General features: G+C 62.6%; 53 protein-coding genes (2 of these 53 only partly in view). 18 read left to right on the forward strand and 35 right to left on the reverse strand.

All coding sequences use genetic code 11. The features are described 5' to 3' along the window. The 4 genes from QCE58_RS21740 to QCE58_RS21755 form a co-directional block, all read left to right on the forward strand. Positions 1–645, forward strand: the 3' end of a protein-coding gene (locus QCE58_RS21740) for an MFS transporter (protein WP_250522032.1). The gene continues 717 nt to the left of window position 1, outside the view; 645 of the gene's 1,362 nt are visible here — the last part of the coding sequence; its start codon lies off the left edge, out of view; the stop codon is at positions 643–645. A 13-nt stretch (positions 646–658) separates the two neighbouring features. Further along, positions 659–1,630 carry a dipeptidase gene (locus QCE58_RS21745; RefSeq protein ID WP_250522033.1) on the forward strand — a complete coding sequence of 324 codons (972 nt, stop codon included), beginning with the start codon at positions 659–661 and terminating at the stop codon, positions 1,628–1,630. Between the two features lie 75 nt (positions 1,631–1,705). After that, complete coding sequence (locus tag QCE58_RS21750; protein WP_008348559.1) at positions 1,706–2,266, forward strand: PAS and helix-turn-helix domain-containing protein; 561 nt, start codon at positions 1,706–1,708, stop codon at positions 2,264–2,266. Between the two features lie 204 nt (positions 2,267–2,470). Next, complete coding sequence (locus QCE58_RS21755; protein ID WP_241484872.1) at positions 2,471–2,650, forward strand: hypothetical protein; 180 nt, start codon at positions 2,471–2,473, stop codon at positions 2,648–2,650. A 77-nt stretch (positions 2,651–2,727) separates the two neighbouring features. Here the strand turns inward: QCE58_RS21755 and QCE58_RS21760 are convergent, their stop codons facing one another. The 4 genes from QCE58_RS21760 to QCE58_RS21775 all read right to left on the reverse strand — a co-directional run bounded on the left by QCE58_RS21760 (position 2,728) and on the right by QCE58_RS21775 (position 7,788). After that, positions 2,728–4,707, reverse strand: coding sequence for a PhoX family phosphatase (locus tag QCE58_RS21760; RefSeq protein ID WP_250441089.1), 1,980 nt, complete (start codon positions 4,705–4,707; stop codon positions 2,728–2,730). Between the two features lie 88 nt (positions 4,708–4,795). Beyond that, positions 4,796–5,428 (reverse strand): hypothetical protein, encoded by a 633-nt coding sequence (locus QCE58_RS21765; RefSeq protein WP_250522034.1) that lies wholly within the window; start codon positions 5,426–5,428, stop codon positions 4,796–4,798. Next, positions 5,356–5,697, reverse strand: coding sequence for a double zinc ribbon domain-containing protein (locus tag QCE58_RS21770; RefSeq protein ID WP_250522035.1), 342 nt, complete (start codon positions 5,695–5,697; stop codon positions 5,356–5,358). The genes QCE58_RS21765 and QCE58_RS21770 overlap by 73 nt, the downstream gene beginning before the upstream one ends. 27 nt (positions 5,698–5,724) lie before the next feature. Then, positions 5,725–7,788 (reverse strand): cation-translocating P-type ATPase, encoded by a 2,064-nt coding sequence (locus QCE58_RS21775; protein WP_250522036.1) that lies wholly within the window; start codon positions 7,786–7,788, stop codon positions 5,725–5,727. Between the two features lie 202 nt (positions 7,789–7,990). Here QCE58_RS21775 and cadR point away from each other — a divergent pair, with 202 nt between their 5' ends. Then, positions 7,991–8,422, forward strand: a complete 432-nt coding sequence (cadR, locus tag QCE58_RS21780) for a Cd(II)/Pb(II)-responsive transcriptional regulator (RefSeq protein ID WP_008348568.1) — start codon at positions 7,991–7,993, stop codon at positions 8,420–8,422. Between the two features lie 20 nt (positions 8,423–8,442). Here the strand turns inward: cadR and QCE58_RS21785 are convergent, their stop codons facing one another. Genes QCE58_RS21785 through QCE58_RS21795 form a run of 3 tightly spaced genes read right to left on the reverse strand, consistent with a single transcriptional unit; the run spans position 8,443 to position 12,373 of the window. Further along, positions 8,443–9,471, reverse strand: coding sequence for an alpha/beta fold hydrolase (locus QCE58_RS21785; RefSeq protein WP_034472629.1), 1,029 nt, complete (start codon positions 9,469–9,471; stop codon positions 8,443–8,445). Between the two features lie 39 nt (positions 9,472–9,510). After that, complete coding sequence (locus QCE58_RS21790; protein WP_008348572.1) at positions 9,511–11,016, reverse strand: M81 family metallopeptidase; 1,506 nt, start codon at positions 11,014–11,016, stop codon at positions 9,511–9,513. Between the two features lie 31 nt (positions 11,017–11,047). Continuing rightward, complete coding sequence (locus QCE58_RS21795; protein WP_008348574.1) at positions 11,048–12,373, reverse strand: MFS transporter; 1,326 nt, start codon at positions 12,371–12,373, stop codon at positions 11,048–11,050. A 135-nt stretch (positions 12,374–12,508) separates the two neighbouring features. Here QCE58_RS21795 and QCE58_RS21800 point away from each other — a divergent pair, with 135 nt between their 5' ends. Both QCE58_RS21800 and QCE58_RS21805 read left to right on the forward strand, forming a co-directional pair. Further along, positions 12,509–13,468 (forward strand): LysR family transcriptional regulator, encoded by a 960-nt coding sequence (locus QCE58_RS21800; protein ID WP_008348577.1) that lies wholly within the window; start codon positions 12,509–12,511, stop codon positions 13,466–13,468. A gap of 50 nt (positions 13,469–13,518) precedes the next feature. Beyond that, the gene (locus tag QCE58_RS21805) at positions 13,519–13,776 is read left to right on the forward strand and encodes a hypothetical protein (RefSeq protein WP_250522037.1); all 258 of its coding nucleotides are present in this window, start codon (positions 13,519–13,521) and stop codon (positions 13,774–13,776) included. 5 nt (positions 13,777–13,781) lie between these two features. Here QCE58_RS21805 and QCE58_RS21810 read toward each other — a convergent pair whose 3' ends face one another. From QCE58_RS21810 to QCE58_RS21830, 5 genes are all read right to left on the reverse strand, one after another. After that, positions 13,782–14,405 carry a hypothetical protein gene (locus tag QCE58_RS21810; protein WP_250522038.1) on the reverse strand — a complete coding sequence of 208 codons (624 nt, stop codon included), beginning with the start codon at positions 14,403–14,405 and terminating at the stop codon, positions 13,782–13,784. A 152-nt stretch (positions 14,406–14,557) separates the two neighbouring features. Next, a complete protein-coding gene (locus tag QCE58_RS21815; protein ID WP_250503351.1) occupies positions 14,558–16,837 on the reverse strand; it encodes an EAL domain-containing protein in 2,280 nt (759 codons plus the stop codon). A 76-nt stretch (positions 16,838–16,913) separates the two neighbouring features. Continuing rightward, positions 16,914–19,034 (reverse strand): ATP-binding protein, encoded by a 2,121-nt coding sequence (locus QCE58_RS21820; protein ID WP_250522039.1) that lies wholly within the window; start codon positions 19,032–19,034, stop codon positions 16,914–16,916. A 97-nt stretch (positions 19,035–19,131) separates the two neighbouring features. Then, on the reverse strand, positions 19,132–19,770 hold the full coding sequence (locus tag QCE58_RS21825) for a DUF5074 domain-containing protein (protein ID WP_008348584.1): 639 nt from the start codon (positions 19,768–19,770) through the stop codon (positions 19,132–19,134). Between the two features lie 36 nt (positions 19,771–19,806). After that, entirely contained in the window at positions 19,807–21,027 is a 1,221-nt protein-coding gene (locus QCE58_RS21830) for a helix-turn-helix domain-containing protein (RefSeq protein WP_250522040.1), read from the reverse strand. Between the two features lie 90 nt (positions 21,028–21,117). Here QCE58_RS21830 and QCE58_RS21835 point away from each other — a divergent pair, with 90 nt between their 5' ends. After that, positions 21,118–21,429, forward strand: a complete 312-nt coding sequence (locus tag QCE58_RS21835) for a hypothetical protein (RefSeq protein WP_250522041.1) — start codon at positions 21,118–21,120, stop codon at positions 21,427–21,429. Here the strand turns inward: QCE58_RS21835 and QCE58_RS21840 are convergent. After that, positions 21,371–22,369, reverse strand: a complete 999-nt coding sequence (locus QCE58_RS21840; protein ID WP_175981236.1) for an FUSC family protein — start codon at positions 22,367–22,369, stop codon at positions 21,371–21,373. The two genes, QCE58_RS21835 and QCE58_RS21840, sit on opposite strands and share 59 nt — an antisense overlap. Before the next feature lie 33 nt (positions 22,370–22,402). Continuing rightward, positions 22,403–22,693 (reverse strand): hypothetical protein, encoded by a 291-nt coding sequence (locus QCE58_RS21845; RefSeq protein ID WP_250522042.1) that lies wholly within the window; start codon positions 22,691–22,693, stop codon positions 22,403–22,405. Here QCE58_RS21845 and QCE58_RS21850 point away from each other — a divergent pair. The 4 genes from QCE58_RS21850 (at position 22,692) to QCE58_RS21865 (ending at position 27,319) form a co-directional block, all read left to right on the forward strand. After that, a complete protein-coding gene (locus QCE58_RS21850; protein WP_250522043.1) occupies positions 22,692–24,212 on the forward strand; it encodes a methyl-accepting chemotaxis protein in 1,521 nt (506 codons plus the stop codon). The genes QCE58_RS21845 and QCE58_RS21850 overlap by 2 nt on opposite strands. A 232-nt stretch (positions 24,213–24,444) precedes the next feature. Next, positions 24,445–25,740, forward strand: a complete 1,296-nt coding sequence (locus QCE58_RS21855; RefSeq protein ID WP_250503357.1) for an MFS transporter — start codon at positions 24,445–24,447, stop codon at positions 25,738–25,740. Positions 25,741–26,093: 353 nt separating this feature from the next. Further along, entirely contained in the window at positions 26,094–26,672 is a 579-nt protein-coding gene (locus QCE58_RS21860) for a PAAR domain-containing protein (protein ID WP_051996552.1), read from the forward strand. Continuing rightward, on the forward strand, positions 26,672–27,319 hold the full coding sequence (locus QCE58_RS21865; protein WP_008348594.1) for a M35 family metallo-endopeptidase: 648 nt from the start codon (positions 26,672–26,674) through the stop codon (positions 27,317–27,319). Before QCE58_RS21860 ends, QCE58_RS21865 begins: the two co-directional genes overlap by 1 nt. 677 nt (positions 27,320–27,996) lie before the next feature. Here QCE58_RS21865 and QCE58_RS21870 read toward each other — a convergent pair. Beyond that, a complete protein-coding gene (locus QCE58_RS21870) occupies positions 27,997–28,920 on the reverse strand; it encodes a LysR family transcriptional regulator (protein WP_008348596.1) in 924 nt (307 codons plus the stop codon). A 153-nt stretch (positions 28,921–29,073) separates the two neighbouring features. Here QCE58_RS21870 and QCE58_RS21875 point away from each other — a divergent pair, with 153 nt between their 5' ends. The 5 genes from QCE58_RS21875 to QCE58_RS21895 are packed head-to-tail and all read left to right on the forward strand — an operon-like array spanning position 29,074 to position 34,526. Continuing rightward, entirely contained in the window at positions 29,074–30,249 is a 1,176-nt protein-coding gene (locus tag QCE58_RS21875; protein ID WP_309780296.1) for an L-rhamnonate dehydratase, read from the forward strand. A gap of 46 nt (positions 30,250–30,295) precedes the next feature. After that, complete coding sequence (locus QCE58_RS21880; protein WP_250522044.1) at positions 30,296–31,594, forward strand: MFS transporter; 1,299 nt, start codon at positions 30,296–30,298, stop codon at positions 31,592–31,594. Positions 31,595–31,618: 24 nt separating this feature from the next. Then, positions 31,619–32,620, forward strand: coding sequence for a 4-hydroxythreonine-4-phosphate dehydrogenase PdxA (locus tag QCE58_RS21885; protein ID WP_250522045.1), 1,002 nt, complete (start codon positions 31,619–31,621; stop codon positions 32,618–32,620). A gap of 4 nt (positions 32,621–32,624) precedes the next feature. Further along, a complete protein-coding gene (locus QCE58_RS21890; protein WP_250522046.1) occupies positions 32,625–33,581 on the forward strand; it encodes an amidohydrolase in 957 nt (318 codons plus the stop codon). Positions 33,582–33,605: 24 nt separating this feature from the next. Next, the gene (locus QCE58_RS21895) at positions 33,606–34,526 is read left to right on the forward strand and encodes a dihydrodipicolinate synthase family protein (protein ID WP_250436843.1); all 921 of its coding nucleotides are present in this window, start codon (positions 33,606–33,608) and stop codon (positions 34,524–34,526) included. Here the strand turns inward: QCE58_RS21895 and QCE58_RS21900 are convergent, their stop codons facing one another. Further along, positions 34,527–35,438, reverse strand: coding sequence for a LysR family transcriptional regulator (locus tag QCE58_RS21900; protein ID WP_250436926.1), 912 nt, complete (start codon positions 35,436–35,438; stop codon positions 34,527–34,529). Between the two features lie 94 nt (positions 35,439–35,532). Here QCE58_RS21900 and QCE58_RS21905 point away from each other — a divergent pair, with 94 nt between their 5' ends. After that, positions 35,533–36,633 (forward strand): NADH:flavin oxidoreductase/NADH oxidase, encoded by a 1,101-nt coding sequence (locus QCE58_RS21905; protein ID WP_008348610.1) that lies wholly within the window; start codon positions 35,533–35,535, stop codon positions 36,631–36,633. A gap of 42 nt (positions 36,634–36,675) precedes the next feature. On the opposite strand, the gene QCE58_RS21910 is transcribed toward QCE58_RS21905, so the two are convergent. The 19 genes from QCE58_RS21910 to mdlC form a co-directional block, all read right to left on the reverse strand. Beyond that, complete coding sequence (locus QCE58_RS21910) at positions 36,676–37,362, reverse strand: substrate-binding domain-containing protein (protein WP_250436844.1); 687 nt, start codon at positions 37,360–37,362, stop codon at positions 36,676–36,678. A gap of 5 nt (positions 37,363–37,367) precedes the next feature. Then, the gene (ligK, locus tag QCE58_RS21915; protein ID WP_175982593.1) at positions 37,368–38,051 is read right to left on the reverse strand and encodes a 4-carboxy-4-hydroxy-2-oxoadipate aldolase/oxaloacetate decarboxylase; all 684 of its coding nucleotides are present in this window, start codon (positions 38,049–38,051) and stop codon (positions 37,368–37,370) included. Between the two features lies 1 nt (position 38,052). Then, on the reverse strand, positions 38,053–39,078 hold the full coding sequence (locus tag QCE58_RS21920; protein WP_250522047.1) for an amidohydrolase family protein: 1,026 nt from the start codon (positions 39,076–39,078) through the stop codon (positions 38,053–38,055). Positions 39,079–39,093: 15 nt separating this feature from the next. Beyond that, on the reverse strand, positions 39,094–40,443 hold the full coding sequence (locus tag QCE58_RS21925) for an aromatic acid/H+ symport family MFS transporter (RefSeq protein ID WP_309780301.1): 1,350 nt from the start codon (positions 40,441–40,443) through the stop codon (positions 39,094–39,096). 74 nt (positions 40,444–40,517) lie between these two features. Next, positions 40,518–41,819 (reverse strand): gallate dioxygenase, encoded by a 1,302-nt coding sequence (locus QCE58_RS21930; RefSeq protein WP_250522048.1) that lies wholly within the window; start codon positions 41,817–41,819, stop codon positions 40,518–40,520. 278 nt (positions 41,820–42,097) lie between these two features. Then, the gene (dhaK, locus tag QCE58_RS21935) at positions 42,098–43,087 is read right to left on the reverse strand and encodes a dihydroxyacetone kinase subunit DhaK (RefSeq protein ID WP_250522049.1); all 990 of its coding nucleotides are present in this window, start codon (positions 43,085–43,087) and stop codon (positions 42,098–42,100) included. Between the two features lie 14 nt (positions 43,088–43,101). Further along, entirely contained in the window at positions 43,102–43,737 is a 636-nt protein-coding gene (gene dhaL, locus QCE58_RS21940; protein ID WP_008348928.1) for a dihydroxyacetone kinase subunit DhaL, read from the reverse strand. Continuing rightward, positions 43,734–44,753 (reverse strand): ABC transporter ATP-binding protein, encoded by a 1,020-nt coding sequence (locus tag QCE58_RS21945; protein ID WP_250441112.1) that lies wholly within the window; start codon positions 44,751–44,753, stop codon positions 43,734–43,736. The genes dhaL and QCE58_RS21945 overlap by 4 nt, the downstream gene beginning before the upstream one ends. Then, complete coding sequence (locus QCE58_RS21950) at positions 44,746–45,861, reverse strand: ABC transporter ATP-binding protein (protein ID WP_250522050.1); 1,116 nt, start codon at positions 45,859–45,861, stop codon at positions 44,746–44,748. Before QCE58_RS21950 ends, QCE58_RS21945 begins: the two co-directional genes overlap by 8 nt. A gap of 3 nt (positions 45,862–45,864) precedes the next feature. Further along, a complete protein-coding gene (locus QCE58_RS21955; RefSeq protein ID WP_008348936.1) occupies positions 45,865–46,059 on the reverse strand; it encodes a hypothetical protein in 195 nt (64 codons plus the stop codon). Then, a complete protein-coding gene (locus QCE58_RS21960) occupies positions 46,056–47,009 on the reverse strand; it encodes a carbohydrate ABC transporter permease (RefSeq protein WP_175982596.1) in 954 nt (317 codons plus the stop codon). The genes QCE58_RS21955 and QCE58_RS21960 overlap by 4 nt, the downstream gene beginning before the upstream one ends. Further along, positions 47,006–47,962 (reverse strand): carbohydrate ABC transporter permease, encoded by a 957-nt coding sequence (locus QCE58_RS21965; protein WP_008348939.1) that lies wholly within the window; start codon positions 47,960–47,962, stop codon positions 47,006–47,008. The genes QCE58_RS21960 and QCE58_RS21965 overlap by 4 nt, the downstream gene beginning before the upstream one ends. A 72-nt stretch (positions 47,963–48,034) precedes the next feature. Then, the gene (locus QCE58_RS21970; protein ID WP_175982597.1) at positions 48,035–49,366 is read right to left on the reverse strand and encodes an ABC transporter substrate-binding protein; all 1,332 of its coding nucleotides are present in this window, start codon (positions 49,364–49,366) and stop codon (positions 48,035–48,037) included. A 114-nt stretch (positions 49,367–49,480) separates the two neighbouring features. After that, complete coding sequence (locus QCE58_RS21975; RefSeq protein WP_175982598.1) at positions 49,481–50,500, reverse strand: LacI family DNA-binding transcriptional regulator; 1,020 nt, start codon at positions 50,498–50,500, stop codon at positions 49,481–49,483. Positions 50,501–50,752: 252 nt separating this feature from the next. Next, the gene (locus QCE58_RS21980) at positions 50,753–51,898 is read right to left on the reverse strand and encodes an alpha-hydroxy-acid oxidizing protein (RefSeq protein WP_250436853.1); all 1,146 of its coding nucleotides are present in this window, start codon (positions 51,896–51,898) and stop codon (positions 50,753–50,755) included. Between the two features lie 157 nt (positions 51,899–52,055). Beyond that, the gene (locus QCE58_RS21985; RefSeq protein ID WP_008348949.1) at positions 52,056–53,432 is read right to left on the reverse strand and encodes an MFS transporter; all 1,377 of its coding nucleotides are present in this window, start codon (positions 53,430–53,432) and stop codon (positions 52,056–52,058) included. Positions 53,433–53,620: 188 nt separating this feature from the next. Next, positions 53,621–54,556 carry a ketopantoate reductase family protein gene (locus tag QCE58_RS21990; RefSeq protein WP_284502584.1) on the reverse strand — a complete coding sequence of 312 codons (936 nt, stop codon included), beginning with the start codon at positions 54,554–54,556 and terminating at the stop codon, positions 53,621–53,623. A gap of 74 nt (positions 54,557–54,630) precedes the next feature. Continuing rightward, positions 54,631–56,082: an aldehyde dehydrogenase gene (locus tag QCE58_RS21995; RefSeq protein WP_008348953.1), complete on the reverse strand. Its 1,452-nt coding sequence runs from the start codon at positions 56,080–56,082 to the stop codon at positions 54,631–54,633. Between the two features lie 37 nt (positions 56,083–56,119). Then, on the reverse strand, positions 56,120–57,671 hold the 3' portion of the coding sequence (mdlC, locus tag QCE58_RS22000) for a benzoylformate decarboxylase (protein ID WP_250522051.1). Its footprint extends 62 nt past the window's final position; only the last 1,552 of its 1,614 coding nucleotides appear in the window; its start codon lies off the right edge, out of view — the gene reads right to left on this strand; it ends in the stop codon at positions 56,120–56,122.

A 57,671-nucleotide genomic window follows, 5' to 3' on the forward strand; every position in this document is an offset into this window, starting at 1 on the left:
TCCGGAAACATTCTGAAGCTCGGCGCATTCGTTTCGGTGACGGCGCTTTCGTTCTACACGTTCACGACGTATTTCGCGACCTACATGCAGGTCGCCGGACATCTGACGCGCGGAACATCGCTTCTCGTGACCGTGCTCGCGCTCTTCTTCGCCGCGGCGCTGTGCCCGCTCGCCGGTCTGTTCTCCGACCTCGTGGGCCGCCGCGCGACGATCGCGACGACGTGCATCTTCATCATCGTCTCGGTCTATCCCGCCTTCGCGCTCGGCGGATCGGGAAATCTGTCGCCTTCGCTGCTCGGCGTTGCGCTGCTCGCGGTGGGCGCGGTGCTTTCGGGCGTGGTCACTGCTCCGCTTCTTTCGGAAGTGTTCGCGACGAAGACGCGATACACCGCATCCGCGATCACATACAACCTCGCGTACACGATCTTCGGCGGCACCGCGCCGCTCGTCGCGACGTGGCTGATCGCGGAAACGGGAACGAATCTGTCGCCGGCGTATTACCTGATCGCCGTATCCATCTTCGCGATGATCGGCGGCCTCTCGCTGCGCGAAACGTCGAAGACCGCGCTCGAAGAAGCAGGTTCGTCGAACAACAGCGCAAGCAGTGGCCCGGCCGTCGAGCGCGGCATCAAGAGAACCATCTGAACGGATACACGCGATGAATAGCCTTCACGATTCGAGCATCATCATCGACGGACTGAACATCTCGAAGTTCGAGCGCTCCGTATTCGAAGACATGCGAAAGGGCGGCGTCACCGCCGTGAACTGCACCGTGTCGGTGTGGGAAGACTTCCAGAAGACCATCGATAACATCGCGGAAATGAAGCAGCAGATCCGCGAATACAGCGAGATTCTGACACTCGTACGCACGACCGACGACATCCTGCGCGCGAAGAAAGAGAACAAGACCGGCATCATCTTGGGCTTTCAGAACGCGTATGCGTTCGAGGACAACCTCGGCTATATCGAGGTGTTCAAGGAGCTGGGCGTGAATGTGGTCCAGCTTTGCTATAACACGCAGAATCTCGTCGGTACGGGTTCTTATGAACCGGATGGCGGCTTGTCGGGATATGGCCGCGAAGTGATTCAGGAGATGAATCGCGTCGGCATCATGGTCGATCTTTCGCATGTGGGCGCGAAGACTTCTTCCGATGCGATCGCCTGCTCGAAGGAACCCGTCACCTACTCGCACTGCTGCCCTTATACGTTGAAAGAGCATCCGCGCAACAAGACGGATGAGCAATTTAAGGAGATTGCCGAAGCGAACGGTTTCGTCGGCGTGACCATGTTCATGCCCTTCCTGAGACGAGGCGCCGATGCGACCGTCGACGATTATCTCGAAGCTATCGAATACGTCATCGATCTTATCGGTGAAGACAAGGTCGGTATCGGAACGGACTTCACGCAAGGCTATAGCACCGAGTTCTTCGACTGGATCACGCACGACAAGGGCCGTTATCGCCGTCTGACGAACTTCGGCAAGGTCGTGAATCCGGAAGGCATTCGCACGATCGGCGAGTTTCCGAACATCACCGCCGCGATGCAAAAGGCCGGCTGGAGCGAATCTCGCATCAGGAAAGTGATGGGCGAAAACTGGCTGCGCGTATTCGGTGAAGTCTGGAACGGTTGAAGCGAAAGTCCGTGCGAAAAGTGCCGAACCTCGGTGTTACAGTAACTTTTCGCCAGACGCGACAATCTTCCCGACATGACCGATTCGCCCAAGCTCGACTACGAGGACTTGTTCAGGCATTTGCCCGTGGCCGTCATCGTCGCGAGAGAGCGGATCATGGTCGACTGCAATGCACGCGCGCTGGAACTCTTCAGGGCAAAACGCAGCGATATCATCGAGCAGTCGTTCTCGAAGCTCTATCCCGAGCAGAAGGATTTCACCACCACCGGTCATCGTCTGGCGCCGCTGCTTGCAAAGCATGCCGTATTCAGCGATGACCGCATCATGCGGCGTGTCGACGGAAGCTATTTCTGGGTGACGGTCGGCGGCTTCGGCTATAACCCGAAGCGGCCTTTCGAGCTTGCGGTCTGGACGTTCACGGATCTGTCGCAAGGCACGAAGCAATCAGACAACGCAAGCCTGCTGACCGAGCGCGAGCGCGACGTCGCCGCGCTGCTCGTGCATGGCATGACGAGCAAGGAGATCGGCAAGGAGTTGAACATCAGCCCTCGCACGGTCGACATCCATCGTGCAAGCCTGCTGCGCAAATACGGCGCGCGAGCCACACAAGACCTGATCGCGCGGCTCCTGGCCTGAATCGGTGCGAACTGCCGCAATATTCAGACGAAAGCGCTCGCATAAAGAAACATTTTCCGATGCCGATAACCTGAAGCAGAAGGAGCCGGACGCCAGATCGTTCGCGCCTTTTCGACATTCATAACGCGTGTTCCGCAGCCATACGGCGCGGGCCGACGACATCCGGAAGAGAAAGAAGCAATGGTCTTCAGCTACAGGGACATGATGGTCACGCCGGCGGCGGTCCGGCACGGCGACGCGTTTGCCGCGACGGCGCGAATCCAGGATTTGAACGGGATGGAGCGTTCGGTGCGCTTGGCCGGCGAGTTTCCGAACGTCGAAGAAGCGATCCGCTATGCGATTGCGGCCGGCTTCGAATATATCGATTACGAGCAAAGCTGCTGAACTCCGCGAGGCGCGCCGCGTCCGCGACGCACCTCGAAGCTACGCATCGAGGGAAGCGTTGCGCTTCCCCTGGCTCGTCAACTCAGCTTGACCGAGGTTGCATCGGCGGTCAGATAGCCCACCGCCGCGCCGTAGCGATCCTTGTAGTTCGCGCGGATCAGCGGATCGAGCGTCGCCTGCACCTTCGAATGCAGCGGCGTTTCCCAGTCGCCCGCATGCTGGAAGTTGCTCATGATGTAGGTCCAGCCGTTGATCTCGTCGACCGCGTGCAGGCCCGTCGATTCAGCGCCCGACGGCGCCGACAGAATGCGCGACAGCGACTTCGTATCGACGTTGTATGCCCACAGGAAGTTGTTGACGTGCCGGCCGCTGTCTTCCCCGATGAACAACGTGCGCAGCTTCTCGGAGAACTTGAGGTTATCCGGATTCGCGATGCGCTCCGGGTTGCCGATGTTGCCGAGCGCATCGGCGGAAATGTCTTCGCCGACGAGCGCGGCGGGCGCGGCCATGTCGACCGGAACCCATTCGCTGTTGATCGCCGCGCCGGTCAGATCCTTCTGTCCGCCCTTCAGATTGAACGCGTACACCGCGCCGGAGTTGATGGTCTTGTCGACGGCGAATTCGGCCGCGTGCGCGTCGCCCTTGACCATAGACTTGACGATCTGCGACATCGCCGAGTACACGATCTTGTCCTTCGCATTGACCGTCGTGCCTTCGAGCTTCGTGAAGCACATGCTCGCGCCGCGCAATGCCGCGTAGCGATGCGTCTCCAGAAACGCGGCCGCCTTCTCCATGCCCGGCTTGATGCGAATCCAGTTGAACGCGCCGTTGTAGTTGATGCGCGTATAGCTCGCATCGAGCGTCGCGCCGACGGTCGCATCGCTGACGACATCCATGATGTCGGCGAGCGTCAGCGTGTTGGCGAGGTTCTCGATTTCATCGCTCGTCGCGTGGCCGAGGTTCATCCACGTCAGATTGGCCGAGCCCGCGCCCGCCGATGACGTCATCGCGCATTTCGCGACGTAAAGCGTGCCGGCCGAAAGATCCGCTTCCTTGTCCGCGACGAACATGAAGACGCCGCCGTTGGTCGCGTCGTCGCCCATCATGACGGTGCGCTTGTCGGGCATCACTTGAATCAGCTCGTGCGAGATGCGGCCGAGGCAATAGTGCTTCTTGATCGTGCCGGTGCCGTCCGGGTTGACGGTGACTTCGGGCACATGGCCGTAGTGATACGGACGGGCCTTCGTTTGATCGCCGTAAAGGTTCCGGCTATACGCGAGGAACTGCGCGTCCTTCGAGCCGAGCGCCGCATCCGGCTCGTACTCTTCGCTCGACAAATGCGTGTTCCACGGCGAGAGGCTCGCGCCGCACGTGATCCACAGACCGTTCGCCTTCGACGTATCGACGTTCGCGTAGCTCACGAGCGTCAGCTTGCCGGTGGCCGGATCCTGATCGAGCGTCAGCACGGCGATCGGCGACGGCAGGCGGCCGTACATGCTCGCGGCGTTCTGGTCGCGCGTCGTGTATTCGAACTGCACGACGGCGAACACGGCGTTGCCCTTCACGCCCTTGACGGTCGTCTTGTCGAGCTTGATGAGCGACGTGCCGTCCGGGCAGTCCGAGAAGAACTGGCGCTCCTTGCCCGCCACCGACTTGTCGATGATCGGCTGATTGTCGATATCGAAATAGCCGCCCGCGACGATGGTGCCGCCGGCCGTGTTCGGCACGACATCGCCCGTCACGAAGAACGGCTGATACGCGAGTTTGTACGCGCGATTGCTGCCGTCGCTGAAGTTCACGGTCATGGTCGAGCCGACGGTGGTCTTCGCCATCGCCGCGGGATCGGCGAGCGTCGGCGCGGCCATGCTGCTGAACGTCGCCGTGGTGAACGCAGCCGTCGACGCGGGCGCGGACGCGTTCGTCGCCGCGTTGCTGTCGCTGCCGCCGCATGCGGTGGCGAGCAGCGAAGCGGCGGTCGCGCCGCCGAGCGGCAGCATCGGTGCGCCGGCGAGAATCTTGAGAGCTTTGCGGCGGGAGAGGTCGAGTGGCAGCGCCATGTGTGGTTCGAGTCCTTGATCGTGGGTTTGTACCGGCGATGAATGTCCCTGCTTCGGGCCGTTGCAGCCCGATGTGCCGGTTGACGCGCTACTTTAGGAAAGAAATGTGAAATTTGTTTGACAGGACGCTGTAATCTCTTGATTCCTCGACCGGAACGTAGAAATTCTCCGCTGAGGCTTTGCTATCGGCCGCTGGACCGACGGTTCCGATTCCGGCGGCGGCAATTTCAACGCCAACCAGGGCGCGCATTACGTCGTCGGCAATCGGCTGACGCTCGCCAAACGCACGGGCACCCTCGCCTGCACCAATCTGATGGCCACGTCGCCCGATCGGATCCGACAGCAACGCAAGCGTCACGAAGGACACCGTCTTCGCGGGCGGACAGGTCATGGGCGGCGGCATGAACGTCATGTCGCGACTGATGGGCAACGATGCGACGCATCCTCCCATCGCGATCGTGTACGCCGCGAAGCGGCCCGACACGGGAGACGTCACCGGCGCCGTCGTGCTGGCGTGCTGGCGTGCTGGCGTGCAACTGATCGCCGCGCGACCGTTCTTATCGCATCGCGAAGAAAGGCCACTCATCAGTGGCCTTTTTTTGGCTTCCAGTCTTGCGAAGGCGGCGCGTTCCCCACACGCTCCGACAATCAAACCACGCGCTTCCCGCAACTGACGCAGTACCGCCCGCCCGCCTGGATCGACGTGCCGCACGTCGGGCATCGGCTGGGATCGAGCGGCGTGTCGCACTGCTTGCAGACGGCCGTGTCCGGCGGATTCGACTTGCGGCATTGCGGGCAGATCACATCGGGCGGCAGCGGCGGAATCGAGCCGGGATGACGGCCCCACGATTCATCGCCGTCGTATTCCTGATAGCCGTCCCGATGACGCCGGTCATGCTCTCTCCGATGGCTGCCGTGCCCGCCGTGCCCGCCGTGCCCGCCATGTCCGCCGAAGTGACCGTTCTCGAACAGCTTCCGCAAGAAACTCATGATTTGCTCCTTTTGCTGGTGAGGTGCTCAGTTGAAGCGCTTGTGCAGAATGCGCAGCCCGTTGCCGACGACAAGCAGGCTTGCGCCGACATCCGCGAACACGGCCATCCACATCGAACCGAGTCCGGCCACGGCGAGCGCGAGAAACACGCCCTTCACGACGAGCGCGAACGCGATGTTCTGCACGAGAATCGCGTGCGTCGCCGACGAAAGACGGATAAACGCGGCGATCTTGCGCAGGTCGTCGTCCATCAGCGCGACGTCGGCGGTTTCGATGGCCGTATCGGTGCCCATCGCGCCCATCGCGAAACCGATGTCCGCGCGCGCCAGCGCAGGCGCGTCGTTGATGCCGTCGCCGGCCATGCCGACCGCGCTGCCGTCCGCGCCGAGACTTTCGATGGTGCGCAGCTTGTCCTCGGGCAACTGGCCCGCCTCGACGCGATCGATGCCGACCGCGCTCGCGATGGCGCGCGCCGTGTGCGGGTTATCGCCCGAGAGCATCGCCGTCTGCACGCCGAGCGCGTGAAGCCGGGCGATCGCGTCGCGGCTCGATTCCTTCACGGTGTCCGCCACGGCGAAAAGCCCGAGGACGTTGTCCGCATCGGCGAGCATCACGACGGTCCTGCCTTCACGCTCCAGCGCTTCAGCCCGGCGCTTCGCATGGCTCGCGCCGCGTCCGATGTCTTCCATCATTCGCTGATTGCCGAGCCAGTAAGCACGGCCTTCGACGACACCGCGAACGCCGCGCCCCGGCACCGCTTCGAACGCCTCCACCGCGATGCGCGGCACGCCGTCCTGGCTCGCGGCCTGCGCGATCGCGAGCGAAACCGGATGATCGGAACGGCCCGCGAGACTCGCCGCGATCGCGCGCACGCGGCCTTCGTCCATGCTCCGGTCGAGCAGCGCGAAATGCGTCTGCACCGGCTTGCCGTGCGTGATCGTGCCGGTCTTGTCGAACGCGAGCCAGCGCAGGCGCCGTCCGCGTTCGAGAAAGGTTCCGCCCTTCACGAGGATGCCGTGCCGCGCCGCCGCGGCGAGTCCGCTGACGATCGTCACCGGCGTCGAGATGACGAGCGCGCACGGACACGCGATGACGAGCAGCACGAGCGCGCGATAGATCCACGCGTACCACAACTCGTCGAACGCGAGCGGCGGCACGACCGCGACCGCTATCGCCACGAGAAGCACGAGCGGCGTATAGATGCGCGCAAAACGATCGACGAAACGTTGCGTCGGCGCCTTCGCACCTTGCGCGCTTTCGATCGCGCGGATGATGCGCGCAAGCGTCGTGTCCTTCGCCGCCGCCGATACGCGAAACTCGAACGAGCCGGTTTCGTTGACGGTGCCCGCGAACACATCGTCGCCCGGCGACTTTTCGACGGGCAGGCTTTCGCCGGTGATCGGCGCCTGGTTGACGGCGGAGCGCCCGGACGTGACGACGCCATCCAGCGCGATGCGCTCGCCCGGCCGCACGCGCACGACGGCGCCGCGCGTGACGGCGCTCGCTTCCATCGCGCGCCACAGGCCGTCGGCTTGCAGAACGGTCGCCGTGTCGGGCGCGAGCTTCATGAGTCCCGCGATCGCGTTGCGCGCCCTTTGCAGCGACTTCGCCTCGATGAGTTCGGCGATCGTGAAAAGCGCCATGACCATCGCGGCTTCCGGCCACTGTCCGATGATCATCGCGCCGGTCACGGCGATGCTCATCAGCGCGTTGATGTTGAGGTTGCCGTTGCTGATGGCGATGAAGCCCTTGCGATACGTCGAGAAGCCGCACGAAGCGATCGCGGCGAGCGCGAGCGCGACGACGAGCCAGGACGGTCCGCCGAACCCGCTCGCAGCCTCCGACGCCGCCGCCGCAACGCACGCGAAGGCGAGCATCCACACCGCGCGCTTGCCTGCGGGCGCGTCGTTGCGGGGTTCGGTGCGCGGCGTGAAGCCCAGTGCGCGCAACGCATCGAGAACGGATGCGAGCGCGTTGGCATCGTGTTCGACGGTCAGCACGCGACGCAGCAGATTGAACTCGACCGATCCGACTCCCGGCATGCCCGCGAGCTTCTTGCGGATCAGCGTCTCTTCGGTCGGACAATCCATCTCGTCGACGACGATCTCCGTCCGAACCGAAGCTTTCGTCTTTATTTCGTATTCCTTTAAATCATTTCGGACACGACGATCAGCCGGCTCAGGCCGGGGCTTGCCGATGCTCTCGGGACGTAACATACTGGCTCCTTTTCTTGACTTTTCCCGAATTGAACACCTTGGAGCCACTCCAGGGTCAAGAAAAAAGGATGCCGAAATGAAGATAGGGGAACTGGCGCGCATAGCGAATTGCACGCCCGATACGATCCGCTTCTACGAAAAGGAAGGGCTGATTCCGCCGCCTGCAAGGACGGACGCGAATTACCGGACTTACGACAAGACGCATGTCGAACGCCTGCGCCTTATCCGCAATTGCCGCGAGCTCGACATGACGCACGACGAAGTGCGCGCCCTGCTCTACGCATTGCAGGCGCGCTCGCCGGATTGCCGCGAAATCGATGCGCTCGTCGATGAGCATATCGGCCACGTAAGCGCGCGCATCGACGAATTGATGAGGCTGCGCGACCGGCTCACCGCATTGCGCGAGACATGCCGCGGCGAGCACGCCGTCGATTCGTGCGGGATCGTGCACGAACTGACATCGCAGAAGACGCCGGGACGCAGAACGAAGAAGTCACACGTCGGCTAGCGCTTCGTCCTGCATGCGCGTTACATGCGGCTTGCGTCGATGACCGCATCGGCGAATGCTTTCGGCGCTTCTTGCGGCAGATTGTGGCCGATGCCGCCCGCGACGTTCCGATGCTCATACTTGCCCGTGAACTTCTTGGCATACGCCGACGGATCGGGATGCGGCGCGCCGTTGGCATCGCCTTCCATCGTGATCGTGGGCACGCCGATCGTCGGCGCGCTCGCGAGCCGCTGTTCGAGCGCGTCGTATTGCGCTTCGCCCTGCACGAGCCCGAGACGCCATCGATAGTTGTGAATCACCACGGCGACGTGATCGGGGTTATCGAACGATTTCGCGGAACGGTCATACGTCGCGTCGTCGAAGTTCCATTTCGGCGATGCGAGTTGCCAGATCAGCTTGTTGAAAGCGTGACGGTTCGCCTCGTAGCCCGCCTGGCCGCGCTCGGTCGCGAAGTAGAACTGATACCACCATGCGAGCTCGGCTTTCGGCGGCAGCGGCGCGCGATTCGCCTGCTGGCTGCCGATCAGATAGCCGCTCACCGAGACCATCGCCTTCACGCGTTCCGGCCACAGCGCCGCGATGATGTTCGCCGTGCGCGCGCCCCAGTCGAACGCGCCGAGCGTGGCCTGCTGAATCTTGAGCGCATCCATCAACGCGATGATGTCCACCGCGACCACCGCCTGCTGTCCGTTGCGCGGCGTGTCGGCGGAAAGAAAGCGCGTGGAGCCGTACCCGCGCAGATACGGCACGATCACGCGATAACCCTGCGCCGCGAGCATCGGCGTGACTTCCGCGAATGCGTGGATGTCGTAGGGCCAGCCGTGCAGCAGGATCACCACGGGACCGTTCGCCGGACCCGCTTCCGCATAGCCGATGTTGAGCGCGCCCGCGTCGATCTGGCGAATGCCGGCGAAGCCCGCACTCGACGATGCGCGCGGCGCGGTCTGCGCGCGCACGAGGTCGCTGAAACCGAGCTGCATCGCGCCTACACTCGCGACCGCCGTGCCGAGCAAGCGTCGGCGCCGCGCGTTGATCTGATCGTCCGGCATCTTTTGATTCTCCTTGTCCATGTAGTCGATGAAAAACGTTCACGCAGCCGATGCGCGCAGTTCGGCGAGCGTCGGCCCGAGCGGTCGCACACGCATGCGCGAATCGAGATTGCGCCAGGGCAGATCGGCCGGATCGGCGGCCATCGGGCCGGGCGCTTTCGCGACGAGCACGCGCTCGGCGATCGGCTCGAAATCGGCGCGGAAATGCACCGAGCTCTTGTTCACCAGAATCTTCATGCGCTCCGGCTCGATGCCCGCAACGCGAAAGAGATTGCGGTCGAAGACCTGCATCTTGATGCTGCTCACCGCGATACGCACGCCGCCGATACGCAGGCAAGCGGTCGGTCCCAGTTCGCCCGACATGCCATTGAGCATCGGGCCGTCGAAGCGAAAGCGGCCATCCGACAAATACTCGACTTCGAACTCGCCTTCAAGCGGCGCGTCGCCGGGCACGTTCGAGCCGCCGCCCAGCGCTATCCTGATGCGCGCGCCGACGCCCGCGCGATGCGCCGCATGCGCCGCCTTCTCGTCCCAGATAACGCCTACCGCAGCGTCGCGCGCGTCGTGGCGCAGCAGTGCGCGGACCATGCCCATCGTGTTCGAATCGCCGCCGACGCCCGGATTGTCCTGCGTATCCGCGATGATGACGGGCTTGCCCGCATCGCGGCTCGCGTCGATCGCTTCACGCGCGGCTTCATCGGGAGAGAGGAACGGCACGTTCCAGCGCGCTTCTTCGTCCACGAGTTGCGTGTATAGCTTGTCGACCGCGAAGTCCGCCGCCTCGCCGTCGAGCGCGTAGCCCCAGAACACCGGACCGCATTCGTCGAAATCCGATGCCGGAAAGCCCGGCGCGAACGACAGCGACACGACATCCTTCTCCAATGTCTCGAGCATGGCGTACATGCCGCGTGCCGGTTCGACGAGCGTGCACATGCCGTTCACCGGAATCAGAAACGGGATGCGCCGCATCGCGCGCGCGAACGGCTTCCCGTGTTCGATGCGCTTTGCCAGCAGATGCGCCGCGCGCAAGCCCGTTTCGGCCATATCGACGTGCGGATACGTGCGATACGCGACGAGTGCATCCGCGAGTTCGACCATGCGCGCCGTGACGTTCGCATGCAGGTCGAGCGAAACGACGAGCGGCATCGCATCGCCGACGATGTTGCGCACGCGCGCCAGCAGTTCGCCTTCGCCATCGTCGAGATGTTCGGCGACCATCGCGCCGTGCAGATCGAGATAGATCGCGTCGAAGCCGCCTGCCTGCACGCGATCGACGATCGCGCCCGCGATGCGCTCGTATGCGTCCTGCGTCACATGCGCCGATGCGCTCGCGCCCGCCCAGATCACCGGAATCGGCTCGTGCCCTTGCGCCTCGGCCCATTGAATGAAACCGCCGATCGGCACGTTCACGTCGCGCAGCTTGAGGACATCGTCGCCGTGCGCCATCGGCGGAAAGCCTTCGCCCTGGATGAAGCTCTGGTAGCTCGCCTTCGTCGGCGCGAAGGTGTTCGTTTCGTGCTGGAATCCTGCGATCAGAATCTTCATGACCTTTGTCCTTTCGAGTATCGATTGATGTTCAGGCCGCGCGTGCCGTGGCCGCGGCAGCCGTGCGCCTGTTCGCGAGAATCAGCACGCAGGACAGCGCCGCCATGCACGCCATCACGACGAGGCCGCCGTTCGTGCTGCCGGTTGCGGACTTGACCCAGCCGATCATCGCGGGGCCCCAGAATCCGCCCGACAAGCCGATCGTGTTGATGAGCGCGATGCCGCCCGCCGCCGCGGGGCCGGAAATCGTTTCGGAAGGAATCGCCCAGAACACCGTGTAGGCCATCCACATGCAGGCGGTGGCGAGCGTGAGCAGCGCGAGCGTCGCGACGACGTTGCCGTTCGCATACGGCGTCATCACGAGCAGCGCGGCGGCGGCGAGCGCGGGCACTGCGCTGTGATAGCGGCGCTCGCCGACCTTGTCGGAACGGCGGCCCGCTGCGTACATCGCGACGGCCGCGGCGACGTACGGAATCGCGACGTACCAGCCGAGGCGGATCGTGTCGTGCATGGAGCCGCTGAGACCCTGCTCCTTGATGAGCGTCGGCAGCCAGAAGCTGATCGCGTAGATTGGAAAGATGATGCAGAAGTACGCGATCGCCAGCAGATAGATGCGCGGGTTCTTCGCGATCTCCGCGAACGATTCGATGCGATGCGACGCGCCGCCGTGATGACCGACTTCCGCCTCGACGAGCCGCTGTTCGTCCTGCGTGAGCCAGCGCGCATCGGCGGGACGATTGGCGAGCACGCGCCACACGAGCGCGCCGAGCGCGATGCACGGCAGGCCTTCGACGAGGAACATCCACTGCCAGCCCGCGAGTCCGCCGACGCCGCCGAGCGACGCAATCAGCCACGCCGACAGCGGCCCGCCGACGACACCGCCGAGCGGCCCCGCGACGAACACGAGCGCAATCGCGCGCGCCATGCGCTTCGGGCCGTACCAGTTCGAGAGGTAATAGATCATGCCTGGCGCGAAACCCGCTTCGAAGACGCCGAGCAGGAAGCGCATCGCGTAGAACGCGGGCACGTTGCGCACGAAGAGCATGCACGCCGACGTGATGCCCCACAGCACGAGAATGCGGCTGAACGTGAGACGCGCGCCGATCTTCGGCAACATCAGGTTGCTCGGAATCTCGAACAGCACATAGCCGATGAAGAAAATCCCCGCGCCGACGCCGTACGCTGCATCGGAGAAGCCGAGATCGCTTTGCATCTGAAGTTTCGCGAAGCCCACGTTCACGCGGTCCAGATACGCGAACATGTAGCACGCGATGAGGAGCGGCAGCAGCCGCCAGTTGATTCTGCTGTAGAGCGCCGAAACGGCATCGCCGCTGCGCAGGGTCTGGATCGTCGACATCCGCGTCTCCTTGTCTCGTCTTCCCTTTCTCGGGTAAGGCGATGTTGAGCGCGTGCGACCGTGCGAGCAAGAGCAACAAAGTTCACGTATCGTTGCTCTGCAAGCAACGCATTCCTTCCCATACGGACGACAACCATGCGCGAAATCAATCAGCAACGTCTGCGCTATTTCCACGAAGTGCTCACGCACGGCACGATTCGCGGCGCGGCGGATCATCTGAACACGTCGCCGTCGGTGATCGCGCGGCAGATCAAATTGCTGGAAAACGAACTCGACACGACGCTCTTCGAGCGCGAGCCGCGCGGCGTGCGGCCGACCGAAGCGGCGTTCCATCTGCTCGAATTCTGGCGCGGCTATCGTTCGCAGCAGGAGAAGTTCGAGGATCAGCTGCATGCGCTCAAAGGCCTGCAGCAAGGGCAGATTCGTCTCGCGGTGAGCGAAGGCTATGTCGATACGCTCGTCGACGATGTGCTCGCGCCGTTCTGCGCGCGCTATCCGCGCCTCGAAATCGACGTGCAGATGCTCGCGGTCGACGATCTGCTCGAAGAAGTCGCGCAGAGCCGCGCGCATATCGGGCTCGCGTACAACCCGCCGCCGCACGAGCGCATCGAGATTCGGGCAAGCTCGCCGCAGCCGGTCGTGCTGCTCGCGCGGCGCGATCATCCGCTGGCGGTGCGCGGCGGCGTCGCGCGGATTCGCGATCTGCTCGAGTATCCGCTCGCGCTGATGCCGCCCACGTTCGGCATCGGCCATGTCGTGAAGATGCTCGAAACCACCGACGATCTCGCGATCCGCCCGACGCTCACGACGAACTCGCTCGGCGCGTTGAAGCGCTTCGTGGCCGCGGAAAATTTCATGACGCTGATCGGCGAATTCGCCGCGTATCGCGAGCTCGCGAGCGGCGAGTTGACGACGATACCGGTCGCGCATCCGCTTTTCGAGAGCGCGCAGGCGAAGCTGCTCGTGAAAGCCGGACGTCCGCTCGCGGCCGGGCCGCAGGAACTGCTCGACTGGATTCTGACCCGCATGCCGATGTTCGCGCATGCGGGCGCCGCGCCCGTCAGACGAACGCGCGCTCGGGCACGTCGCAAGTGATCGCGGAACGGGGCTTGCTGCGTTACGGAAAACATCTTCAGGAGAATGCGATGAACCGCGAAACGTCAGATCCCGTGCAGCGCGCCGACGAACGCCGCGAGGCGCTCGGCGAGGGCGACGTCAAGGAAAAAAGCGATGGCACGATCGAGCAGCGCGAGCACGGCAATATCGATCCGACGCTCGTTCCGAAGGGCAAGGATCATCCCGAGCAAGGGCCGTACACGCCCGAACACGATCTGAAGGATCCCGACACCTCGCCGGACGCAAGCGCCGACCATCCGAAAGGCAAGCGCGACTCGGAGGCGTGAAACGCCTATTGCCCGCCGTCGAGCTTCGCCTTCTCCGCCGCGATCTGATCGGCGATCTTCGCGGCGAGCGCATCGAGCGAGGCAATCGACTGAACCTCGTTGATGACGAAGCGCGCCGCGGCGCCGTAGGGCTTCGGCGCGGCCGCCGATTTCTGCCCTTTCAGTTCGCCGCTCGTGTCGATCTGCGCCGGCGCGGCGTCCGGGCTCGCCGCGAGATTGGCGAGCTGCACGGTGACATGCGTGTTGGGCGTCTTGTCGGATGAACCCATCGACGGCAACGCGGAGCCGAATCCGCTCGACAGCGTTTCGTCGAACTCCCCGCTGACGAGCCAGCCCGATGCCGGCGGCGGCGAATCCGCCGTCACATGGCAAGCGGCGAGACCTTTCCCGTTCAGCGCCTTGACGATGCCATCCGCCAGCGCCGATGCGTTCTGACCCACTTTCACCGCATTGCGCGCCGACCGCAATCGCGAGCCGAGCACATGCGACGCGCCGCTTTCACGGCTGACGGCCGTGAAGTCGCGTACCTGTATCAGTTGGCCGGCCGCGGGCGGGCACTGCGGCGCGGACTGGGCGCATGCAAGCGAGCCGATCGTGGCCAGCGCAACGCCCAGGCAAAAGGTCTTCATCGGTGCTCTCCGTCGGAGAACGATCGTCGTCAACCGCCGCAGCAACACGCCCAACGCGAAGATCAGGTGGCTCATTGCGTCCATCCTCCGTTTCCGGCCCGCATCCGCGAATGCCGCGATGATAACGCCGGGCGGCCCGCGCGGGCACGCGTTTAGCGCACGGTCGCGGCGTCTTCTGCGTCTGTCCGCATCATCAGGCTCGCGAGCAGGACGGGGCGGCTCAACAGAAAACCCTGCACCTTGTCGCAGCGCACGTCGCGCAGCGTGTCGAGCTGCTCCTGCGTCTCGACGCCTTCCGCGACCACCGTCACGCCGAGCTTGTGCGCGAGATCGATCACGCCTTCGACGACCGTGCGCACCATCGCGTCGGTGGCGATGTTGTCGACGAAGGATTTGTCGAGCTTCAGCACGTCCGGCCGGAAGCGCGCGAGATAGCTGAGACTCGAATAGCCGGTGCCGAAATCGTCGATGGCGATGCGTACGCCCATCGCGCGAACGTTCGACAGCACGACCTGCGCATCATCGACGTTGTCGATCAGCGCGGATTCGGTGATCTCGAGCGTGATGCGGTTCGAATCGATGCCGGCGCGCCTGATCGCGTGCCGCAGAACCGACACGAGGCGCGGATCGCGGAACTGTTTCGGCGACACGTTGAGCGCGACCGAGCAAGCCTGCGGCAGCGCGAGCGCGAGTTGCGACCCGGCCTGCACGGCCTCGCGAATGACCCAGTGCCCCGCCTCGACGATCAGCGCGCTCTCTTCGAGCACCGGCACGAACGCGCCCGGACCGAGCAGCCCGAGCTGCGGATGATTCCAGCGCAACAGCGCCTCGACACCGACAAGCGCACCCGAATCGACGCGATATTGCGGCTGATAATGCAGCACGAACTCGTTCTCGCGGATCGCGCCGTGCAGTTGCGCTTCGAGATGCGCGCGCGCGAGATCGTCCTTCTCGCGATCGCCGAACACGCGAAACGTGTTGCGGCCCGCGCGCTTCGCGGCGTACATCGCCATGTCGGCGCTGATGAAAAGCGCTTCGGGCGTGCGTCCGTGTTCGGGATAGAGCGCGACGCCGATCGAGCACGTCATCGTCACGCTCTTGCAGTCGATCTCGATCGGACGATGGCACGCGAGCGAGAGCTTGCGGCACGCGCGCTCGATGCTTTCCTGATCGAAGCTGCCGGGCAGGATCACGGTGAACTCGTCGCCGCCCGGCCGCGCGGCCACGGCGCCATCGGGCAGCGTTTCCGCGATGCGTCGCGCGATGGTGCGCAGCACCGCATCGCCGGCGATATGACCGGCCGTGTCGTTGATCGACTTGAAGCGATCGATGTCGATGAAGAGATACGCGAACGGCGCGAGCGCTTCACAGCGCTTCACGAGCGCGTCCATCATCGCGTTGCGATTGGCGAGTCCGGTGAGGCTGTCGGTGTTCGCGAGCCGATGCAGTTCCTGAAGGCGCTGGCGCTCGTCGGTGGCATCGACGCACACGCTCACGACGCGCGACACCGCGCCGTCCTCGATGACCGGATAAATATCTGCGCGCACCCAGCGCGTGCGATCGTGCGGCAGGCAGAGACGAAAATAGCTCTGCGTGGCCGCGCCCGTGTTCACGGCGGTACGCATTTCGTCGCGCAGCGCGGGCAGGTCTTCGGGATGCACGCTTTGCGACCAGGCGGTCTGATCGGCTTCGAGCGCGGACATCGGCATTTCCCACATGCGTTCGAACGCGGAGCTCACATGCAGAAGCTCGCGGAAATCGCGCGTCGCGGTCCAGAAGACGGCATCGACGTGATCTTCCATGTCCTTTTGCACGCGCGCGTTGCCGCGCAATTCGTCGATGAGATTGCGCTCCGCCGTGATGTCGCGCGACTTGCACAGCACCGCGCTCACCCGTCCGTGCTCGCCGTAGACGGGCGCGAAGGTCGACGTCCACCATTTCAGCGTCCCGTTCATCGTGCGGCAGGCTCCGGAGAACGACGTCGATTCACCCGCTTTCGCGCGTTCGAAGGCACGCCGCGCGTCGGGGCCGTCCCAGAGCGCGAGCCAGTCGACGCCGATGAGATCGTCTGCGTGATCCGCTTCGATGAGCTGCCCGCCGACCTCCGAAATGCACATGATGCGGCCTTCGAGCGACAGCAGCTTGAGACAGTCCTCGGCGATGGCGAGCAGCCCATGCGCGACCTGACGTGCGACGAAGATCTTGCGATTCGCTTCGTGCATGCGATGCACGACGAACGCCGCGCCGAAGACGAGCACGCCGAGCAACACGTTCCACGGCAGCGGCACGAAGATGGTTCCGCACGCGGCGGCGAGCACGCCGAGCGGCGCGAGACCGAGCGCACCGAAACGGCGTGCGCGTTCGATGTAAGGCCGGTTCCTGGCGATGGTCTCGCCGATGGTCCCGAGGAAATCGTTGGCGCCTCTCTGCACCGTTCTGGCCCTGTTCTATTGATGGGTTTGATCGGTGTTTATCGGCGCGGAGAAGAAAGTCTTGAGAAAGGAACCGCTACGCCGCGGCCTGCAGCGCCCCCGCGATTTCCTTCGCCAGCGCCTCCGCGCGATACGGCTTGCCGAGCAAGGTCACGTTCGGCCGCAGCACGCCATCGCGCGAGATGATGTCGCGCGTATAGCCGGAGACGTAGATCACCGGCACGGGCCGCTCCTGCGAAAACGCCCATTCCGCGAGATCGGCGCACTTCACTTTGCCGGGCATCACGACGTCGGTGAGAATCAGGTCGACGTTCACGCCGCTTTCGAGCACGCTCATCGCGGCATCGCCGTTAGCGGCGCGCAGCACCGTGTAATGCATCGCTTCGAGTATCGCGACCGTCGACATCAGCACGGCGGGATCGTCATCGACGACGAGCACCGTCGCGCCGCCCGTGTGCGCCGTCATCGCATCGACGCGCAGTTGCGCGGTTTCATCGTCGAAGCTGCGCGGAAAGAACATCTCGACCGTCGTGCCCACATCGACCGAACTCGACACCGCGATATGCCCGCCCGACTGCTTGACGAAGCCGAACACCATCGAGAGGCCGAGACCCGTGCCGTGCCCTTCCGGCTTCGTCGTGAAGAACGGCTCGAATGCGCGTTCGAGCACGTCGGGCGCCATGCCCGCGCCGGTGTCCGATGCGGACAGCTTCACGTATTCGCCCGGATGCAGATCCTTGCCCTCGCACGCCGCGGCATCGAGCGCTTCGTTCGAGCAGACGAGCGTGAGCTTGCCGTCGCCGCGCATGGCATCGCGCGCGTTGATCGCGAGATTCAGCAGCGCGTTTTCCAGTTGATTGCGGTCGACGCAGAAGTTCCATGCGTGCTCCGCGAGCAACGTGTTGATGCATACCGACGGTCCCACTGCATGCCGCAAGAGCTCGCGCATCTCTTTGAACAGGCGCTGCGGATTGATCACGACCGGCGACTGCGGTTGCCGCCGCGCGAACGACAGCAATTGCGAAGCGAGCTTCGCGCCGCGCTGCACGGCTTCCATCGCGGCGTGTACGCGCTCGGGCACGCGGCTGTCCGTCGGCGGCAAATACTGCAGCAATTGCAGGTTGCCGCTGATCGCCTGCAGCGTGTTGTTGAAGTCGTGCGCGACGCCGCCCGTCATCGCGCCGAGCGCTTCCATTTTCAGGCTCTGACGCAATTGCGCCTCCACCGCGATGCGCGCGGCCACGGCTTCGGAGATCTTGTCTTCGAGACCGCGCGTCAGTTCCCGCAAGGTCTCTTCGGCAATCCTGCGATCGTGAATGTCGATGATGACGCCGGGAAAGCGCATTGGTCTGCCGGTTTCGTCGTGGTCGCAGCGGCCGGTGGCGAGAATCCAGGTCCATCGCGCATCGCCGGAAAGGATGCGGTATTCGGCGCGAAACGGCTCGCCGTGCTGCAGCGTGCGCACGATAAGCCCCCTGACGCGTTCCAGATCCTCGGGATGAATCTTCGCGAACGCCGCCTCGATCGGCATGCCGCGCGCCACTTCGTCGAGCGAAAACGAAAACGTGCGCGCGAAGCGCTCATCGCCTTTCACGCGATTGTCGGGAATGTCCCACACGAACGTGCCGAGCACCGCGCCGGAATTGAGCGCGAGCTGCAAGCGCTCATCGGCTTCGCGAAACGCGCGTTCGGCTTCGGCGCGCGTGCGTTCGAGCAGCACGCGCCCGGTCGTTTCGACGACGATCGCGAGCACGCCGACGGGCACGCCTTCGTTCGACGCGACCGGGCTGTAATGCAGATCGAGCCACACTTGCGCATCGCGACCGTCGCGCGGCAACGTAAAGCTCATGTCGCGATACGAAAGCGATTCTCCGCGCAGTCCCGTATCGAGCACATTGCGATTGAACTCGGCCGCCTCGGGCCACGCCGCTTCGATCGGCATGCCGAGAATGCGCGGATGACGCCCGCCCGAAAAATGCGCGTATGCGTCGTTATAGAGCAGCGTGCCTTCGCCGCCCCATAGCACGGCCATCGGCAACGCGTTGCGCAGCATCATCTGCACGACGGAGCGCAACACTTGCGGCCATGCGTCGATGGGACCGAGCGGCGTCGCGCGCCAGTCGTAGTCGCGAATGGCGCGCGCTGTTTCGCCGACCCAGGAATCGAGCTGACGGTGATCGGAGATATTCGAAGTCAAAACCGGCCTTAACTGTCTGAAGAATCGCGTGGTCGTTCGCGAATTCGACAGCATAAAGGCTATTCGTTCAGACCTGAAGCGCTACCCGCCATGCCTCTTATCCGCGCTTCGGTTTGCGCACCGCGCGCACCTTGCCCGTGCGCCCGCCGCCGCAGAAAAAGCGGTCGCGTCCATCCGATTCGAGTCCCGACACGCCCACGCCTTCGGGCATGTCGAGCCGCTCGATGACTTCGCCCGATTGCGCATCGATGTGCCGCAACTCGCTTTCGTCGCCTTCCCACGTCGCGTGCCACAGTTCGCCGTCGATCCACGTCACGCCGGTCACGAAGCGATTCGACTCGATCGTGCGCAGGATCGCGCCATCGTCCGGATCGATCTGATGAATCTTGCGTTCGTTGTACTGCCCGACCCAGAGCGTGCCCTCGGCCCACGCGAGCCCCGAGTCCGCGCCGCCGCCCGGCGCGGGAATCGTCGACACGACGCGACCGGTTCGCGGATCGATCTTCTGGATGCGGTCCTCGGCGATCTGAAACAGATGCTCGCCGTCGAACGCGGTGCCCGCATGCGCCGCGACTTTGAGCGTTCGCGCCTTCTCGCCGCTTTCGGGATCGAAGGCGTTGAGCGTATCGCCGGCGGCGAACCACACATGCTCGCCGTCATACGTGACGCCATGCACGCCGTCGATATCCGGAAAAGGCCCATATTCGCGGATGATTTCCGCCTTCGCGCGTTTCATCGCCGTCCTCCTGATGATTGATTCGATGGCTTCATGCTAATCACTCGCGAGATCGACGGGGAGTAACAAGGCCGTCGCGAATCCGGGCATCGGCGGCGTGGTCCAGCGGCGCGCACGGCCGCGACCGAATGATTGCACCTTGCCGCTCGCGGCGAGCGCATCGAGCGATCGCTGCACCGTGCGCTGACTCGCGCCAAGCGCAATGGCGAGCGCGGAGCTGGACCACGATTCGCCATCGGCGAGAAACGCGAGCAGCGGCGCATGTCCGTCTTCGACGGGCAACGCGAGCACCGCAACGTCGCGCGCGTGAAGCGGCTTCAGCACGAAGCCGCGCGGCGTCGCATCGATGTTCGCGTGTGCGCGCAGCATCGTGCGCAGCCGGCCCATCTCGACGCGCAAGCGCGCGCGATGCGTTTCGTCCGCTTCACGAATGCGAAACGCGCGCAGGATCAGCGCGTCGCGAGGCACATCGCCAGGCCACGCTTGCGCGAGCATGCGCGCGAGCGTGAAAAGCACGGGGCGCGTCGCGAGCGACATCGACGTGCCGTTTTCGCGCACGCAAAGACGGCACGCATCGACGACGAAGGCATTCGATGCGAACAGCGCTTCGACTTCATCGAGCCGGAGCAGCCGCTCTTCGCCCTGCGCGATGAGACGCGCGGCGGGCGCGTTGAGGATGCGCCACGCGCTGTCGACTTCGGCGGCGAGCGCGGGAATCGCAGCCTCACGCGCGGCGAGCGTCGCGCGTTCGAGCGCCGCGCGCGCCGCGTGGGTCTGCAGACGGCGCATCGCGATGCCCGCATCGATGAGTTCATGCGCGGCCCGCGATGCAGCGGGCAGCGTCGCATGATCCAACTCGACGAGCATGCGTTGCGCATCGTCGATCCGTCCGATGAGAAGCGCGCGCCGCACTTCGAGATAGCGCGCGTGCGCGGCGTTGACGTGATCGCCGTGCGCTTCGAGAATCGCGCGCGCCTGATCGAGCGCCTTCGCGGGCCACGCGAGATCGCGCGATGCGAGCGCGATTTCCGCTTCCGCAACGATGCAGCGCGAACGCGCCAGCGCCTCTTTCGCGCCGAACGCGCGCGCCGCGCTTTTGACGAGCGCGCGCGCCCGAACGAAGTCGCCGAGCTGCGCCATTGCGATGCCGCGCAACGCGAGCGCATTCGCATCCTCGCGCAACGCGATGCGATTCAGCGCGCCGAGCGGATCACCCGCCGCGAGCGCGCGCGCCGCCGCCGTGATCAGCGAATCCATGCGAATCCCGACACACTTGTCACTCCTTTGCCGTGCACGCCCGCGACTAATCTAACACCGTACTCGACGTGCCTTGGCAGGAAGGACATCATGAACATCGAACGAGAAAGCAGCCGCTTCGTCGCGATAATCGCGCTCGTCGTCGTGGCGAGCGTGATCGCGATTCATGCGATGCACATACCGATGTCATCGATGAGCGAGTGGCCGATGCCCGGCGGCTGGATGTCATCGCCCGCCTTCACGCCGATGTGCGGCCGCGCATGGTTGCGCGCGATGGCGGCGTTCATCGGCATGTGGCTCGCGATCGTGAAGGCGACGCTCTTCGTCTTCGATCCGCGGACATTCAACGCGACATGCGACGCGCCAGCACATGCGCGCCCAGCACGCACACGATGCCGATGACTCCGCCCGCGAGCACATGCGTGAGCCGCTCGAACGCATCGGCGGCGGACTGATTCGCCAGCATGATTGCAAGCGCAACGAACATGCAGCGAAAGAAGTATCCGACGATATAGCGCTGAAATGCGACGAGCGTGAGGAACGCGGCGAGCGTCGCGAGCGTGACGGCCATGCCCGAATGCGGCACGACGAAGCGCCCGAGCACGATGCCGATCGGCACGCCCGCGATCACGCCCCACGCGCGGTTCCGCAGCTTCGTGCGCGCCGTATCGACCGAACCGGTGACGATGCTCGCCGCGCCCCAGATCACCCAGTTCGCGTGATCCATGTGCGCGTACACGACCATCATCGCGGCAATGCCGACGCTTGCGAGCATCGCCGCGAGGTCTTCGCCGAAGGGCGCGCGTTCGCCGAAATCATCGAGATTGGACCAGCGTGACGCGGGCTTGCCACGCGAGCGCATATGCGCCGACAACATCGCTGGCACGAGCGCGGCAAGGAGATAAGGCAACCAGGCGGGCGCGGCGTGCAACAACGCATCGACGGTGCGTCCGCCGTGCAGTTCGTTCGCGAGAATGAGCACAGGAATGAAAGTCCAGTTGCCGACCGTGCGAAGTTTCGACCCGCGCGATGCCAGCAGAATCACGCACGCCGCGAGCGTCATGCACGCAACGACGAAGAACGCCGGCACGAGTTCGGCAAGCAGCAGCAGATACGTCCCGGCGATGACCGCGAGTCCGTGCGCGACGACGCCAGGCGGTCTCAACGCGAGCTGGTCTTGCGCGATGGTCGTGGCGATCGCGAGCAGCGACGCCTTCATCCATAGCGCGTTGCCGGTGGCGAGCGCAAGCGCGACGAAAGGCAGCAGCGCGATCGTCGCGTGCGCGAGCGGCCAGAGCTTGATCTCGCTGGCGATACGAAGATGCGGTGCATCGGCGGACATGCGCTGTGGCCTCTTCGTGAGTTCGCATGAAGTTTAGTCGTCGATCCGGGCCAATGTGAACAATCGCTTGCAATGCGCCGTCGATTCCCGGTTCGCTCCGGCAAAACCCTTAAACAGGGCTTCTTCGCATGACCGTGCTAAAACATCATTTAAACGTTTTCTAAAGGACTTTGCGCTGCGGTCGTTATACAGATCAGCCGATGCACTCATCGGCGGCGCGGCAGACGAAGCATCGCCGTCACCGCTCGCGCACGCGCCCTTGCGATGCAGCCACCTTGAGAGAGCTATGTTTTCCACAATCAAAGGCCGACTGGCCTTGGCCATGATGCTTCTGAGCGCACTTCTGATCGCGGTCGGCATGGTCGGACTGATCGGCATGACTCAGTCCAACACAGTCACGCACGACCTCTTCACGAATGAAATGCCGAGCGCGGTATCGGTCGGCAATGCGGAAATGTTCGTGGCGCGCGAGCGTCTCTCCTTCGATCGGGCGGCGCTGAACGTGGGCACGCCCGCGGCGGAAGAAGCGATCGGACGCGGCGCGTTGATGCGCAAGTCTTCCGACGAAGCCTGGACGAAGTACTCCGGATTGCCGCAGGGCCCGGAAGAGAAAGTGCTCGCCGACAAGTTCGGCGCGCAGCGTCTCGCAGTGCAGAAGCTGCTCGACGAAGGCTATGCCGATATACGCGCGCAGGATCAGGCGAAGATCGTCGCCGATGCGAACGCGATGCAGGTCTCGTTCAACGAGCTGGCGAAGACGGGCATCTCGCTGCGCAAGCTGCAATTCGATCAGGCGAAAGCCGCCTATGACAACGGCCAGCAAGTCTTCGGCATGTTCCGCATGGCGTCGATCATCGCGATCCTCGTGGGCATCGCCGCTTCGTTCTATTCGTGGGTGTCGCTGCGCCGTCGCATTTCGCGTCCGCTCGATGTGGCGCTTGCGCAGTTCGATGCGATCGCGAGCGGCGATTTGCGCAGCAACGTGAAAGTGACGTCGAACGACGAAATGGGCCAGTTGTTGCGCGGTCTCGCGACGATGCAATCGAGCCTCATCGATACGGTGCGCACTGTGCGCGGCGGCAGTGAGTCGATTGCGTCCGCAACCAAGCAGATCGCGGCGGGCAATGTGGATCTTTCGTCGCGCACCGAAGAACAGGCGTCGGCGCTTCAGGAAACCGCGTCGAGCATGGATCAGCTGACCGGCACGGTCAAGCAGAACGCCGACAACGCGCGCCAGGCGAGCGTGCTCGCTGCGAATGCGTCGGACATCGCGGGCAAGGGCAGCCATGTCGTGTCGCAGGTCGTGACGACGATGGGCGAGATCAACCATAGCTCGTCGAAGATCGCGGACATCATCACGATCATCGAAGGCATTGCGTTCCAGACGAACATTCTCGCGTTGAACGCAGCCGTCGAAGCGGCGCGCGCCGGTGAAGAAGGCCGCGGCTTCGCGGTCGTCGCTGGGGAAGTGCGCTCGCTCGCACAGCGTTCGTCGGCGGCGGCGAAAGAGATCAAGGAGCTGATCGACAACTCCGTCGAGCGCGTGCAATCGGGCGCCGCGCTCGTCGATGAAGCCGGCCGCACGATGACGGAGATCAGCACGGCGGTGCAGCGTGTGACCGACATCATGGGCGAGATCGCGGCGGCGTCGGAAGAGCAAAGCAGCGGCATCGAGCAAGTGGCGCGCGCCGTCACGCAGATGGATGAAGTGACGCAACAGAACGCGGCGCTCGTCGAGGAAGCGGCGGCGGCTGCGCAATCGCTGGAAGATCAGGCGGGCGCATTGCGCACGGCGGTGGAGACCTTCCGTCTTCACGATGAAGGCATGCGCGCGACGGCCTGACGCCCTTTCGCGTCTCGATGATGCACGGCTCGCGATCCTTCGGGACGCGAGCCGTTTGTCTTTTGCCGAGCCATAACCGCCGGTAATCACCTCATGAGGCGAATTCAATAGACGGCTATCGCTGTTTTCGCGAGACTGCGGAGCGTCGGATCGACATGCGGTCCGTCCTCGATAAAAGAGCGCGCGCAACGAATCAGCCAGCGCGCAACAAGCCTCGGAGGAGACATAGAAGATGCTGCATCGACCCAGAGTCACCCGCTCCGTGCTCGCGCTGATGTGCGCGATGTCGTTCATCATGTATCTCGATCGCGTGAACCTGTCCGCTGCGGCGGGCCTCATACGCGACGACCTTCATCTCACCAATACCGATGTCGGCCTCGTGTTCGGCGCGTTCGCCTATACGTATGCGATCTGCCAGGTGATCGGCGGATGGTTCAGCGATCGATTCGGCGCGAAGACGACGCTCGTGCTGTGCGCGTCGATCTGGATCGTCGCGACGATCGCGACGGGTTTCGCGGGCGGCGTCGCGTCGCTGTTCTGCGCGCGCATGTTGCTCGGCGTCGGCGAAGGCGCGGCGCTGCCGGCGCAGGCGCGCGCGCTCGTCAACTGGTATCCGGCGAGCAAGCGCGGCTTCGTGCAGGGGCTCACGCATTCGTTCTCGCGTCTCGGCAACGCGCTTACGCCGCCGTTGATCGCGTTGCTGGTCGCGTTCGCTTCGTGGCGTGCGTCCTTCGTGCTCGTCGGCGCGCTGACGGCCGTGTGGGTGATCGTTTATGCGTGGTACTTCGCGGACAATCCGCGCAAGCATCGGCATATGACGGCGGAGGAAGAAGCGGAGTTGCCGCCGGAGAACAAGGTCGCCGTCGACAAGACGCGCGAACCGACGCCGTGGGGACGCCTGCTCAAGCGCATCTCGCCGACGATGCTCGTCTACTTCTGCTATGGCTGGACCGGCTGGCTCTTCTTCACGTGGCTGCCGACGTTCTTCATGCATGGACGCGGGCTCGATCTGAAGAGTTCGGCGTTGTTTTCGGCGGGCGTGTTCTTGTCGGGCGTCGTCGGGAATACGGCGGGCGGCGTGATCTCCGATCGCATTCTGAAGCGCACGGGCAGCGTGGTTTCGGCGCGGCGCAACATGATCATCGTCGCGTTTCTCGGGGCGCTCGTGTTTCTCGCTCCGGTGATGTTCGTGAAGTCGCTGCCGGTCATGGCTGCTTCGATGAGCCTGTCGTTCTTCTTTCTCGAGATGACGATTGGACCGATCTGGGCCGTGCCGATGGACATCACGCCGAAACATGTCGGGATTGCCAGCGGGCTGGTGAATGCAGGGTCCGCTATCGCGGGGATTTTCTCGCCGATCGTGTTCGGGTTTGTCGTCGATCGGACCGGGAGTTGGACTTTGCCGTTCGCTGGATCGTTGGGGTTGCTCGCGGTTGGCATCGTGATGACGTTTTTTATGCGGCCGGATATTGCGTTGGATAGCGCTGGTGCGGCGGCTTCTGGGAGGGAGTTGGGGTTTGCGGAGTAGCGGGTTTTTGCGGTCATTCGGCTGTTCGGATTTCTTTCGCTGGATCCCGGTTTCGTCCCCGGTCGTCGCTAAACACAGCGGCCGGGGTGACGTCAAGCATCGCCACCACGTCCGTCGAAGGATGCTATTCCGATGTTGCAATCTCGGACGGCGCTCACCTATCGACTGCAAATTCACCATTGCGCAGTCACGTTGCATTCAAGCATACGCCCGGGTAGATCATCTCTTCTGACACGGCTTGTCCATCGTTTTCGAAAGTATCGTAGCTCGTCAACATAAAGTTACGCCTATCTATTCCGTCGGATACCTAAATCCGCTACGTTCGTTATCTCCGACAAAACAGATTGACGAACATGCAAGAACGCGACGTACTCGATGGCCGGGGCACGAGCAGTGAGCTTTCCATTGCTGGATCCGCCATGCGTAAAGCCGCAATACGAGAGGGCGATCCAACGACAACAGGTGGCTATGTCATCGCTGGTACATCAACAATTCGCGACGGCAAGAGAAAGGTTGCTCTCAGCGACGACCAAGCGACATGCGGGAACTGCGAAGGCACTTACAAAATACATGGGACCGGACAGGGCATAAAGGAGAAGGGCCGTCATGCGGTGGTTGATAACGATATCGTGCTCTGTCCATGCAAACAGAATCGAGTCGTAATCGGGAAGAGACCGGGCATTTTCCTCAAGAGCGGCGCGGGTAGTGGCAACACGCACGGCGCGAGCATGCCAACCATCGCTTCCGTTTTCGACGAACAATACGTCTTTCGCGACAGAACGAACGGTCGCCCCCTCGCTAACGTGTTCTATCGCCTGGTCAGCAGCAACGGCGTGACCGTGGAAGGTGTGACAGACCAAGCAGGACGGACGCAACGCATCAAAACCAGCTTAACCGAAAAAGTCGTGGTCGAGATTGAAGAAGCAGAATAATGGCAAAAGAGATATTTGAAGTTCATTCCTCGATGACTAACGCGGTCAAAGGCTCGTCCGTGGATGTGTATGTCAATACGCAGCGCATCTGCCCGAACATGACCAATGCGCAATTTAGGGAATTGGTCTTCTCTTGCAGAGACGAAGCGGTTCAGATGACTGATGCCCGTCTGAACGACCTTCGCCGATGGAATCAGGCGGACGAAGCGCGTGTCGACATATGGTTCGGGAGATGTGACGAAACGACTCGACAAACTCTGATCAGGGGCCTTTCTGCCATCTCGCGCGTTCTTAAGACTTTGAAGGCCGAAAACTTTGTGCGATGGGACCCCGATCACGCTACACATATTTCGTGCTCACCAAACTTGAGTAACGCCCTTGGCGCAGTGGCGGAAGTATGTGCCCCAGATACGGAGACGCACACCATCGCGATACGCGAGGCCTTCTGCGAAATGCGATCGGTGTCATATGCAAAGGACTCGATGGTTTCCACACTGATCCATGAGGCTAGTCACTTCAACGACACTATGGCGACCAAAGATTGGAGATACTTCATGAGAGAGTGCCTTCCGCTCGGCAAGACCAACCCAGAACAAGCCATCGAGAATGCAGACAGCATTGCCGGTTATGTCATCTACAGTATGTAAAGCAGTATCGAGTCTGCTTCTCGCCGCGTCGACAGGTGTGCTCGCCTGCGTTCCAAGCGAGAACTTCGACATCTACTTCAATCAGGACAGCGCGGAGGTCCCGACCGCGGAAGTGCTTCGGCTCGCAGGGTGGGTAGCAAAACAGCAGTTGGCGTATGCCCAACACGTCACGAAGGAGATAACGCAAATTAGCGGGCATGCAGAAACGACTGAGCGCGATCCGCAAAGGCTCGCCGAGGCGCGTTTAGTTGCGGGAAAGCGGTTGCTCACACAACTTGGCTTCGTTAGAGGAGAAGTCGAAACGGATACTCATATCTATGAACATTCTCGCCTGACCAACGGCAAGCGGGTCGAAGTCTCATTCCTTCCCGAGTGCCCCAACGTGTGTTGTCCGACAAGTTCGAGTCTTCCAAGGAACTAGGCAATGTCGCGGTCCGCTGTGGCGCGTCTGCCGGCGCACGAGTACGCGCCGCCCGCTCACTTCTCGATGTTTGTCTTCTCGTCATGTGCAGCATTGTGTGCCGGCAATTGGATGTGAGCTTAGCAAGGACGCAGTAAATGCCGCCAACCCCGACGCACTGTCCCATAGGGCTCGCCGGCCGGCTCCCGCACAGGGGCAACGCCAATAGACCACTAAGAAAACGAGATCCGGCGAGAGCAAAAATAAAACCAAACCCTCAAGCCTTCCGAATAGCCTCAATCACCAACTGCGTGGCAGGACTAATCCGCCTGTTCTTCCTGAGAATCAACCCATAAGGCGCGAGACGCCCCCGCAACGGGGTGGGCAAAGAAGCGATGGTATCGAGCGCAGCATAATAATCCGCGACCGAGCTAGGCAACACAGCCAGCATGTCCGAATCCCGCAACAGCGACAACGTGGTCAGAATCGAAGAAGTCTCCACGGTACTCACCGGCGGCGCCACACGCGACTCACGAAACGTCTGGTCGATGATCTGCCGCATCGGACTCGGATGCGGCTGCACGATCCACGGATACTTCGCGAGATCGGCGAGCTTCGGCTTGCCCGCAATACCAACAGAAGGATGATCCGGCCGCGCAACGATCGCGAGCGCCTCTTCCGACAAGGTCTCGAACGTCAGATCCAGCGCTGAGAAGCCATAAGGAATGCGCCCGACGACAATATCCAACTGATCCTGCTGCAAGGCCTGCACGAGCACATCGCTCGTATCGATCTGCACGCTGATCTGCAAGCGCGGATGCGCTTCCTTCAACTCCACGATCACCTTCGTCAGCAAGTCAGGCGCAGGCGCCATCACCGCGCCGATCCGCACCTTGCCGATATCGCCCGCCTCGATCGCCGCGAGCTCATCGCGCAATTCATCGAGGTCCTCGAACACGACGCGCGCATAGCGCATCACCGCTTCGCCGTAGATCGTCGGCTCCATGCCTCGCGCATGACGCACGAACAGCGACGCGCCGATCGTGTCTTCCAGTTCCTTCAACGCCTTCGTCGCGGCAGGCTGCGTCATCGCGAGTTCGTCGGCGGCGCTTCTGAGCGATTCGGTTTCCGAAAGCGCCATCATCAATTGCAGATGACGCAGGCGCAGACGTTTGCGGATGGTCGAAGCGGGCGCGATCATGCGAGTGATAACTCCAGGAAATAGCCTGATTCAAATTATTCAATGGTCAGTTATCGCGGAGTTTCGCACACTAGCGCTACCCGAAACAGCCGCGCAAACCCTCGCATCATGCAGTGCGCGCGGCATCAATCGAACCACACGGAGACACCGAAGATGAAGATCAAGCATGTCCGCGCGCGCGTTTTCGAATGGAAAGGCAAGGTCGTTCCGCCGCAATCGCATTTCTGTACGAACGCCGTCGATATCCTCTACGAGCGCGGCGATGCAATGGGCTCGTTCCGCTTTCACGGCTGGCTCGTCGTCGAGGTCGAATGCGACGACGGCACCGTCGGCATCGGCAATTGCGCGCTCGCGCCGCGCGTCGCGAAGCAGATCGTCGATGAATATCTCGCGCCTATCGCCATCGGCGAAGATCCGTTCGATCACGAATACATCTGGCAGAAGATGTATCGGCGCACGCTCGCCTGGGGCCGCAAGGGCATCGGCATGGCGGCGATCTCGGCGATGGATATCGCACTATGGGACATCATGGGCAAGGCCGTGAAGAAGCCCGTCTTCAAGCTGCTCGGCGGCCGAACGAAAGAGAAGATTTGGTGCTACGCATCGAAGCTCTATAACAACGACGATCGCGACGCGTTTCTCGCCGAAGCGCAAGGTTATCTCGATCAAGGTTTCACCGCGATGAAAATGCGCTTCGGCTACGGCCCGAAAGACGGTCCGAAAGGCATGGCGAAGAATCTCGAACAAGTGCGCCTGTTGCGCGAGCTTGCCGGCGATGACGTCGACATCATGCTCGAATGCTATATGGGCTGGACGCTGGAATACGCGCGCCGCATGTTGCCGCGCCTTGCCGAATTCAATCCGCGCTGGCTCGAAGAACCGGTGATCGGCGACGACGTCGAAGGCTATCAGGAACTCAAGAAGATGAACATCGTGCCGATCTCCGGCGGCGAGCACGAGTTCACGAGTTATGGCTTCAAGGATCTGCTCGAACGCCGGGCCGTCGATGTCATTCAATACGACACGAATCGCGTCGGCGGCATCACGGCGGCGCGCAAGATCAACGCCATGGCCGAAGCGTGGTCCGTGCCGGTCATTCCGCACGCGGGCCAGATGCACAACTATCACCTGACGATGTCGAGCACCGCGAGCCCGATGTCCGAGTTCTTCCCGGTGTTCGATGTCGAAGTCGGCAACGAGCTTTTCTATTACATCTTCGACGGCGAACCGCAGCCGGAGAACGCCTATCTGCAACTCTCCGATGAAACGCCGGGCCTCGGCATCACGCTGTCCGACAAGCATCTGAGCGACTTCAACATCATCGAATGACGATGCGACCACGGGACCATGCAGCCCGAGGCGACAGGAGACGAACATGGAAAGCAGAATCGAAGCACACACGGCGCACGACGCCGCCTCGTCCACACACGTGACGAGCGTGCGCTGGCGCATCTTCGGCGTGGTGTTCCTCATCACGCTGATCAATCTCGTCGACCGCATCTCGCTTTCCATCGCGATGCCCACCATCGCCAAGGAGTTCGCGCTCTCGCCCGCGATGCAAGGGCTCGTGCTGTCGAGCTTCTTCTGGTCATACGCGCTGTTGCAGATTCCGGGCGGCTGGCTCATCGACAAACTCGGCCCGCGCAAAGTAGTTGCAGGTGCAACTGTCTTGTGGGGTCTCTTCCAGACGCTGATGGGCGCAGCCACCGGCGGCATGTCGATGTTGCTATTGCGCGTGGGTCTCGGCGGCGCGGAGGCACCGCTCTTTCCCGCCGGCAGCAAGCTCAACGCGCTGTGGCTGTCGCGCAAGGAACGCGCGCGGGGCGCGGTGCTGATGGATGCCGGATCGCCGCTCGGCGCCGCGATTGGCGGTCTCGCGATCTCGAACCTGATCCTCATGTTCGGCTCGTGGCGCACCGCGTTCGTCGTCGCGGGGCTTGCGACCATCGCATGCGGATGGCTCGCATGGCGCTATCTGCGCGACGATCCCGCGAAACATCCCGGCGTCAATGGCGCGGAACTGGCGCATATCCACGACGGCGCGCCGCCCGCATCGAAGGCGATGCACGCAAGCCAGGACGATGCGCCGCTGCCGCTGCGCTCGACCATCGCGATGTGCGTCGGCCGCATGTGCTGGGCGATGATCTTCTTCGGCTTGCTCACGTGGGGCCCGAGCTATCTGACGCAGGCGCGCGGTCTGAGCCTTTCGCAGATCGGCGCGGCGACCTTCTTCATCTTCCTCGCGGGCGCGCTCGGTTCGCTTTCCGGTGGCTTCCTGTGCGATGCCTTGTGCGGGATGAATCTGTCGCGCGGTAAAGTCGTGAAGACGATGATCGCGGTCTCGGGCATCGCAACGCTCGCCGTATTCGCCGCGCTCCCGACGATCACTTCGCCCGTCGTCGCGGTCGCCGTGCTGTGCGGCGCATCGTTCCTGCTGATGTGGGGCAGTCTCTACTGGAGCCTGCCTTCGCTGCTCGCAAGCCCGGGACGCGTGGGCCTGCTCGGTGCATGCATGAACTGCGCGGGCAGCGTCGGCGGCATTTCGATTCCGCTCATCACCGGCTTCATTCTTCAGCGCACCGGCTCTTTCGATGCGGTGCTGCACTTTTACGGCGCGTGCGCGCTGGTGTATATCTTCGGTTCGATCGCAATCGATCTGCGCCGCACGCGTTAATAATCGACAACGGACCATACAGACATGAAACCTCGCATCGCAGTGCTTCTCGGCGATCCCGCCGGCATCGGTCCCGAACTGATCGCGCGTCTCATCGCGAAGCCCGAGAATCGCGCGCGCGCCGATCTGCTCATCATCGGCGACAAGCGTGAACTCGATCAAGGCATGGAGATCGCGCAGCAACGCTTCGAGTATGGAGTCATCGACAACGAAGCGGCCGCCGCGCGCGATACCGGCGTGCCCTCGCTCATCGATTTCCGCCTGCCCGACGATGCGCCTTACGAGCGCGCCGTATCGACGGAACGCGGCGGCCGTTACAGCCTCGAAGCCTTCAAACAAGCGCTTGCGATGACGCGCGCAAACCGCACGCAAGCGATGCTGTTCGCGCCCGTCAACAAGACTTCGCTGCACATGGCCGGCATGGAAACGAACGACGAGATGGAATGGTTCGCGCGTCAGCTCGACTATAGCGGCGCGTTCTGCGAGTTCAACGTGCTCGACGAATTGTGGACCTCGCGCGTGACCTCGCATATCGCGCTGAAGGACGTGAGCGCGAAGCTCACGGCCGAGCGCATCGTCGGCGCGGTGCAACTGATTCACGATGGTCTGAAGCGCGCGGGCGTGGACAAGCCGCGCATCGCGGTGTGCGGCTTCAATCCGCATAACGGCGACAACGGCGCGTTCGGCCGCGAGGAAATCGACGTGATCGCGCCGGCCGTCGCAGAAGCGCGTGCGCGAGGCTATGACGCGCAAGGCCCCTTCCCCGCCGACACCATCTTCGTGCGCGCGCGCGATCAGAAGGTCTTCGATGGCGTGGTCACGATGTATCACGATCAAGGCCAGATAGCGATGAAACTCATGGGCTTCTGGCGCGGTGTCACGGTGCACGGCGGCCTGCCCGTTCCGATCACGACGCCCGCGCACGGCACCGCGTTCGATATCCACGGCCAGGGCCGCGCCGATGCCGGCGCCACGCAAAAGGCCTTCGACATCGCCGTGCGCATGGCGCAAGACCGCGTGAGCTGACGCCATGATGCAAGAACGCATCGAAGCATTGCGCGAACGCTTTCTGCAAAGCGGCGACGACGCCGATCTGCCCATCGTCGACGCGCATCATCACTTCTGGGACGTGTCGCGCAACTATCATCCGTGGCTGCGCGATCTGCCGCGCATCGCGTTTCGTTACGGCGATTACGCGTCGATCTGCAAGGACTTTCTGCCCGACGACTACTTCGCGCAGGCGGGCAATCATCGCATCGTGAAGACGGTGATGATGGAAGGCGAATGGGATCCGCGCGACGTGCTCGGCGAAGCGCGCTGGGCGACGGCGCTGCACGAACGCACCGGCTTGCCGAACGCGATGGCCGCGCAGATCTGGCTCGATCGCGACGATGTCGCCGATGTCATCGACGCCTATCGCGAGATGCCGCTCGTGCGCAGCGTGCGTCATAAACCGAAGACCGTGCCCCGCGCGGAACATCGCGCGGATTTCGCCGCGCCCGGCTCGATGCGTTGCGAACGCTGGCGGCGCGGTTATGCGTTGCTCGCGCAAAGTGGCCTGATGTTCGAACTGCAGGCGCCGTGGTGGCACTTCGAGGAAGCCGCAGAACTCGCGCGCGACTTTCCGCAGATGAAAATCATCGTGAACCATGCCGGCCTGCCCGCCGATCGTAGCGAGGAAGCGCTAACGGCTTGGCGCGCCGCGCTCGATGCGCTCGCGCGATCGCCGAACGTATGGCTCAAGATATCGGGGATCGGCGAACCTGGCGTAAGCTGGCGTGTCGAGCGCAACGGACGCATCGTGCGCAATGCGATCGAAAGCTTCGGCGTCGCGCGATGCCTCTTCGCGAGTAACTTTCCGGTCGATAGCCTCGTCGTCACGCTCGATGATCTTTTTACCGGCTTCAAGACGATCGTCGCAGCGCGCTCGCGCGAAGAACGTCTCGCGCTATTCTTCGACAACGCGTGCGCGCTGTACCGGATCTAGACCAACCAAAGGAGACTTACTTCAATGGCTGCACCTGTTTATCGCGGCGTCTTTCCCGTCGCTCCGACCATCTTCGACGATCAGGGCCGCCTCGATCTCGAAGGCCAGAAGCGCGCGATCGATTTCATGATCGATGCCGGCTCGCACGGCGTATGCATACTCGCGAACTTTTCCGAGCAGTTCGCGCTATCCGATGCGGAACGCGACACCGTTCAGCGCACCGTGCTCGAACATGTGGCGGGCCGCGTGCCGGTGATCGTCACGACGACGCATTTCAGCTCGCGCATCTGTGCGGAGCGCAGCCGCGCCGCGCAGGACGCGGGCGCCGCAATGGTCATGATCATGCCGCCTTATCACGGCGCGACGATTCGCGTGGGCGAGCGCGGCATCCACGAGTTCTATCGCGAAGTATCGAACGCGATCGACATTCCGATCATGATTCAGGACGCGCCTGTCGCTGGCACGCTGCTCTCCGCGTCGTTTCTCGCGAAGCTCGCGCGCGACGTCGAGCATGTGTCGTACTTCAAGATCGAAACGGCGCAGGCTGCATCGAAGCTGCGCGAGCTGATCGAACTCGGCGGCGATGCGATCGTCGGTCCGTGGGACGGCGAAGAGGCGATCACGCTGATGCCCGACTTCGACGCGGGCGCGACCGGCGCCATGACCGGCGGCGGCTACCCCGACGGCATCCGCAAGATCGTCGATGCCTACTTCGCGGGCGATTCCGACAAAGCCGCCGAGCTGTATCAGCAATGGCTTCCGCTCATCAACTACGAGAACCGTCAGTGCGGTCTCGCGGCGTGCAAGACGCTGATGAAGGAAGGCGGCGTGATTCGCTCGGATGCAGTGCGTCACCCGCTCGCGCCGATGCATCCTGCCGTGCGCGAAGGCTTGCTGAAAGTCGCGCGCAAGCTCGATCCGCTCGTGCTGCGCTGGGGACATTGACTAGCGCCGACGCTTTTTCTTCGAATCGGCCTTGATTGTGGGAACGCCCACACGTTCCCGCAAATACTCCACGGTCCGCGCGCAACGCGCGGGCAGCGGCCATTCCGCGCGGCGGATGAGCCACAGCGTATCGATCACCGGCGCGCCGCATTCGACCACGCCGATCGCTTCCGGCTGGCCGAACGCGATGCGCGCATAACGCGGTATCACCGTGAAGCCGAGTCCGCGCGCGACGAACTCCAGTATGAGGCTGATCTGATTGCTGAAGCCTTGCCGGCGCAAGCTCGCGACGCCTGGATTGCCCGGGAAGCGGCGGCTCAGCAGACGGCTCGCGGTCATGTGCGCTTCCGGATAGTCGATGAAGCCGAGCCGTTCGAGATCGCTCCATTCGTGTACGTCTTCGTTCGCGGGCACGACGAGTTCGAGCGGCTCCTCGATGAACTTGCTCGCCGCAAGACGCGGATCGTCGGGCTTCAACGCGACGATGCCGAGGTCGTAGCGGCTCTCAAGCACGGCTTCGAGCACTTCCGAATCGGGCGCGAAGCGATGACGCATCTTCCATTCCGGACGCTGCTGCTGCAAATCGAGCAGCAGCGGAAACAGCACGAGCCCGATGCTGCCCGGCGTGATGAGGCCGATTTCGCCAGCTTCGTCTTCGCTATCCGACAGCCGGGACGCGAGACGCTTGCCCGCCAGTTCCATCTCGTTGCAATAGTCGATCAACGCCCTGCCCGCCGGCGTGAGTTCGATGCCTCGCGGACGGCGAATCACGAGCAGGCCCAGTTCGTCTTCCAGATGACGAAGATGCTGGCTCACGGCGGCCTGCGTCAGATCGAGCCGCTCGGCGGCGCGCGTGAAGTTGCCGAGGTCGACGAGCGCGAGAAAGGTGCGCAGCCATTGCGGATTGAGCATCACGAAATTTTATCGAACCGATAATCTGCAGATAGTTTTCATTATGACACTGAACGGTTAATCTGAACGTCTTCATTGATACAGAGAACCACAGATGTCAGCACTCTTCACTCCTTTCAAACTGAAGGACGTCACGCTGCGCAACCGCATCGCCATTCCGCCAATGTGCCAGTACAGCGCCATCGACGGCTTCGTCAACGACTGGCACCTGAGCCATTACGCGAGCCTTGCGCGCGGCGGCGCGGGCCTCGTGATCGTCGAGGCGACGGGTGTATCGCCGGAAGGCCGCATCACGCCGGGATGCACGGGTCTTTGGGACGACGCGCACATCGAAGGCATGAAGAACATCGCGGCGGCGATCAAGGCGGCGGGCGCGGTGCCCGGCATCCAGATCGCGCATGCGGGCCGCAAGGCGAGCGCGAATCGTCCGTGGGAAGGCGACGATCACATCCCGTCCGACGATGCACGCGGCTGGGACACGCTCGCGCCATCGGCGGTCGCATTCGGCGGCGGGCTGCCGAAAGTGCCCAAGGCGATGACGCTCGACGACATCGCGCGCGTGAAGGCCGACTTCGCGGCGGCCGCACGTCGCGCACGCGAAGCGGGTTTCGAATGGCTGGAACTGCACTTCGCGCACGGCTATCTCGCCCAAAGCTTCTTCTCCGTCGATGCCAACCAGCGCGACGATCAATACGGCGGCGATCTCGCGGGACGCAGCCGCTTCATCGTCGAGACCTTCGACGCGGTGCGCGAAGTGTGGCCCGAGAACCTGCCGCTGACGGCGCGTTTCGGCGTCATCGAATACGACGGCCGCGATGAAGCCACGCTGAACGAATCCATCGAACTGACGAAGACGCTGCGTCGCAAAGGACTCGATCTGATGAGCGTGAGCGTCGGCTTCTCGACGCCCGATGCGCGCATTCCATGGGGACCGGCGTTCCTCGGCCCGATCGCGGAACGCGTGCGCCGAGAAGCGGAGATACCGGTTGCGTCGGCGTGGGGCTTCGATTCGCCGCCGAACGCGGAACACGCGGTCGAATCCGGTCAACTCGATCTCGTGATGATCGGCCGCGCGCATCTGTCGAATCCGCATTGGCCGTATCAGGCAGCCAAGCAGTTGAAGGTCGAGAAGCCGTCGTGGGCATTGCCCGCGCCTTATGCGCATTGGCTCGAACGTTACGCCGTCGCTGAATGACGTCGTGAAATGAAAAAAGCGCGCAATGGTTGCGCGCTTTTTTTAGTTGACCGGCTCCATGCCGTGTTTGATTTTGGTCGCGTCGGTATCGCTCGAACCGAGAAACGCCAGGAACGCGCGAGCATCTTTCGATGCGCTTGCGTTCGCACCGATCGCGCCTTCGAATACCGTCAGCGTTTGAATCGCCGGCGGCAACATACCGAGCACGTCGATGCCTTCGACGCCGATCATCTCGCTCAACTGCTGGAAGCCGAGTTCGACTTCGCCACGCGCGATGAGCGCGCCGACAGCGACACCCGGCGGCGCCTGCACGATGCGCGATGCGATGCGTTGAGCGATGCCCCAACGCTCGAACAGACGCGTCAGATAGACACCGCTCGGCCCCGTCGAATAACCGATGGTGCGCGCCGCGAGCACGGCTTCACGCACGGCGGCTTCATCGTCGATGGCAGGACGCCGCGCGCCCGCTTTCACCGCGATCGCAACGCCCGAACGCGCGATCCGCACGCGACTCGCTGCATCGACGTGTCCTGATGCCGCGAGCCGATCGATCGCATCCGAAGCGAGCACGACAATATCGAACGCTTCGCCCGCTTCGATACGCCTGACCGCCGCGACGCCGCCCACCGATACGATCGCAACGCGCTGGCCCGACTGCGCTTCATACGCGCAAGCGAGATCGTTCAGCACTTGGCGCGTGGCCATCGAAGAGATACCGGTGATGCTCATGCGCGTCAGTCGATATAGCGCAGGCCCGCTTTTTCCAGCGGTTCGCGCATCTTGTACATGTCGAGACCGAGCACGCCGCTTGCGAGCTTCGCGCGTTTTTCCTCCTCGAGCGCCTCGCGCGCAGTGGCTTTATCGAGCACCTGTTGCGCCGATGCGGACGGCACGACCACGACGCCATCGTCATCCGCGACGATCACATCGCCCGGCGTGACCCATGCGCCCGCGCACACGACCGGAATGTTCACCGAGCCGAGCGTCGCCTTCACCGTGCCCTTCGAGGAAATCGCGCGGCTCCATACGGGGAAGTTCATCTCCGTCAGCACGCGCACATCGCGCACGCCGCCGTCGATGATGAGCGCACGCGCGCCGCGCGCCTTGAAGCTCGTCGCGAGCAGATCGCCGAAGAAGCCGTCGGTATTGTCCGTCGTGCATGCGGCCACGACGATATCGCCAGGCTGAATCTGCTCGGCCGCGACGTGCATCATCCAGTTGTCGCCCGGTTGCAGCAACACGGTCACGGCCGTGCCGCTCACTTGCGCGCCCGCATAGATCGGCCGCATGTAGGTCTTCATCAGGCCAACACGGCCCATCGCTTCGTGCACGGTCGCCGAGCCGAGTGCGCCGAGCCTGGCGGCCGCATCCGCATTCGCGCGATTGATGTTGCGATACACCACACCCAGTTCGTACATATCAACGTCCCTTTGCTTTGAGCGCCGCATCGAGGCGCGGATACACGCGGCGCGCGTTGCCTTCGTAAATCTTGTAGCGCGCTTCCGGCTCGATCTGCGCGGCTTCGACGTAGCGCTTCGTATCGTCGAAATAGTGTCCCGTTTCAGGATCGATGCCGCGCACCGCGCCGATCATTTCGCTTGCAAACAAAATGTTGTCGACGGGAATCACGCGCGTCAGCAGATCGATGCCCGGCTGATGATAGACGCAGGTATCGAAGAACACGTTGTTGAGCAAATGATCCTTCAACAAAGGCTTTTTCAGCTCCTGCGCGAGTCCGCGGAAACGCCCCCAGTGATACGGCACCGCGCCGCCGCCATGCGGAATCACGAACTTGAGCGTCGGAAAATCGAAGAACAGATCGGACGTGAGGCACTGCATGAACGCGGTCGTGTCGGCGTTCAGGTAATGCGCGCCCGTCGTGTGAAAGCACGCGTTGCAGCTCGTGCTCACATGAATCATCGCAGGGATGTCGTACTCGACCATCTTCTCGTAGATCGGATACCACGAGCGATCCGAAAGCGGCGGGCTCGTCCAGTGCCCGCCCGACGGATCCGGATTCAGGTTGATCGCGACATTGCCGTATTGCTCGACGCACTTCACGAGCTCGGGAATGCACGTCGATACGTCGACGCCCGGGCTTTGCGGCAACATCGCCGCCGGAATAAAGCTATCGGGAAACAGTTCGCTCACGCGATAGCACAGCTCGTTGCAGATCGCGGCCCACGTGCTCGACACTTCGAAGTCGCCGATGTGATGCGCCATGAAACTCGCGCGCGGACTGAACACGGTGAGATCGAGGCCGCGTTCGCGCATCAGGCGCAATTGATTGCTTTCGATCGATTCGCGCAGTTCGTCGTCGCTGATATGCAACTCCGAAACAGCCGGCATCTCCGATGGATTACTGATGCCGGCGATCTGCCGGTTGCGCCACGCTTCGAGCGCTTTTGGCGCGGTCGTGTAGTGGCCGTGAATGTCGATGATCATCCCTTACTCCAGGTACTAGTGTGCTGCAGTCGTTTGTGCGTGTGCTTCGTCGGCACGCGTGCGTTGTGCGACGAGAATCGATATTGCCGCGAGCGTCGCGGGCACGGCGAGCATCGCGAGGATCGCGCCGAACTCCCAACCGAGGCCGAGCAACGCGCCGCCGAATGCGGAACCGAAGATGCTGCCGAAGCGGCCCATGCCGAGCATCCAGCTCACGCCGGTTGCACGCGCGACGGTCGGATAACGTCCCGGCGCGAAGGCGTTGAGACCGGTTTGCGCGCCGCTCATGCAAAAGCCCGCTGCGAACACGAGCACCGCGAGCGACGACGACAGCGCGCCGATCCACGCCAGTCCGAGCACGCACACCGCGCCGCCGAGATACGCCGCGCTGATGACGGGCGCCGGACGCGCCTTGTCCATGATCCATCCGACGATGATCGCGCCGATCGTGCCGCCGATCTGGAACATCGCCGTGACGTTCGCCGCTGCGGAAACGGTGAGGCCCGCGTCCTTCATGAGCGTCGGCAGCCAGCCGGTCAGCAGGTAGATCACGAGCAGGCCCATGAAATACGTGACCCACAGCGCTGCCGTCATCAAACCGTAGCCGTGCGAGAACAACACGCCGATCGGCGTCGTCGTCGGCAGCGGAGGCTCGTTCGATACGAACGTTTCGCTACCATCGAAACGCGCGCCGCACACGCGGCCGAGCACCTTGCCGATGCGTTGCGAGGTCGCGCCGCGCACCGCGAGCAGACGCGCGGATTCAGGCAGCAGCCAAATTTGCAGCGGGATCAGCAAGAGCGGCAGCGCGCCGCCGAAGATCAGCACCGAGCGCCAGCCGTGCACCGGAATCAGCCAGCCCGCGACGAAGCCGATCAGCGCGGAGCCGAGATTGAAGCCCGTGAACATGATCGTGATGAGCAGCGCGCGCTTGCGTTGCGGCGCGTATTCGGAGAGCAGCGTCGTCGTGTTGGGCATCGCCGCGCCGAGACCGATGCCGGTCAGTACGCGCAAAAGCGCCATGCTGGAAGGCGAATTCGTGAACGCGGTCGCGATCGTGAAGACGCCGAAGAGGAATACCGAGGTAATCAGAACCCACTTGCGCCCGATGCGATCCGATGCCGGTCCCGCCGCCAGTGCGCCGATCACGAGACCGATGGGCGCCGCGCTCATCACGAGGCCGAACGCGGGCCGCGAGATATGCCAGTCCGCGATGATCGATGGCGCGACGAAGCCCATGATCGCCACGTCCATGCCGTCGGCCGTCACGATGAGAAAGCACAGCGCCACCAGCAGCCACTGGTAGGCGGAAATCGGGCGTTCGTCGATGAAGCCCTTGATGTCGATGGTTTTACCGCTAGTCATGTTTGTCTCCTGTCCCCTGTTGGCCGGAGTCGGTGCTTCTGCGCTTACTCCGGTCCCATGCAACGCGTTCGTGTTTAGCTTCTGGCCTTTTCCGCTTTGTCCCAGTCGAGCTTCTCCGAGCCTTTGCCCGCGACCGAATACAACGCGCCCGGTGCGTTGCGCGTCTTTTGAAACGCTTCGAGCGTTTCGCCGCGCATCGCGGCGTAGATATGCAGATTCGATATGCCCGTCACCGCGCCGAGCTTTTCGAGCATGAAGAAGATCACGCCGTAATGAAGCAGGCCGCGCCAATCGCGCCGGCGAATGAGATCGCGTTCCTGCTCGGAAAGGCCCGCTGCTTCGAAGCTCGCTTCTTCATCGGCCTTGAATGCCTCGCGATGCGCGGGCTCGACCATGCGATGCAGATAATCGTTGATGCGATACGCGCGCACCGCCGTTTCGATCGAGAACGGATACGTGCCTTCGAGCTTCTCGACATCGGTGAGCTGAACGGCCATCTTCTGACGATGACGCTCGACGATCGCGGGCTTGGTCTCGCTGTCCTCGCCTTCGTAGATCGCGGTGGCGATGCCTGCCATCGACGGAAGGTAATAGCTGCGATGCTTGCACACGACGTTCGACGAAAGCGCACCGCGCATCGTCAGCCACATGATGACTTCGGCGCCTTCGTAGCCGCCGAGCGCCGCATATTCCGCGATGGTCATGTTCGCGAGCTGCTCGGGATCGCGCTCGAAGAGATCGAGGAAGCGCGCGTCCCATTCCGTGTTGTTGAAGCCCGAGCGCTCGCCGTGAACCTGATGCGAAAGACCGCCCGTCGCGAGAATCGCGACCTTGATGTCTTCCGGATAACTTTCGATCGCGCGGCGCAGCGCCTGCCCGAGCTTGTAGAAGCGGCGCGCGCTCGGCACGGGCAATTGCAGCACGCCCATCTGCAGCGGCACGAGCTTGACCGGCCATTCGGGCTTGTGCGGGCACAGCATCGAAAGCGGCGAGAAGCAGCCGTGATCGAGCGCCTTGTTCTGGAAGAACGACATGTCGAATTCATCGGTCATCAGCGAAGTGCCGATGTGCGCGGCGAGTGCGGGATGACCTTTGATCGGCGGCAGATCGCGCGCGCCGCCGCCTTCGTCCGCGACGCGCCATTCGGGACCGACGCCCAGCGCGAAGGCCGAATAGTGATCGAAAAAGAACGACGTGACGTGGTCGTTGTAGATCGTGACGATGACGTCGGGCTGCTTGTCCGCGAGCCAGTTCGCGAGCGGCGCGAAGTTCTCGAAGATCGGCGCCCAGACGGGATCGTCGCGCTTGTTCTTGTCGAACGCGAAACCGATGGTCGGCGTGTGCGAGGCGGCGATGCCTCCGATGATCCGTGCCATGTGCGCTACTCCTTCAGAATGCGTGGCCGAGCGGGCTTGCTTTAGGGAAACTGAAGCCGAAGGGTAGCGAGGAAGGAGGCAGGCCGGGTACTACGCGTAAACCAGAACTTTGCCTTTACGCATGGGGTTTTATAGGCGCGGAAGGCCGCTGGGACGCGGCGCGCGGCGAAGCGCGCAAGGGCCGCGTCGCCGATACGCCGATAAACAAAACTGATGGCTCGTGAAAGAGGACGCAATTCCGGCCGAGCGACCGGACGATTGCAAACGTTCCGGCGAATCTACATTCCCCACCTGAGCGATGGCGTATGCACGGGGCTGTCCCAATGCCGCTTCATTTCATCGTCCAGCACGCACAAGGTGATCGACGCACCGGCCATTTCCAGCGACGTCGTGAGCGATCCGACCTGCACGCGCGTGACCGCGAGACCGCGCTGGTGCAGCCACGAGCGCGTGGAATTGAACAGCAGATACAGTTCGCCGAGCGGCGTGCCGCCCAGCCCATTGATCAAGACCAGCAGCTCCGAGCCGTTCCCCGGTTTCAGATCGGCGACGATCGCCGTCAGCAGCTCTGCCGCGATCGCGTCGGCGGCGGCAAAGCGCGTTCGCCGCCGCCCTGGCTCGCCATGAATGCCGACGCCGACCTCCATTTCATCGTCGCCGATCTTGAACGTCAGCGTGCCCGCTGCGGGCACGGTGCAACTCGAAAACGCGACGCCCATCGACGCCGTATGCTTGTTGATCCGGTCGCCGAACGCCTTGCATTGTTCGAGATCGGCGCCGCTCTCGGCGAGACTGCCCACCAGCTTCTCGACGATCACCGCACCCGCCACGCCCCGCCGGCCCGTCGTATAACTGGAGTTTTCGACCGCGACATCGTCGTTGATCAGCACCATCGCATTCGGCAACTCCGACATTTCGGATGCCATTTCGAAGTTCATCAGATCGCCGGAATAGTTCTTCACGATGAAGAGCGTGCCCGCGCCCGTATCGACGGCCTTGGCGGCTGCCATCATCTGATCGGGCGTCGGCGAAGTAAACACCTGGCCAGGGCACGCGGCGTCCAGCATTCCGTACCCGACGAAGCCGCTATGCAAGGGCTCGTGTCCCGATCCGCCGCCCGAGACCAGCGCGACCTTGCCCGGCTTCAACGTCTTGCGCCGCACGAACACAGGTTCGTGATTGAGCACGACGAGATCGTCATGCGCGGCGGCGAATCCGGCAAGGCTCTCAGTCAGAAAGTCGTCGACATGGTTGATGAACTTTTTCATGGCCTGCGCTCCTTTCACTCTCTGTATTGCGCGAGCCGCGCGCATACCGCACCGATCATCAACTGGCTCGACCGTGCGCCGGGATCGATATGCCCGCGCGCGCGCTCGCCGAGAAACGACGCGCGCCCCTTGGTCGCGAGCATGTCGCGCGTCGCGAGCATGCCTTCTTCAGCCGTCCGCGGCAGCGCATCGAGCACGGCTTCGCGCGGCGCACTGCGCTCGGCCAGTTCCATGAAGCGCGACGCGACAGGGATGAGCACGTCCATCATCGTCTTGCTGCCGGTGCCGGCCTTGCCTCGCTGGGCAACGGCATCGACGCCCGCGGCGAAGATCCGCGCCGCGTCCGCCACACTCAAGGTGTCCGCGTTCTGCGCCGCCTTCGCCATGCCATGCAGCAACGAAAAGAACAGCGGCCCCGACGAACCGCCCACCGTCGACAGCAATTTGGAGGCGGCCTGGTCCAGCGCGGGCGCAAACGCCTCGGCCTCGATAGCGGCGCGCATCGCAAACAGCGCATCCATGCCCCGCAACAGGTTGAAGATATGATCGCCGTCGCCAATCTGCTGATCGAGCGCGGCGATCTCGTCCGTATGTTCCTTGAGCGTCGCGTGCGCGGCTTCAATGCACGCCATGACCGTTTTCCCGTTCATGCCGGAATCCTCCTGCCGTCGGAGCGGAAATAGAGAAGACTGCGCAGAGGTAGCGACACGCCGACTGTCTGCCCCGGCGTGAAATTGCGCTCGGTCATGGTTGTCGCGACGATGGCGGTGCCGTCGCGCTCCATGATCAACAGATGCCGCAGCGGAGAATATTCGAGCACGCGAAGATTGAGCCCGTCGCGCGTATCGTGCGCGTGCAGCACGATGTCTTCAGGACGGATCGCGACCGTCGAGGTGCCTGCGGGCATCGTGGCAGGATCGAACAACACGGGCGGCAGCAAGTTGATGGGCGGTGAGCCGAGACGTTGCGCGGCGCCTAGCGAAGCCGGATTGCCATATACGTCGCGCGGCGCGCCCACCTGCACGATGCGCCCGTGTTCGAGAATGCCGATGCGGTCCGCGAGCGTGGTCGCTTCGACCTGATCGTGCGTCACGTAGATGATCGTGGCGCCGATCGTGCGATGCAGCCGCTTCAGTTCTATCCGCAGTTCCTCGCGCAACTTCGCGTCGAGCGAAGACAGCGGCTCGTCCATCAGAAACACCTTGGGCTGACGCACGAGCGCGCGTCCGATGGCCACGCGCTGCATCTCGCCGCCCGACAGACGCGTCGCCAGATTGCCGAGCTTCGACTCGATATGCAACATCTGCGCGACCGACTGCACGCGCGCGGTGACTTCCGCCTCGCTCACGCGCCGCCGCGGGGAGCGCAGCGGAAACGCCAGGTTGCCGAACACCGTCAGATGCGGATACAGCGAATACTGCTGAAAGATGAAGGCGACGTCGCGATCCGCCGGATGCATGTCCGTCGCGGCGGCGCCGTCGATGAATATCTCGCCATCGTCGGGCCGCTCGAGACCTGCGATGAGCCGCAACGTAGTAGTCTTGCCCGCGCCGCTCGGACCGAGCAACACGACGAACTCGCCCTCCTTCACGTCGAGCGACACATCATCTACCGCGACGATATCGCCGAATCGCTTCGTCACGCCATGCAAGCGAATTTCAGACATAAGCGCCTCCGTTGCCGCTTCCGTTGACGGCCATCTGCCGCGCGGCGCCGGGCAGCAGCTTGCCGCTCGATGCGTCGTAGAGGAGCGTGCGCTCCTTGGCGAACGACATCCCGACCTGGGACCCCGCCACCAGTCCTTCGTCCTTGCCGACCCGCACGCGCATCACGCCGAGTGCCGTTTCGACGACGAGAATCTGATGCGAGCCGAGATATTCATCCGCGATCACGCGTCCACGCAACGCACCGCGCTCGTCGATCACGACATGCTCTGGCCGCACGCCGAGCAGCGCTTTCGCCGCGGACGTAGCCGTGCGCGGCACGGACACGGCGACGCCGGAGAGCGAGACCGATTCCGCGCCCGCTTCGACGCCGCCATCCACGGCCAGGAAATTCATCGGCGGGCTGCCGATGAAGCTGCCGACGAACACGGTCGCTGGAAAGTGATAGACGTCATGCGGCGACGCCGATTGCAGCACCTCGCCGCCGCTCATCACGACGATGTCGTCGGCCATCGCCATCGCTTCGCGTTGATCGTGCGTCACGTAGACCGTCGTCGCGTTGAGCGCGTTATGCAGCTTGCGCAACTCGAGGCACATCAGTTCGCGGAAATCCGCATCGAGCGTGCCGAGCGGCTCGTCCATCAGAAAAGCCTTCGGGTGCCGGACGATCGCGCGGCCCAGGGCGACGCGTTGCCGATCGCCGCCCGACAGCCCGCCCGTCTTTCGGTCGAGCAGACTTTCGATGCGAAGCATATGCGCGGCCGCATCGACGCGCGCGGCAATCTCGCGGCGCGCAATACCCTCGTTCTTCAGCGGAAAAGCGATGTTGTTACGTACCGTCATATGCGGATACAGCGCGAACATCTGGAACACGAATGCAATATCGCGCTGACGCGCACGCAGCCCCGTGACATCTTCGCCGTCGATCAGAATCTGGCCCGAAGTCGGCAGTTCGAGCCCGGCGATCATGCGCAACGTCGTCGTCTTGCCGCAACCGGAGGGTCCGAGCAGCACCACGAAGCGGCCGTTGCTCACGGTGAGATTCGTATCGTGTACGGCAGTGAAGTCACCGAAGCGCTTATGAAGGTTGGATAGAACGATCGTCGACATGGCTCACTCCGGGAAGTGACTCGTCACGACGAATGCGAGCGCACCCGCCAGAATCACAGGGAACGACCAGGTATAGAGATCGACCGTGAACGGCTGGACGAGCATCGCAATGCCGAGGCCGATCAGCACGGTCGATGCGCCCTCGCCGTAGCGCCTGCGGAACAGACGGCGGCGCGGCATGACGGGCTGGGCTTTCATTTGCGTACCGCTCCGAAGGTGATCCCGCGCAACAGATGCTTGCGCAGCACAACGGTGAAGATCAGGATGGGCAGCACGAACAGCGTCGTCGCGGCCGCGACCGCTGGCCAGTCCTGCCCGCCCTCGCCGATGATGAACGGAATGAACGGCGGCATCGTCTGCGCGTCGCCGCTCGTCAGCAGCAATGCGAACGCGTACTCGTTCCACGCAAAGATCAGACAGAAGATCGCCGTCGCAGCAATGCCGGTGATCGCCTGCGGCAGCACGACCTTCACGAAGGCCTGCAACCGCGTGTATCCGTCGACAAGCGCCGCTTCCTCATATTCGCGAGGGATTTCGTCGATGAATCCTTTGAGCAGCCACACCGCCAGCGACACGTTCACGGCCGTATAGAGCACGATCATGCCGAGGTAGCTGTCGGCGAGGCCGAGCGTGCGATACATGAGATAGATGGGAATCGCCACCGCGATGGGCGGCATCATTCGCGTGGACAGTATGAAGAACAGCAGATCGTCGGCGAGCGGCACCTTGAAGCGCGAAAACGCATAGGCGGCCAACGTGCCGAGAAACACCGCAAGAAAGGTCGAGCCGAACCCGATCACGAGCGAATTGACGAAGCGCGGCAGGACCTTCGACGGCCCTGCAATCACCATGTTGCGCTTTCGGACATCGCGGTCGTACCAGGTCTCTGCGGGCGGCAAACTCGCGATGAACTCCGGCGTCTGCCGCGAGCGGATCGTGAAAAGATTCACGTAACCTTCCATCGACGGATGAAACACGACGACGGGCGGATACGCGATCGCATCCTCCTGTGTCTTGAAGCTCGTCAGGATGATCCAGACGATCGGCAGCGTCGCGATGAGCGCATACGCGATCACGACGACTGCGGCAAACGTCTTGCTGCGCGGCGATGCAGCCACCACCGACTGTTGAAGGGCAAGGTCTGTCATCGCTGTTTCACCCGGTTGAGCGCCTTCACATAGATGTTCGCCGCACCGAACACGACAACGAACAGAATGATCGCGAGCGCGGACGAATAACCCGTCCTCCACTTCTCGAAGGCTGCGCGCTTGAGCGTGATCGACACGGTTTCCGTCACGGAGCCCGGCCCGCCCGATGTCAGCAGATTCACCATGTCGAACATCTTGAAGTTCTCGATCCCGCGAAAAAGGATCGCGAGCATCAGGAACGGCAGCGTCATCGGCAGTGTGATCGACCAGAACTGACGCCATGGCGAAGCGCGATCGACTTCGGCCGCTTCATAGATGTAGTCCGGAATCGAACGCAATCCCGCCAGGCAGATCAGCATCACGTAGGGCGTCCACATCCATGCATCGACCATGACGATCGTCCACGGTGCGAGCGGCACATCGCCGATCATCTGGAACGAGTTCGGCGGAATGCCCGTGAAAAAGCCGACGATGTCGTTGAAAAGGCCCGTTTGCGGTTGCAGCAAAAAGGTCCAGAAGTTGCCGACGACAGCGGGCGAAAGCATCATCGGCAGCAGAATCAGCGTGGTCCAGAAACTATGGCCGCGAAACTGCCGGTTGATCAGCAGTGCGAGCCCGAAGCCGAGCAGCACTTCGAGTCCGACCGACCAGAAAACGAAGCGCGCCGTCACCTGCATCGCGTACCAGATGTCTTCGTCTGTGAGTATGTCCGTGTAATTGTCGATGCCGACATTGCGCGCGGGGACGCTCGGCATATTCGACTTGAAGTTCGTGAATGAGAGCCGCAATGCCCAGATCAACGGAAAGATGTTGATGGCGAGCAGCAGCACGATAGTCGGAAGAATGAACAGCCACGCGATGGTTCGGTCAGACAGTCCGCGCAAGCGCGCGGCCGCGCGCGTCTGGGCTTTGGTCTGCAACCCTTCCGGTGGAAAAGGCTTGTTTGCCAACATGCCTGACTCCTTGTTGTCGCGGACCGGCGAGATCGATCGGCTCGCCGGCCCGCGCGTTCATGTGCGGTAACGCTAGTTCTTCCCTTCCGCCTTGAATACTTTGTTCCAGTCCTTGACGAGCAGATCGAGCGCTTCTTTCGCCGTGCCCTTATCCGCAACCACATAGTCGTGCACGCGCTTTTGCATGTCGAGCAACAACTCGGCATAAGTAGGCTCGGCCCAGAAGTCTTTCACTATCGACATCGACTTCAGGAATGCAGGCGCAAATGGCGCGCTCTTCGGAAAGTCCGGCGCGTCCACCACCGACTTCGCCGCGGAGTAGCCGCCGAGTTGCCACCACTTCTTCTGCACATCGGCTTGTGCGAACCACTTGATGTATTCGAGCGCGTCGGCCTTGTGATCCGAGTACGACACGACGGATATGCCTTGACCGCCAAGCTGCGTGAACTGTTTCGTTTCCTTCGGATTGACGAAGAAGCCGATCTTGTCGCCGCCGACATTCGGATCCTTGTACAGGCCGGGGAAGAAGGCGAACCAGTTCATCTGCATCGCGACCTGCCCCGACTTGAACGCATCGAGCCCTTCCTGCATGTAGGCGTTCGTCATGCCGGGCGCCGTGCAGCACTTGTAAAGCGCCTTATAGAATTCGAGTCCCTTTATCGCGCCTGGCGAATTCACGAAGCCCTCCAGGTGATACGGCTTCTTCGGGTCCTGGTATTCGAAGCCGAAGTTATAGAGCATGTTGGTCACGCCCATTGTGATCCCTTCCGAGCCGCGCTCCGTGAAGATATACACGCCATACACGGTTTTGCCGTCGATCTTTCGTCCCTGAAAGAACTCGGCTGTCTGCTTGAGTTCGTCCATCGTCGTGGGCGGCTCGAGTTCGCGCTTGTACTTCTGCTTGAACTCCGCGCGCAGTTCGGGCCTCGCAAACCAGTCTTTGCGGTAGGTCCAGCCCACGGCGTCCGCCATCGCGGGCAGCGCCCAGTAATTCGGCGTGTTCTTCGGCCACTCTGCGTAGCCGACGACGGTCGCCGGCACGAAGTCGTCCATCGAGATTTTGTTCTTGTCGAAGAAATCATTGAGCTTGACGTAGTGTCCATTGACCGCGGCACCGCCAATCCACTGACTATCTCCGATGATGAGATCGCACAGCTTTCCATGCGAATTCAGTTCGTTGAGGAAGCGGTCCGCATAACTCGTCCACGGCACGAACTCGAACTTCATTGCAATGCCGGTTTTCGCCGTGAAGTCTTTCGATAATTCGACGAGCGCATTGGCGGGGTCCCATGCGGCCCAACATAGCGTCAACTGCTTGCCCTGCGCATGCGCCGCCGATCCGAAGCTCAGTCCCAGCGACGCGACGAGCGCCGCTAATACCCTTGATGACGTAAGACGTAACATGTGTCTTCTCCTTGTCTCTGTCGGGTCTCAAACTGATGACAGACAGCGCCCATGCGCCGGACGCTGCATATGAGCTCTGGCGGACCGAAGCGAACTGTCCGCGTGTCGCGAGCTTCAGGCATGCGCATTCTCACGAAGATAGATACGGGTTTCGGGCGTCGGGATGGAAGGCACGCCGCGCACGTCGTTCAGGAAGTTGAGAGCGGCGAGACCGGCCCAATGGACAATGCCGCGCACGTCCTGATCGAGGATCACGTCGATCGCCCGCTCCGACAGCAGCGCCCGCGTATCGGCCGTGCACTCGTGGCCGATCAGTACGACGCGCGCCTTGTCGCCCGATTCCTGCAGCGTCGACGCGATGCCGGAAATGCCGCCGCACGTCACATACACGCCGACCAGATCCGGATGTCCCGCCGTCAGTCCTTGCACGGCGAGTCCGGCGCTGTCGTCGTCTTCGGCGAAATCGGGCTCCGTGAGCCAGCGCAGGTTGCGAAAGTCCTCTTCGAGCACCTGGGAAAAACCCGTCCGACGCTCGAGCTGATCGTGCAGACGCGACGACGCCGACAGCACGGCGACCGTGCCGATGCGCGAACCGACGAAGCGGCCCATCAGCAGACCCGCCGTTCGTCCGGCCATGCGGTTATCGACACCCACGTACGTGGCGCGCGCACTCGACGGCAAATCTGAAAAGACCGTAACGACGGGCACGTTGGCATCCATCATGTCCTGAATCATCCGCTCGACCCATGGGTAATCGAGCGGCACGAGCACGAGCGCGTCGTAGTCGATCAATTGCTGTGCGAGTGAGATCGCGTCGCGCTGGCTGGACAGGTCGCAACGGTAAAACGACGAGACAAGACGATGCTCGCGAAAGAAGCTGGCGGACAGCGCGATATCGCGTTCGACTTGATCGAGAAAGCGGGAATTGATTTGCGGTAAGACGAAGGCGACCCGGAACGATGTGGTTTTCGCAGGCCTGCCGCGGCTTGCGCGTTCGTCGCGCAGCGTGGCCAGCGCGAGATGTACACGTTCGGCCGTTTCGGGGCGCACCCCCTGGTCTTCGCGCAGCACACGATCGACCGTTGCCACGCTCACCCCGGCGCGGCGCGCAATCATCATACGTGTAGCTGGCATGGGTCTCCTCCGGTGCCAGGCGAAGAATCGTTTTATGAACTCAAGATAGTTTTCTGCGCGGAGAATGCAAGCTTTTTTCACGCGTTAAATGCATCATTTGCCAGCATGCACCGTTGGATTTTTTCTCTATGTGCTTAATGTCGGCGCTTGTCTCGGCGTTGGATTCGCATCTGTGTGCCGATCAGAACGGATCTGTCATTAGTCATCCTTATAACGTCAAGAAAAGGGTGAACCGATGGCTGCCCCCCTCCGCTACAAAGGCCGCCGAGCGACACAACTCCGATTGACTTCCATTATCGAACTGGACCCGATGAGGGCGAGGGTCCGGTCGATTTCCTCTTTGATCATCGCGATGACATCGGACACACCGGCCTCGCCTTTCGCGGAGAGCCCGTACAAAGTGGCGCGCCCAAGCATCACGGCCGTCGCGCCCAATGCGACCGCCTTCACCACATCGGCCCCTCTTCGGATACCACTGTCCAGAATGAGATCGGTGGTCGGCGTCGCATCGGAGATGCCCGGCAATGCGTCGATCGGCGCAGGAAGATCCGCGAGCTGTCGTCCGCCATGATTCGAGACTATGACACCGTCGGCGCCGATTTCCACGCATCGCGCGGCATCTTCAGCCGTCACGACCCCCTTGACGAGCAGCTTTCCGGGCCAGTCGTCGCGCAAGCGACGGAGGTCGTCCCAGCTAAAGCTCGCGTCCATTTCCCGCCGCAGCACCGCAGCCTGGGAGGCGGTATCAGAGGCGTCATCGGTCGCGAAGTTCTTCAACTGCGGCATACCATTCGTCAGGTAGGACCACAGCCAACGGGGATGCGAAATGCCATCGAGAGCGCCTCGTGGAGTGACTTTGAATGGCATAGCAAACCCGTTTCGCAGATCGCGCTGCCGGAATCCATTTACCGCGACGTCCGTGGTCAGGATCAACGTCGAATAACGAGCCTCTCGCGCTCTCGTGACCAAGCTCTTCGCCACATTCCGGTGTACTACGTATAACTGGAACCACAAGTCTCCGTCCGCTCCCCTTGATACCTCCTCGATCGACATGTTCGACGCGGTAGAGAGTGCGAACGGGATCCCAGCCTTGCTCGCAGCGCGTGCAAGCGCAAGATCTCCGTCGGGCCAGAACGCACTATTCAGACCTGTCGGCGCGATCACGAGCGGCGACGAAATTTGTCTCCCCAGAAGGTCGGTAGACTGCACACGCTCGCTCACATCGACAAGACGCCGGGGACGCAATTCCCACTTGTCAAAGGCGGCACGATTGTGCGTCAGGCCGGACTCGTCGTCGGCCCCGCCTTCGAGATAGTCGAATACCATCCTCGGCAACCGACGCCGAGCCGCGGAACGATAGTCACCGACGGAGAAGATATGGGGAAACGCTCTTGCCATGATTGTGTCTTGCTTGACCGAACTGGAAACGTGGGGAAGAAAGCAATTTCTTGGCGTGTGTCACGGGCCGTCGAGCGACGACAGAGGAAGACCAACCGCAGTTGCGACTGGCAGACGGAGCGAGAAAGCGCCGCTCATGCCAGTCGCCGACCTCGCGCTACTCAGTGACGACTTGCGTGACCAGCCGCTTCTGACGAAGCGCCGGGATATGGTTTCTGACCTGCGACAGCGAGATCAGTACCAACAGCATGGCGACCCCGAGCATCGCGAGATAGAGGGACGCTCCGCCCACGGTGATGACGACGGCGCCGGCGAATGCGCTGAGGATCGCACCGAGTCGTCCAAACGCGAGCGCCGAAGCGAGGCCGGTTGCTCTCACGCGAGTCGGATAGACATACGCACACAAGGCGTACATCGTCGACTGAACTGCATTGACGAAGAGACCGTGGACGCCCAGACCGATAACCAAGAGGCTCGTGTGACTCGCCACATCAACGCCTCGCAGAAAAAAGGCGCTCGCACATCCTCCGGCGCAGCACACCAGGAGCGGCCAACGCGAACCAAAGCGCGTGATGGCCAAGGCGCAGATGAGTGCCCCGAAGACGCCGCCGAGGTTATATGCGGTCAGGCCCGAACCGGCAAGTGCCACGGGAAGCCCTTCGGATGCGAGCATGGTCGGCAGCCAGCTAAAGGCGGCGTAGACCGCGAGCAGGCACATGAAAAACGCACTCCAGATAGCAATCGTGTTACGTCGCTGAGCCGGCTCGAAGAGCGACCCGAAGCCGTCGCGTTGTTCGAGCCTTTGCTCGGCGGCGTCGACGAAAGTCGTCTGCGCACTAATCGGCCGCGACATTCTCGCAAGGAGCGCACGCAACTCGGTCCAGCGCTGTTCCTTGCGAGCGAGAAAGCGGGGAGACTCCGGGAACACGAAAAACAGCAGAATGCCAAGGGCCAAGGGGATCGTGCCACCGATGAAGAACAAGCCACGCCAACCGAAGGTCGGCAAGACGGCACCGGCGAAGAACCCGGCAAGCATGCCCCCGAGCGGCACGCAAACGATGGTAGACGTGACGGCGAGCGTGCGGCGACGTGCCGGGGTGAACTCTGCGGTCATCGTCGTGGCACTGGGAAGCGCTCCGCCGATGCCCAGGCCCGCGATAAAGCGAAGCGCGGCGATCATCGGTATGTCTTGCGCAAGCCCGATGGCGCAGGTTGCCGCGCCGAACACCACGACGCTACCGATGAGCGCCCAGCGCCGGCCAAACCTGTCGGCGAACAAGCCAGCGCACGCGCTCCCGACGCCCATGCCAACCAGACCCGCCGCCACGGCCGGCGCGAACGCATTGCGCGTTATGCCCCATTCTTTGATGATGGTGGGAATGGCGTAACCGATGAGCTGGCCATCGAAGCCGTCCATGATGATCGACAGTGCGGCCAGGCAAACGACGAACTTCTGAATGAGCGTAAAGGGGCCGTCGTCGAGAAGACTGCCGATGTCAGCAGTGTTCGAAGCGCTGAAGGTCTGCGGATTCATTGCTCGACCTCCGCGCACACATTCGATGGTCTGTCGATTGCAACAAGGTCCGCGACGTCGCGCGGGAGCATGGCAAAACATATCTTCATGGCGATGTCTCCTGGGTACGCTGCGCCGGGTTGATCGGCGCGTCTTTTGATGCATGATCGCGGACGTTTGTTGTTCTCGGTTGACGTGCCCGCGGCTACCTACTTCGCAACGGCTGATGCGTTTCGCGCGTCGATAAGCCTGACGAGCTTTGCCAATGTCTCCGTGTGCGGAACGGACACGTTGATGCTGCGGGCCACTTCAACGACTGCGCCGTTGATGCCTTCGATCTCTGTCTTTCGCCGGGCCAGAACGTCTTGCAGCATCGACGGCTTGTGCCCCTTGTGCTGTTCGATCGCATGAACGATGTTTGTCGAGCACACGCTCAGATCCGCGGAAACGCCGCTGGCGTTCGCCACTGCGATGACCTCGGCGGCCACGGTCAGTGCCAGGCTCTTGCTGTCCTCCAGCAGTCCAAGCTGGTCCACCGTCGTTCCAGTGACCGCACAGATGCTGTTAAGCGCAGCGTTGAACGCCACCTTTTCCCAGATAGCTGCCCAGACGTTGTCGTCGATCTGACAATTCAATCCGGCGGAATTCAGAGCCTCGGCGACGGCATTGACTTGGGAAGTGCGTTCACCGTCGGCGCTCATCATGCGAATTTTCCCTTCGCCGTGACTGCTCACCGAGCCAGGACCGACAAGGTCCGCCGGCCACGTAGTAACGCCAACAAGCACGTTGGAGAGCGGCACGAAGTCTCGAATCGCTTCGACGTTCCCGAGTCCGTTTTGCAGCGTGAGCACGGCGGTTGTCTCGCCGAGCAGATGCTCGATGCCGGACAAGGCCGCACGCGTGTGCATCGACTTCGTGAAGAGCAACAGCAAGTCAGGCGGTTTATCCGTAGCTTCGGGTCGTATCGCGTTGATGTTCGTGATTGCGCGAGTATCGTCATCCATCTCCAAGCGGAGGCCCTTCGCACCGATAGCGTCCAGATGCGGTTGATTGATGTCGATCAGCGTGACTGAGTGACCGGCTTCCGCCAGGCGGCCGCCGAACAACGACCCCATCGCTCCTGCACCGAGTACGGCGATTTCCATAGTTGACATGTCGACCGCGGCTGCGGTCTTACCTGAGTTGTCGAACGAGTTGACGAGGGTGACAGGGACGTAACTCAGAACGGATAGTGTCGCGGCGACGTTTGCACAGTGACCCAGCGCAAGTCGGTAAAAGCGGCAATGCCTGCCTGTCCGCCGAAGTGGCCAAAGCCACTACCTTTGACGCCTCCAAAGGGCATCTGCGCTTCGTCGTGGACGGTTGGCCCGTTGACGTGGCAAATCCCGGATTGGATGCGGCTCGCCACCCGCATCGCGCGCGCGACATCGCGACTGAACACGGCCGCAGCGAGACCGTATTCGTTATCGTTAGCGCATCGGATCGCTTCTTCTTCGCCGTCGACGCGCACGATTGCCTTGACAGGGCCAAACGTCTCTTCGTTGTAGATCCGCATGTTCGGTCCAACGTTATCGACGAGCGTTGCAGGCATAAGCGTGTTCTCTGCTTTTCCCCCGCAGACCATCGTCGCGCCTTTGTGCAAGGCGTCATCGATCAAGGCGTTGCATCGTTGTACCGTCGCCATATCGACAACGGAGCCCAACACAACCGGCCCCTTTCGAGGGTCGCCGAGCGGCAGCGTCTTAGCCTTTTCACCGAGCTGAAGAACAAACTCGTCGGCGATCGCGCGATCGACGATGATGCGCTCGGTGGACATGCAGATTTGTCCTGAATTCGCGAAGGCGCCGAAAGCGGCAGCATCGACCGCTGCCGCTATGTCGGCGTCGTCGAGCACGATCAGCGGGGCCTTTCCGCCCAGTTCGAGAACAGACGGTTTGAGATGCCGTGCGCAGCTTTCCGCGATGATTTTCCCGACCTTTGTCGAGCCCGTGAAATTGACACGTCGGATAGCCGGATGCGAAATCAGCGCTTCGACAACCGGACCTGCATCGGCAGGCGCGTTCGTGACGAAGTTGACGACGCCTGCGGGCAATCCAGCATCCATGAAGGCTTCCGCGATGAGTGCGTGCGTCGCCGGGCAGATTTCCGAGCCCTTCAGCACCACCGTGTTACCGCAAGCGAGTGGAAGCGCAACCGCACGGACGCCAAGGATGACAGGCGCATTCCACGGCGCAATCCCGAGGCATACGCCTGCGGGTTGCCGAACCGCCATCGCCACGCTGCCGGGGACGTCGGACGGAATGACTTCGCCTGAAATTTGCGTGGTCAGTGACGCTGCCTCCCGCAGGCCGTCAGCGGCCAATCGCACATTGAAGTCGGCCCAGATGCGCGAAGCGCCCGTTTCGGCCGCCATCGCGGAAGCAAACGCCTCCGCCTTCGCTTCGAGCGCTTGCGCCGCGCTAAGGAGATAGGAACGACGCTGGGTCGGGCCCTGCTGAGACCAATGAGCAAACGCGACGGCAGCTGAATCCACTGCATCACGAACGTCGTCCAGCGTACACGCAGGGGCCACGCTTGCGACGTCCTGATCCAAGGGGTTAGAACGTTGGAATGTCGCGCCATTGCTCGCGCCGACATGCGCTCCGTTGATAAGCATCGAAATCGTCTTCATAGTCTCCGCCTTATGTTTCTCTTTTCCTGTAGGCCCTTCAGGCAATCACGACCTCGACAAGACGCGGCTCGCCCGCCTCGAGGGCTTCCTTCAACTTGTCCGCGAGCTCCGCGGCGTTCGCGACACGGAGACCTTTACAACCCATGCCCTGGGCAAGCGACACGAAATCCAAGCCGGGAAGATCAGTGCCCTGAACAGCGTCGTCGGAAGCGAATCCAAACACCGGCGCAAACTCTTGAAGCGCGGCATAGCGCTGGTTGTTCAGAATGACGAACGTGATCGGCAGACGCATCTGCACCGCGCTATAGATCGCCTGGATCGAGTACATGCTCGAGCCATCTCCGATCAATCCAATCACTTTGCGATCGGGAAGAGCGAGCGCAACGCCGACCGCTGCAGGCATGCCGTAGCCCAAGCCGCCGCTAGCCATCGTGAAAAACGTATTGCTCTTTGTGAACGGCAGATACCGTTGCATGGCCGGGCGAGAACTCGGTGCCTCTTCAACGACAACGTCGTTCGGGTCGCGAACCTCCGCGAGGGTTTGCAGCGCGAAGGCGACCGACATCACGGGCGACGGCTCGGCACGAGGTGCTCTTGGCCGAGGCTCAGGCAAAGGACGCGTGTCTGGCGCCGCACGCGCAAGCAAGTCAAGCAAGCCGAGGCGGACGTTGCCGACCACCGCAGCCCCTCCGGGCGTCCACGCCGCGACGTTGGGGTCGTCGATGAGTTGATAAAGCGCCGCGCCCGCCGGCACGTGCGGACCTGTACCTTCGACGTGATACGAAAAGGCAGGCGCGCCAAGGACGCAAACGACGTCATGCCCATCGAGCAGCGAGACGATGTTTTCACGCATCGCGGGAAGAAATCCCGCGAAAAGTCGATGGTCCTCGGGGAACGAACAACGCGCGCTCATCGGCGCGACAAAGACGCGTGCGTTATGTCTCTCGGCCAGTTGAACGACTTCCTTCCATGCGCCCGCCCGGTCGACTCCCGCACCTACCACGAGAGCCGGCGTTCTCGATGCGTCCAACGCTGCGCCGAGTTTCGCCAATGCCTCCGGGTCGGGACGAACCGAGTTGCTGACAGTCGCGCGCTCATGAAACTCCGCAGGCTGGTCCCAGTCATCCACGGGAATTGAAACGAAGACAGGCCCACGCGGCTCCTGCATTGCGATGTGATACGCGCGCTCCAGCGCGCGCGGCACGTCTTGCGCACGCGCGGGTTCGATCGCCCACTTCACGTATGGCTTGGGCAACTCGACTGCCTGTGCGGCGGAAAGGAACGGGTCGAACGGCAAGATCGAACGGGCTTGTTGACCCGCCGTGATAACGAGCGGCGTCTGATTCTTGAATGCCGTGAAGATATTGCCCATCGCGTTGCCGACGCCGGCCGCAGAATGAAGGTTCACTAGCGCAGCGTTTCCAGTTGCTTGCGCATAGCCATCGGCCATCCCGACGACTGCCGCTTCTTGTAAGCCCAGGACGTATCGGAAGTCGGCAGGGAAATCCCGAAACATTGGAAGCTCCGTCGATCCAGGGTTAGCAAAGATCGACGTCATCCCCAGTTCGCGCACGAGCTTAATGACGACA

It is taken from the genome of Caballeronia sp. LZ028 (assembly GCF_031451415.1).
GTDB lineage: Bacteria > Pseudomonadota > Gammaproteobacteria > Burkholderiales > Burkholderiaceae > Caballeronia > Caballeronia zhejiangensis.

Bases quoted from the DNA above. Each gene is read 5' to 3' on its own strand.
- QCE58_RS21930 (WP_250522048.1), bottom strand. From the start codon at position 41,819: ATGGCACGGATCATCGGAGGCATCGCCGCCTCGCACACGCCGACCATC.
- QCE58_RS21885 (WP_250522045.1), top strand. From the start codon at position 31,619: ATGAAACCTCGCATCGCAGTGCTTCTCGGCGATCCCGCCGGCATCGGT.
- QCE58_RS21865 (WP_008348594.1), top strand. From the start codon at position 26,672: ATGGCAAAAGAGATATTTGAAGTTCATTCCTCGATGACTAACGCGGTC.
- QCE58_RS21840 (WP_175981236.1), bottom strand. From the start codon at position 22,369: ATGTCCGCCGATGCACCGCATCTTCGTATCGCCAGCGAGATCAAGCTC.
- QCE58_RS21975 (WP_175982598.1), bottom strand. From the start codon at position 50,500: ATGCCAGCTACACGTATGATGATTGCGCGCCGCGCCGGGGTGAGCGTG.
- QCE58_RS21835 (WP_250522041.1), top strand. From the start codon at position 21,118: ATGAACATCGAACGAGAAAGCAGCCGCTTCGTCGCGATAATCGCGCTC.
- QCE58_RS21890 (WP_250522046.1), top strand. From the start codon at position 32,625: ATGATGCAAGAACGCATCGAAGCATTGCGCGAACGCTTTCTGCAAAGC.
- QCE58_RS21990 (WP_284502584.1), bottom strand. From the start codon at position 54,556: ATGGAAATCGCCGTACTCGGTGCAGGAGCGATGGGGTCGTTGTTCGGC.
- QCE58_RS21795 (WP_008348574.1), bottom strand. From the start codon at position 12,373: ATGTCGACGATCCAGACCCTGCGCAGCGGCGATGCCGTTTCGGCGCTC.
- QCE58_RS21980 (WP_250436853.1), bottom strand. From the start codon at position 51,898: ATGGCAAGAGCGTTTCCCCATATCTTCTCCGTCGGTGACTATCGTTCC.
- QCE58_RS21875 (WP_309780296.1), top strand. From the start codon at position 29,074: ATGAAGATCAAGCATGTCCGCGCGCGCGTTTTCGAATGGAAAGGCAAG.
- QCE58_RS21775 (WP_250522036.1), bottom strand. From the start codon at position 7,788: ATGGATTGTCCGACCGAAGAGACGCTGATCCGCAAGAAGCTCGCGGGC.
- QCE58_RS21860 (WP_051996552.1), top strand. From the start codon at position 26,094: ATGCAAGAACGCGACGTACTCGATGGCCGGGGCACGAGCAGTGAGCTT.
- QCE58_RS21925 (WP_309780301.1), bottom strand. From the start codon at position 40,443: ATGACTAGCGGTAAAACCATCGACATCAAGGGCTTCATCGACGAACGC.
- QCE58_RS21905 (WP_008348610.1), top strand. From the start codon at position 35,533: ATGTCAGCACTCTTCACTCCTTTCAAACTGAAGGACGTCACGCTGCGC.
- QCE58_RS21785 (WP_034472629.1), bottom strand. From the start codon at position 9,471: ATGCCGGACGATCAGATCAACGCGCGGCGCCGACGCTTGCTCGGCACG.
- QCE58_RS21985 (WP_008348949.1), bottom strand. From the start codon at position 53,432: ATGAATCCGCAGACCTTCAGCGCTTCGAACACTGCTGACATCGGCAGT.
- QCE58_RS21960 (WP_175982596.1), bottom strand. From the start codon at position 47,009: ATGACAGACCTTGCCCTTCAACAGTCGGTGGTGGCTGCATCGCCGCGC.
- QCE58_RS21910 (WP_250436844.1), bottom strand. From the start codon at position 37,362: ATGAGCATCACCGGTATCTCTTCGATGGCCACGCGCCAAGTGCTGAAC.
- QCE58_RS21770 (WP_250522035.1), bottom strand. From the start codon at position 5,697: ATGAGTTTCTTGCGGAAGCTGTTCGAGAACGGTCACTTCGGCGGACAT.
- QCE58_RS21965 (WP_008348939.1), bottom strand. From the start codon at position 47,962: ATGTTGGCAAACAAGCCTTTTCCACCGGAAGGGTTGCAGACCAAAGCC.
- dhaK (WP_250522049.1), bottom strand. From the start codon at position 43,087: ATGAAAAAGTTCATCAACCATGTCGACGACTTTCTGACTGAGAGCCTT.
- QCE58_RS21810 (WP_250522038.1), bottom strand. From the start codon at position 14,405: ATGAAGACCTTTTGCCTGGGCGTTGCGCTGGCCACGATCGGCTCGCTT.
- QCE58_RS21790 (WP_008348572.1), bottom strand. From the start codon at position 11,016: ATGAAGATTCTGATCGCAGGATTCCAGCACGAAACGAACACCTTCGCG.
- QCE58_RS21945 (WP_250441112.1), bottom strand. From the start codon at position 44,753: ATGTCTGAAATTCGCTTGCATGGCGTGACGAAGCGATTCGGCGATATC.
- cadR (WP_008348568.1), top strand. From the start codon at position 7,991: ATGAAGATAGGGGAACTGGCGCGCATAGCGAATTGCACGCCCGATACG.
- QCE58_RS21970 (WP_175982597.1), bottom strand. From the start codon at position 49,366: ATGTTACGTCTTACGTCATCAAGGGTATTAGCGGCGCTCGTCGCGTCG.
- QCE58_RS21760 (WP_250441089.1), bottom strand. From the start codon at position 4,707: ATGGCGCTGCCACTCGACCTCTCCCGCCGCAAAGCTCTCAAGATTCTC.
- QCE58_RS21750 (WP_008348559.1), top strand. From the start codon at position 1,706: ATGACCGATTCGCCCAAGCTCGACTACGAGGACTTGTTCAGGCATTTG.
- QCE58_RS21745 (WP_250522033.1), top strand. From the start codon at position 659: ATGAATAGCCTTCACGATTCGAGCATCATCATCGACGGACTGAACATC.
- QCE58_RS21805 (WP_250522037.1), top strand. From the start codon at position 13,519: ATGAACCGCGAAACGTCAGATCCCGTGCAGCGCGCCGACGAACGCCGC.
- QCE58_RS21800 (WP_008348577.1), top strand. From the start codon at position 12,509: ATGCGCGAAATCAATCAGCAACGTCTGCGCTATTTCCACGAAGTGCTC.
- QCE58_RS21830 (WP_250522040.1), bottom strand. From the start codon at position 21,027: ATGGATTCGCTGATCACGGCGGCGGCGCGCGCGCTCGCGGCGGGTGAT.
- dhaL (WP_008348928.1), bottom strand. From the start codon at position 43,737: ATGAACGGGAAAACGGTCATGGCGTGCATTGAAGCCGCGCACGCGACG.
- QCE58_RS21920 (WP_250522047.1), bottom strand. From the start codon at position 39,078: ATGATCATCGACATTCACGGCCACTACACGACCGCGCCAAAAGCGCTC.
- QCE58_RS21955 (WP_008348936.1), bottom strand. From the start codon at position 46,059: ATGAAAGCCCAGCCCGTCATGCCGCGCCGCCGTCTGTTCCGCAGGCGC.
- ligK (WP_175982593.1), bottom strand. From the start codon at position 38,051: ATGTACGAACTGGGTGTGGTGTATCGCAACATCAATCGCGCGAATGCG.
- QCE58_RS21895 (WP_250436843.1), top strand. From the start codon at position 33,606: ATGGCTGCACCTGTTTATCGCGGCGTCTTTCCCGTCGCTCCGACCATC.
- QCE58_RS21765 (WP_250522034.1), bottom strand. From the start codon at position 5,428: ATGCCCGACGTGCGGCACGTCGATCCAGGCGGGCGGGCGGTACTGCGT.
- QCE58_RS21870 (WP_008348596.1), bottom strand. From the start codon at position 28,920: ATGATCGCGCCCGCTTCGACCATCCGCAAACGTCTGCGCCTGCGTCAT.
- QCE58_RS21995 (WP_008348953.1), bottom strand. From the start codon at position 56,082: ATGAAGACGATTTCGATGCTTATCAACGGAGCGCATGTCGGCGCGAGC.
- QCE58_RS21950 (WP_250522050.1), bottom strand. From the start codon at position 45,861: ATGTCGACGATCGTTCTATCCAACCTTCATAAGCGCTTCGGTGACTTC.
- QCE58_RS21850 (WP_250522043.1), top strand. From the start codon at position 22,692: ATGATGCTTCTGAGCGCACTTCTGATCGCGGTCGGCATGGTCGGACTG.
- QCE58_RS21900 (WP_250436926.1), bottom strand. From the start codon at position 35,438: ATGCTCAATCCGCAATGGCTGCGCACCTTTCTCGCGCTCGTCGACCTC.
- QCE58_RS21825 (WP_008348584.1), bottom strand. From the start codon at position 19,770: ATGAAACGCGCGAAGGCGGAAATCATCCGCGAATATGGGCCTTTTCCG.
- QCE58_RS21755 (WP_241484872.1), top strand. From the start codon at position 2,471: ATGGTCACGCCGGCGGCGGTCCGGCACGGCGACGCGTTTGCCGCGACG.
- QCE58_RS21880 (WP_250522044.1), top strand. From the start codon at position 30,296: ATGGAAAGCAGAATCGAAGCACACACGGCGCACGACGCCGCCTCGTCC.
- QCE58_RS21845 (WP_250522042.1), bottom strand. From the start codon at position 22,693: ATGGCCAAGGCCAGTCGGCCTTTGATTGTGGAAAACATAGCTCTCTCA.
- QCE58_RS21855 (WP_250503357.1), top strand. From the start codon at position 24,445: ATGCTGCATCGACCCAGAGTCACCCGCTCCGTGCTCGCGCTGATGTGC.